The 57671-nt window shown below is 36.8% G+C and carries 48 protein-coding genes and 1 pseudogene (2 of these 49 only partly in view); 23 read left to right on the top strand and 26 right to left on the bottom strand.

The window, feature by feature from the left end:
- On the top strand, positions 1–255 hold the end of the coding sequence (locus UABAM_RS08575; RefSeq protein WP_151967585.1) for an IS607 family transposase. Its footprint begins 372 nt before the window's first position; the window shows 255 of its 627 coding nt (coding positions 373–627); the start codon falls outside the window, past its left edge; its stop codon occupies positions 253–255.
- Complete coding sequence (locus tag UABAM_RS08570; protein WP_151967584.1) at positions 224–1648, top strand: IS200/IS605 family accessory protein TnpB-related protein; 1425 nt, start codon at positions 224–226, stop codon at positions 1646–1648. The genes UABAM_RS08575 and UABAM_RS08570 overlap by 32 nt, the downstream gene beginning before the upstream one ends.
- A 253-nt stretch (positions 1649–1901) precedes the next feature.
- On the opposite strand, the gene UABAM_RS08565 is transcribed toward UABAM_RS08570, so the two are convergent.
- Positions 1902–3536, bottom strand: coding sequence for a serine/threonine-protein kinase (locus tag UABAM_RS08565; RefSeq protein WP_151967583.1), 1635 nt, complete (start codon positions 3534–3536; stop codon positions 1902–1904).
- Between the two features lie 171 nt (positions 3537–3707).
- On the opposite strand from UABAM_RS08565, the gene UABAM_RS08560 reads away from it, so the two are divergent.
- Complete coding sequence (locus UABAM_RS08560; protein ID WP_151967582.1) at positions 3708–4361, top strand: pentapeptide repeat-containing protein; 654 nt, start codon at positions 3708–3710, stop codon at positions 4359–4361.
- Between the two features lie 124 nt (positions 4362–4485).
- Here the strand turns inward: UABAM_RS08560 and UABAM_RS08555 are convergent, their stop codons facing one another.
- From UABAM_RS08555 to UABAM_RS08540, 4 genes are all read right to left on the bottom strand, one after another.
- Positions 4486–5547 carry a CARDB domain-containing protein gene (locus UABAM_RS08555; protein WP_151967581.1) on the bottom strand — a complete coding sequence of 354 codons (1062 nt, stop codon included), beginning with the start codon at positions 5545–5547 and terminating at the stop codon, positions 4486–4488.
- 156 nt (positions 5548–5703) lie between these two features.
- Complete coding sequence (locus UABAM_RS08550) at positions 5704–8142, bottom strand: serine/threonine-protein kinase (RefSeq protein WP_151967580.1); 2439 nt, start codon at positions 8140–8142, stop codon at positions 5704–5706.
- Positions 8143–8172: 30 nt separating this feature from the next.
- Positions 8173–9405 carry an alpha/beta hydrolase gene (locus UABAM_RS08545; RefSeq protein WP_151967579.1) on the bottom strand — a complete coding sequence of 411 codons (1233 nt, stop codon included), beginning with the start codon at positions 9403–9405 and terminating at the stop codon, positions 8173–8175.
- 263 nt (positions 9406–9668) lie between these two features.
- Positions 9669–10259 carry a hypothetical protein gene (locus UABAM_RS08540; protein ID WP_151967578.1) on the bottom strand — a complete coding sequence of 197 codons (591 nt, stop codon included), beginning with the start codon at positions 10257–10259 and terminating at the stop codon, positions 9669–9671.
- 284 nt (positions 10260–10543) lie between these two features.
- Between UABAM_RS08540 and UABAM_RS08535 the strand changes: the two genes are divergently transcribed.
- Entirely contained in the window at positions 10544–12037 is a 1494-nt protein-coding gene (locus UABAM_RS08535; RefSeq protein ID WP_151967577.1) for a protein kinase domain-containing protein, read from the top strand.
- 195 nt (positions 12038–12232) lie between these two features.
- On the opposite strand, the gene UABAM_RS08530 is transcribed toward UABAM_RS08535, so the two are convergent.
- The 3 genes from UABAM_RS08530 to UABAM_RS08520 all read right to left on the bottom strand — a co-directional run bounded on the left by UABAM_RS08530 (position 12233) and on the right by UABAM_RS08520 (position 15938).
- Positions 12233–12760, bottom strand: coding sequence for an aldo/keto reductase (locus UABAM_RS08530; RefSeq protein ID WP_151967576.1), 528 nt, complete (start codon positions 12758–12760; stop codon positions 12233–12235).
- Positions 12761–14773 (bottom strand): bifunctional serine/threonine-protein kinase/formylglycine-generating enzyme family protein, encoded by a 2013-nt coding sequence (locus UABAM_RS08525; RefSeq protein WP_151967575.1) that lies wholly within the window; start codon positions 14771–14773, stop codon positions 12761–12763.
- 61 nt (positions 14774–14834) lie between these two features.
- Positions 14835–15938: a leucine-rich repeat domain-containing protein gene (locus UABAM_RS08520; protein WP_151967574.1), complete on the bottom strand. Its 1104-nt coding sequence runs from the start codon at positions 15936–15938 to the stop codon at positions 14835–14837.
- 260 nt (positions 15939–16198) lie between these two features.
- Here UABAM_RS08520 and UABAM_RS08515 point away from each other — a divergent pair, with 260 nt between their 5' ends.
- Positions 16199–16789: a hypothetical protein gene (locus tag UABAM_RS08515; protein ID WP_151967573.1), complete on the top strand. Its 591-nt coding sequence runs from the start codon at positions 16199–16201 to the stop codon at positions 16787–16789.
- 107 nt (positions 16790–16896) lie between these two features.
- Here UABAM_RS08515 and UABAM_RS08510 read toward each other — a convergent pair whose 3' ends face one another.
- The 3 genes from UABAM_RS08510 to UABAM_RS08500 all read right to left on the bottom strand — a co-directional run bounded on the left by UABAM_RS08510 (position 16897) and on the right by UABAM_RS08500 (position 22552).
- Positions 16897–17238: a hypothetical protein gene (locus UABAM_RS08510; protein WP_151967572.1), complete on the bottom strand. Its 342-nt coding sequence runs from the start codon at positions 17236–17238 to the stop codon at positions 16897–16899.
- 458 nt (positions 17239–17696) lie between these two features.
- Positions 17697–21476, bottom strand: a complete 3780-nt coding sequence (locus UABAM_RS08505; RefSeq protein ID WP_151967571.1) for a DUF4062 domain-containing protein — start codon at positions 21474–21476, stop codon at positions 17697–17699.
- A gap of 203 nt (positions 21477–21679) precedes the next feature.
- Positions 21680–22552, bottom strand: a complete 873-nt coding sequence (locus UABAM_RS08500) for a GNAT family N-acetyltransferase (protein WP_151967570.1) — start codon at positions 22550–22552, stop codon at positions 21680–21682.
- A 533-nt stretch (positions 22553–23085) separates the two neighbouring features.
- Between UABAM_RS08500 and UABAM_RS08495 the strand changes: the two genes are divergently transcribed.
- The 4 genes from UABAM_RS08495 to UABAM_RS08480 all read left to right on the top strand — a co-directional run bounded on the left by UABAM_RS08495 (position 23086) and on the right by UABAM_RS08480 (position 26567).
- Positions 23086–24696, top strand: coding sequence for a hypothetical protein (locus UABAM_RS08495; protein WP_151967569.1), 1611 nt, complete (start codon positions 23086–23088; stop codon positions 24694–24696).
- Between the two features lie 111 nt (positions 24697–24807).
- Positions 24808–25437, top strand: a complete 630-nt coding sequence (locus UABAM_RS08490) for a glutathione S-transferase family protein (RefSeq protein ID WP_151967568.1) — start codon at positions 24808–24810, stop codon at positions 25435–25437.
- 480 nt (positions 25438–25917) lie between these two features.
- Positions 25918–26220: a DUF433 domain-containing protein gene (locus UABAM_RS08485; protein WP_151967567.1), complete on the top strand. Its 303-nt coding sequence runs from the start codon at positions 25918–25920 to the stop codon at positions 26218–26220.
- The gene (locus tag UABAM_RS08480) at positions 26217–26567 is read left to right on the top strand and encodes a DUF5615 family PIN-like protein (protein WP_151967566.1); all 351 of its coding nucleotides are present in this window, start codon (positions 26217–26219) and stop codon (positions 26565–26567) included. The genes UABAM_RS08485 and UABAM_RS08480 overlap by 4 nt, the downstream gene beginning before the upstream one ends.
- Positions 26568–26855: 288 nt before the next feature.
- Here the strand turns inward: UABAM_RS08480 and UABAM_RS08475 are convergent, their stop codons facing one another.
- The 8 genes and pseudogenes from UABAM_RS08475 to UABAM_RS08445 all read right to left on the bottom strand — a co-directional run bounded on the left by UABAM_RS08475 (position 26856) and on the right by UABAM_RS08445 (position 34382).
- The gene (locus UABAM_RS08475; protein WP_173013207.1) at positions 26856–27140 is read right to left on the bottom strand and encodes a helix-turn-helix domain-containing protein; all 285 of its coding nucleotides are present in this window, start codon (positions 27138–27140) and stop codon (positions 26856–26858) included.
- Complete coding sequence (locus UABAM_RS08470) at positions 27130–27393, bottom strand: MerR family transcriptional regulator (RefSeq protein WP_151967564.1); 264 nt, start codon at positions 27391–27393, stop codon at positions 27130–27132. The genes UABAM_RS08475 and UABAM_RS08470 overlap by 11 nt, the downstream gene beginning before the upstream one ends.
- A gap of 130 nt (positions 27394–27523) precedes the next feature.
- Complete coding sequence (locus UABAM_RS08465; RefSeq protein WP_151967563.1) at positions 27524–28228, bottom strand: hypothetical protein; 705 nt, start codon at positions 28226–28228, stop codon at positions 27524–27526.
- 19 nt (positions 28229–28247) lie between these two features.
- Positions 28248–28637, bottom strand: coding sequence for a hypothetical protein (locus tag UABAM_RS08460; protein ID WP_151967562.1), 390 nt, complete (start codon positions 28635–28637; stop codon positions 28248–28250).
- Between the two features lie 368 nt (positions 28638–29005).
- Positions 29006–29497, bottom strand: a complete 492-nt coding sequence (locus UABAM_RS08455; protein WP_151967561.1) for a hypothetical protein — start codon at positions 29495–29497, stop codon at positions 29006–29008.
- Between the two features lie 172 nt (positions 29498–29669).
- Complete coding sequence (locus UABAM_RS34140) at positions 29670–32357, bottom strand: AAA domain-containing protein (RefSeq protein WP_390882100.1); 2688 nt, start codon at positions 32355–32357, stop codon at positions 29670–29672.
- Positions 32355–33488, bottom strand: a pseudogene (locus tag UABAM_RS34135) (DUF4011 domain-containing protein); the annotation flags it as partial. The pseudogene UABAM_RS34135 and the gene UABAM_RS34140, both read right to left, overlap by 3 nt.
- Positions 33489–33785: 297 nt before the next feature.
- The gene (locus UABAM_RS08445) at positions 33786–34382 is read right to left on the bottom strand and encodes a hypothetical protein (protein ID WP_151967559.1); all 597 of its coding nucleotides are present in this window, start codon (positions 34380–34382) and stop codon (positions 33786–33788) included.
- A 506-nt stretch (positions 34383–34888) separates the two neighbouring features.
- Between UABAM_RS08445 and UABAM_RS08440 the strand changes: the two genes are divergently transcribed.
- The 4 genes from UABAM_RS08440 (at position 34889) to UABAM_RS08425 (ending at position 37215) form a co-directional block, all read left to right on the top strand.
- Positions 34889–35122 (top strand): hypothetical protein, encoded by a 234-nt coding sequence (locus UABAM_RS08440; protein WP_151967558.1) that lies wholly within the window; start codon positions 34889–34891, stop codon positions 35120–35122.
- A 204-nt stretch (positions 35123–35326) separates the two neighbouring features.
- Positions 35327–35995 (top strand): YaaW family protein, encoded by a 669-nt coding sequence (locus UABAM_RS08435; RefSeq protein WP_151967557.1) that lies wholly within the window; start codon positions 35327–35329, stop codon positions 35993–35995.
- A 3-nt stretch (positions 35996–35998) separates the two neighbouring features.
- A complete protein-coding gene (locus UABAM_RS08430; RefSeq protein ID WP_151967556.1) occupies positions 35999–36838 on the top strand; it encodes a hypothetical protein in 840 nt (279 codons plus the stop codon).
- Between the two features lie 17 nt (positions 36839–36855).
- Complete coding sequence (locus tag UABAM_RS08425) at positions 36856–37215, top strand: YkvA family protein (protein WP_151967555.1); 360 nt, start codon at positions 36856–36858, stop codon at positions 37213–37215.
- Between the two features lie 13 nt (positions 37216–37228).
- On the opposite strand, the gene UABAM_RS33360 is transcribed toward UABAM_RS08425, so the two are convergent.
- The 7 genes from UABAM_RS33360 to UABAM_RS08395 form a co-directional block, all read right to left on the bottom strand.
- Positions 37229–37384 carry a hypothetical protein gene (locus UABAM_RS33360; RefSeq protein WP_173013206.1) on the bottom strand — a complete coding sequence of 52 codons (156 nt, stop codon included), beginning with the start codon at positions 37382–37384 and terminating at the stop codon, positions 37229–37231.
- Position 37385: 1 nt separating this feature from the next.
- Positions 37386–37730 carry a lecithin retinol acyltransferase family protein gene (locus UABAM_RS08420; protein WP_173013205.1) on the bottom strand — a complete coding sequence of 115 codons (345 nt, stop codon included), beginning with the start codon at positions 37728–37730 and terminating at the stop codon, positions 37386–37388.
- Between the two features lie 19 nt (positions 37731–37749).
- On the bottom strand, positions 37750–39591 hold the full coding sequence (locus UABAM_RS08415) for a DUF262 domain-containing protein (protein ID WP_151967553.1): 1842 nt from the start codon (positions 39589–39591) through the stop codon (positions 37750–37752).
- A 22-nt stretch (positions 39592–39613) separates the two neighbouring features.
- Positions 39614–44113 carry an NACHT domain-containing protein gene (locus UABAM_RS08410; RefSeq protein ID WP_173013204.1) on the bottom strand — a complete coding sequence of 1500 codons (4500 nt, stop codon included), beginning with the start codon at positions 44111–44113 and terminating at the stop codon, positions 39614–39616.
- Positions 44114–44190: 77 nt separating this feature from the next.
- Positions 44191–45255, bottom strand: a complete 1065-nt coding sequence (locus UABAM_RS08405; protein WP_151967551.1) for a hypothetical protein — start codon at positions 45253–45255, stop codon at positions 44191–44193.
- Positions 45249–45908, bottom strand: a complete 660-nt coding sequence (locus tag UABAM_RS08400) for a hypothetical protein (RefSeq protein WP_151967550.1) — start codon at positions 45906–45908, stop codon at positions 45249–45251. Before UABAM_RS08400 ends, UABAM_RS08405 begins: the two co-directional genes overlap by 7 nt.
- The gene (locus UABAM_RS08395; protein ID WP_151967549.1) at positions 45883–46686 is read right to left on the bottom strand and encodes a hypothetical protein; all 804 of its coding nucleotides are present in this window, start codon (positions 46684–46686) and stop codon (positions 45883–45885) included. The genes UABAM_RS08400 and UABAM_RS08395 overlap by 26 nt, the downstream gene beginning before the upstream one ends.
- Before the next feature lie 140 nt (positions 46687–46826).
- On the opposite strand from UABAM_RS08395, the gene UABAM_RS08390 reads away from it, so the two are divergent.
- The 10 genes from UABAM_RS08390 to UABAM_RS08345 all read left to right on the top strand — a co-directional run.
- Positions 46827–47678 carry a viperin family antiviral radical SAM protein gene (locus tag UABAM_RS08390; protein WP_151967548.1) on the top strand — a complete coding sequence of 284 codons (852 nt, stop codon included), beginning with the start codon at positions 46827–46829 and terminating at the stop codon, positions 47676–47678.
- 12 nt (positions 47679–47690) lie between these two features.
- Entirely contained in the window at positions 47691–48278 is a 588-nt protein-coding gene (locus UABAM_RS08385) for a hypothetical protein (protein ID WP_151967547.1), read from the top strand.
- Positions 48278–48640, top strand: coding sequence for a CCCH zinc finger protein (locus UABAM_RS08380; RefSeq protein ID WP_151967546.1), 363 nt, complete (start codon positions 48278–48280; stop codon positions 48638–48640). The genes UABAM_RS08385 and UABAM_RS08380 overlap by 1 nt, the downstream gene beginning before the upstream one ends.
- 130 nt (positions 48641–48770) lie before the next feature.
- On the top strand, positions 48771–50057 hold the full coding sequence (locus tag UABAM_RS08375) for a glycosyltransferase (protein WP_151967545.1): 1287 nt from the start codon (positions 48771–48773) through the stop codon (positions 50055–50057).
- Between the two features lies 1 nt (position 50058).
- Complete coding sequence (locus UABAM_RS08370) at positions 50059–51087, top strand: radical SAM/SPASM domain-containing protein (protein WP_151967544.1); 1029 nt, start codon at positions 50059–50061, stop codon at positions 51085–51087.
- Positions 51084–51782, top strand: a complete 699-nt coding sequence (locus tag UABAM_RS08365; protein WP_151967543.1) for a WG repeat-containing protein — start codon at positions 51084–51086, stop codon at positions 51780–51782. Before UABAM_RS08370 ends, UABAM_RS08365 begins: the two co-directional genes overlap by 4 nt.
- Positions 51783–51806: 24 nt before the next feature.
- Positions 51807–52340 (top strand): phosphoglycerate mutase family protein, encoded by a 534-nt coding sequence (locus tag UABAM_RS08360; RefSeq protein ID WP_229759370.1) that lies wholly within the window; start codon positions 51807–51809, stop codon positions 52338–52340.
- A 2-nt stretch (positions 52341–52342) separates the two neighbouring features.
- A complete protein-coding gene (locus UABAM_RS08355) occupies positions 52343–53986 on the top strand; it encodes a carbamoyltransferase C-terminal domain-containing protein (protein WP_151967542.1) in 1644 nt (547 codons plus the stop codon).
- A 662-nt stretch (positions 53987–54648) separates the two neighbouring features.
- Entirely contained in the window at positions 54649–56034 is a 1386-nt protein-coding gene (ltrA, locus tag UABAM_RS08350) for a group II intron reverse transcriptase/maturase (protein WP_229759369.1), read from the top strand.
- A gap of 526 nt (positions 56035–56560) precedes the next feature.
- Positions 56561–57671: the 5' portion of a hypothetical protein gene (locus UABAM_RS08345; RefSeq protein ID WP_151967541.1), read on the top strand. The gene runs 317 nt beyond the window's last position; the window shows 1111 of its 1428 coding nt (coding positions 1–1111); it begins with the start codon at positions 56561–56563; its stop codon lies off the right edge, out of view.

Genomic DNA, 57671 nt, shown 5'->3' with positions numbered 1-57671 from the left:
AAACGAGTTGTTGTTAGCTATCATGATAGACTAATAAGATTTGGTAGGGAAATAATAGAAGAAATATGCAAGTTTAGAGGAATATCTTTGGTTGTTGTTAATGACAAACAACAACTATGTTTTGAAGAGCAGTTGTCACAAGACATTATTTCAATACTAACCGTTTTCTGTTCGAAAATCTATGGCCGAAGGTCACATGAACGTCGTAAGAAAAGAAAAATAGATGCAAGTAACCATTCAGGCAAAACTAAATAAAGAACATATACAATACCTCGAAAAATGTGCTGCGCACACAGCGAAGCGTCGTGGCGAATTGCTACGTGCTTTGTTGCGGGGTGAAAAACTGAATGAGTTAAAAAAGACATTTATAGCAGAAAAAGGTATGATGGCGAGACAATTCAATTCACTACACAGCGAAGTGAAGGGAATCATCAAAGCTGCCAAAGAGTTGCAAAAAATCAACGTTGAAGATGCACAAAGAAGAAGTAAATCTCTCAAACGTTCCATAAAAAAACTATCTAAAGCGTTGGCTGGGAATAAAAAAGATACTGTTTCCGAAAAGAAAGAGCAAAGAAAAAAACTGCACTTTGTCTTACACCATAAAAAGCGAAAGCTACGAAACGTAGAAAACAGAATAGAAAAACTAAAAAAGCGTGGAATCTGCCTCGGAGGTAGAAAGCTATTCAAAAAACAATTTCACCTTGAAGAAAATGGCTATGAAAACCACCAAAAATGGCTGGAAGAGTTTAGAGCAAAACGCGGAAACAGAGTATTTTTTATTGGCTCGAAAGATGAAAGTTTTGGTAATCAGAATTGCCAGTTGCTGGGAGATAAATTACGGGTTAGAGTAGTTCCCTCCTTGGAGCGAGAATGGGGAAAATATGTCAATATACCTGTAAAGTTTAGTTATAAACAAGAAACCATCTCCGCAGCGCTAAAAAGCCAAAAGGCAATCAACTATCGCTTTGTAAAAAAAGGAAGTGACTGGTATCTGTTTGTGACAACAAAGGAAAAACCAGCGCCGATAACCACGAAAAAAGAGCTTGGAACTATTGGTGTCGATTTGAACCACTCACATGTCGCGTTTGCCGAAACGAACAGGCATGGTAATCTTACAAATTATGGAAAAATCCATACTCCCATTCAAGACCGTTCTAGCGAGCAGGTCACAGCCATGCTCGCTGAAGCATGTAAAGAAATTATCACGTTAGCAAAGAAACAACAAAAGCCTGTTGTTATTGAAAAGTTAGATTTTTCCAAAAAGAAAAAGGACTTGTCAGCTCAAAAGGTACCTTACAGACGAATGATATCCTACTTTGCATATAAAAAGTTTGCCTTCTTGATGAAAAGTCAAGGAGCAAGAAATGGTGTAGAGATAATAGAAGTAAACCCAGCGTATAGTAGCATCATTGGTAAATACAAATTTGCTTATTTTTGGGGAATCAGTGTACATATTGCGGCGAGTTTTGTATTAGCACGCCGCGCGTTGAATTATTCTGAACGCTTACCAGCCAGAACCGCCCGATGTCTGCCAGTGGATAGGCATTGTCACGTCTGGAAGTACTGGGCTGCGTTTACCAAAATCGCTGCCTCTAACAGGGGATCGCAAGTTGAGCTTTTCTTTTGCTCTCGGCACATTCCATTTTGATGTGAATGTGGCCTCTATCTTGCCTTCTGGAGTGAAATTCTCCAGCAGTAATCAGTCTCAGCACTGTTCGGAGACTGTCCTCTTCTTCTTTTTTAGATTTTTGAGGTTTTCTAGGAACGGCTAGAGATCATCAATTATAAATTAGTATTCGCGATAAAACCTAGCGATCACACCGAATTTAAATTGATGATGCACTCTATTTTTTAGATGACCAGCGGTCTTTTTTGCGATTAGCCCAAGATATGCAATGAAACTAGTTTTTCAACTCTTTCTCCAGTTTCTCGATCGTTGATTTGAGTTGCTGAACGTAAAAATGTGCTGTAGTTCCCGCTTTTATAGGACTTCCACCAGGTGCAACTACTGTTTTTTGCCACATACTTTCGTCTACTTGTGAACGCATCGCCTGTTGTTGTGAAGAGGCCGAGGTGATCGTTTCACCGTCCCACGTTCCACACTGAGAGATTTGTGAGCGTGGTATGTAATGGAAAGTATAGTTGGCTATTTGAATGGTTTGCGGCTCTGACAAAAAGAATTCTTCGTCAAACTTAAGTTGTGTACTTCCAATGGTAATTTTATTGACTTCGCTAAGGTTTTTAATTTTGACAAAATCTGCCACTTCAATGAGCGCTTGCGAACGCGATATGGATTGGTCAGGAATCACAATATGATTGGAAAAAGTGCGTCCCAAGAAATTGATTTTGTGCACTAGGGGAAAAATGAGTTTTTGTTCACCGGTGAATACGGACAAGTAAGGGTAGTCGTTTACTTCTGTGGCACCGGAGTATTGTACCAAGTCGTCGTAAAATTCACTTAAGTCCTGGTAGCGTCTTTTGGGGTTCTTGTTGAGACACTTCAAGCATATTTTCTGCAATTCTTTGCTAACATTATCTTCTTCCGTAAAAGCGACTCTACGATGAAAGACATTGTCGACAATTTCACTGATTTCTTCTCCTGGGTGCGCTAAACGTCCGGTGAGCATCTCGAAAAAAACAATTCCCAAAGCATAAATGTCGTGTAGTTTGGGACTACCTTTGCCTTTTAATTTTTCCGGTGGCATGTATGCATACGTTCCTGTAATCTTTGTAGATTTTTTCTTTTCAATATTCCCACCAGCAGCCAAACCAAAATCTACCAATTTTGATGAGTTGTTTTCTAGAGAAACAATGATATTGTTTGGCTTGATGTCTTGGTGAAAAATATTGTGTTTGTGCATGTATATTAAAGCGTCCACAATGCTGATCATGTGCGAACAAACCACGCGATGCACATGTTGTATGTCGTTGCGTGCTCTTTGATTTATGATGTACTCACATAAATTAGGCCCATTGATGAACTCCATCACCAAATACGGCCCATCGTCATTTTTTCCCACATCGTATATTTGCACAATATTTGGATGGTTGCAACGTGCCAATACACGCGCTTCTTTTTCAAAAAGGTTCACTTCCGAAGAGGTGAGTTTATCAGAAAGAATGGTTTTAATCGCAACTTCGCGATGTAGAGTAGAATCGATTCCTCGGTACACTTTACCAAAACCACCACTGCCGATTTCCTCCAACACTTGGTAGCGACCAATAAAAGCACCTTTACTATTAATTTTTTCCTTTGGAGGGGTGTTGCCCTGCGTTTTGTAGTGTACTGTTTTCCTGTAGTTCCCTTTTGGTTCTGTACTTTGTCCCACTTCTTTTTCTTGACGTCGATGCGTGGGAAGGTTCATTATTTGTGAAACACCTCTAACAAATTTTTTTAAACCGCTATCAGCATTTCCTTGCTGTGCCTCTTGATGGCTGCTGTCTTTTTTTTGCGAATTTTTATCATTTCGAAGTTGTCCGCGTTCTGTCTCACGGTATTCAAAATGTTGGTGTTCGTCGTTATTTTTATCTGCCATGAAAGTCTCACTTAAGTAAATGTAATAGATTGAAATGCGCTATATCCCAACTTTATTTTATACTAAAGTAAACGATCTGAAAATAAAAATTTTTCTAGTTAAATGTGGAAAATAATCCGTTAATTCCATAAAGTATAAGCATATAACAATGCAAAAGAGAAAGGGTGCGATATGGATACGGTACACTTCAACAAACTAAAACAGTCGGTCGCGGAAGATAACAATTGCGCATCGTGGAATAGTTGGCGCGAACAAAATCCACAATCCCTTGACTTAAAAGGGGTAGATTTAGCGAATAGCAAATTATGCAAGGCCAACCTCGCGAATGTTGATCTTAGCGAAGCCGATTTTTCGGGGAGCGATTTAAGCGGTGCGAATCTGCAAGGCGCAAACCTCACTCAGGCAAATTTTCGTGGAGCGTACCTCATCGGGGCAAACTTGCAACAAGTGCTTGCGGTCGAAGCCAATGTCAGCAATGCATCCTTGACAAGAAGTCAATTGAGTTCTTCTAATTTTCAAGGCGCTATTCTCGGTAAATCAAATCTAGAAAGTGCGACTTGTATAAACTCCAACTTCCGTGATACAAATCTCACCGGTGGTAGTTTACGACGCGGTGATTTTTCGCATAGTGATTTTAGCAATGCTATTTTGGTCGATGTGTATATGGTTGGTTGTAAACTTGCAAATGCAAACTTCACTAACGCCAATTTACAAAAATCGGACTTAGGGGCGGCTGACTTTAGCAATACGAATTTAAATGGTGCTAACTTACAAGATACCTCCACAATGAAAACAAACTTTACCGGAGCCACACCGGCGCAATAATTCTAAACGCGGACAGAACAATTGATGACATAGTGGTTAAGTAACACTTTGTATCATAAATTTTTATTCAACGAAGCTACGGTGGTCAAACAGTATTGACCACCGTAATACTACGAAATTTTTGCTATTTATTGTCATCGGAACTCACTTCTTCGTTTTGCACGGAATACTTTCCCCCTTTTTGAATGGTACCTGAAAGTGTATTATTCCCCTCTTTTTTTTCCTTTACCGTATTTTTGGGATCAATTGTTACCGAAAATTTTCTTTTTCCAGGCATTACCCAATGCTCTCTGCGTTTAACAATGTAAATTTGCTTGGGCTTCAATACTGGGATGGAAAAGTATTTGGTTTTTTTCTTTTGTATCGCAAATTTTAATTGGGTTTTTGCCGAAGAAGTGTCGCCAATATTCTTTACTTTTACAACAACCGTACCCTTGCCAGGCACTTTAACATGTTGATATTTTCTCGCGATGATAATTAAGTCTGGCAAAGGACTGATGCCATAAACAATAAATTTTTTGTTGTTGTTTACCTGTTTTTCCCCCATCGCAGGGTTTGGTGAATACAGTTGTTTCTTGGCATCGAGTGTAAACGTATTGCGATAAATACCATATTGCGAAAGTTTATACTTATAGGTAATGGTGTTGGTCATCCCACCAGGCAATTCACCACAGGGGAGCCACACATTTTGTTTACCTGTGGGACCTTTTATTTCTAGTAATGCGGTTGTTGCTTTGGCTTTTTGTACTCCGGCATTGTAGATACTTGCCGTAAAAGTTAGGTGTTGTTGCACATGTTTTCTTTTGGGCGATACTTTTAGCCAATTTATGGCCAAATCGGCATTGAGACCACGCACGTAAAATTCACGACTCGTTGCTCTTACCGGATTGGGATAGTTTGCATTTGCCAGAACACTTATGCGAATGAAATATTTACCATCATGAGCAGCGACACGCCAATTATAAGTCCCGTTGTTGGGAGCAGATGACGCTATGGTGCGTATCACACTATTTCCGCGCATTAACGCAATGTAAACAGTGTTAGCCATTTCTCCCGTTTTTGTCCACTGTATTTGTAACATCGAGCCATACTTGACCACCCCTGCATTTGGCTTGGTAATGGTGATACCATCGCAAAATAACTGGCCACTCAGTAAAACTATCACGAAAAATACTATTTTTTTCATCGTCTGCTCCCTTTCTAAAATGAAACGTAAATGTTCAAAATAGAAAAGAGCAATTAGTATACCGTTTGTTGTTATTTGAGGTGAGATTTACTGTTGTGCAGGTGAAAAGACTGATTTTTCATTTTTCACGCTAACTTTTTTGAAATATGTACTTCGCTATTGCGATTTTTTTAATTTGTTTGCTTGTTGTAAATAATATTGTGCCTTTTTGTTTTGCCCCATTGCTTTATAACACAGATGTATTTTATGATATGGTTGCCAAATATTTGGAGAGGCGGATGTTACTTTTTGCAAGTATGTGATGGCCAGTTCATACTTTTCTAATTTTAGGTAAAGACTTCCGCAATTGTAGTAAGCATCTAAATTTTTCGCGTCTATGGCGATGGCTTTATTGTAATCAGCAATAGCGTTGTCATATTGTTCTTGCTCGCGGTATAGATTTGCGCGATTGTAGTAAGTTCTCGAAGAATTCGAGTTTATTGCGATGGCATTGTTGAAATCACGAAGAGCTTTGTCATAGAGCTTTAGCTTTTGATAGATATTCCCTCGTTGTTCGTACGATTCAAAATCGTAAGGGTCTATGGCAATGGTTTTGTTGAAATCGAGAAGCGCTTTGTCGTAGATTTTTTGTTGCATGTAAAAGAATCCACGGTTGTAGTACGCATCAAAAAAATTAGGATTGATTGCGATGGCTTTGTTGAAATTGAGAAGGGCTTTGCCGTATTTTTTTTGCTGCAAGTAAATAAATCCACGGTTGTAGTAGGCATCAGAAAAATTCGGATTTATCGCGATTGCCTTATCAAAATCGGCAAGCGCTTTGTCGTAGCGTTTTTGTTGTAAGTAAACGATTCCACGGTGGTTATAAGCATTGTTGTTACTGTGGGCATTGTTGTAATTCGGGTTTATCGCGATCGCCTTATTGAAATTGACAAGAGCTTTGTCATAATTCTGTTGTTGCAAAAAAATGAGCCCACGGTTATTGTAGGCCGGAGTATAATCGGGCTTTATCGAGAGGACTTTGTTGAAGTCGAGAAGAGCTTTGTCGTAGTGCTTTTGCTGTAGGTAAACGAGTCCGCGGTTGTTGAGTACCTGGTAATCATTTGGCTGTATCGCAACGGCTTTATTATAGTCAGCAAGGGCTTTTTTATACTGTTTTAAATCTTGGTAATGCAGTCCGCGATTATAGTACGCGAGAAAACTACCAGGGGTTTTTTGTATTTGTTTGCTAAAGTATTCTAAACTTTTTTGTTGATCTCCCTCGATACTTTTTATATAGCCTTTGATAAAATTCCAATTTTCTTCCCCCTCATACTTTTCCACATCTTTAAATATTCTTGAAAACAACTGGGCAAACTTTTTATCTTTTTGTAGCGACGGATATTCTGTTGTGGAATATTTGAGTACATCCATTACCTTGTTGAGAGTATCTTTGGTTCTCGCTTTTTCTTGCTGAATACGCTGTGTTGTTTTTTCTGCAACTAATCGTGCTTGGTGGGTGTTTCTCCAAGCAACGAGTAGAAAAAAAGAAAAGGCCAACAACACAACCATAAAAAAAGCTACGAGAGCAAAAAATAGTTTGTGTTTCGCCACAAAGCTGTGAAATACATCAAAGGTGTTATACGTTTTCGCAATAATGGGTTTGTGATTTTTTAAGTTTCTTAATTCTCTGGTGAGTTGCTTGAAGTTTTCATACCTTTTGTCTTCTTTTTTTGCCATGCACTTGAGACACACTGCTTCAAAATAAGGCGATATGTTGGGGTTGAGTTCCCGTGGGGGAATGGGATCATTATGTAATATTTGAAACAAAATATTGTAATGACTGTCTCCCTGAAAAACATTACGGTATGTAAGTGATTCATAAATTGTCGCACCAAGAGAGTATATGTCACTTTTTTCAGAGGCCTTGCCATCAATATGTTCTGGAGCCATATAAAGGATCGTTCCTAAAACGTCGCCGGTTTTCGATAAACTCTTTTCCGTAGTATTGGAGATTTTTGCAACGCCAAAGTCCATTACTTTTGGTTCACCTTTGTTTGTAATGATGATGTTAGAGGGTTTGATATCACGATGGAGAATATTGTTCTTGTGAGCGTGGGCGAGAGCGTCACAAACTTTTATCATTAAGTCTAATAGAAATAGTGGTTTTACTTTTTTTTCTTTGATAAGGTCTGCAAGAGTAAACCCCTCTATATACTCCATCGTGAAGAAAGGTTGTGGTGTTGTTCCAAACTCATACAACTTGACAATATTGTTGTGCTCTAGTTGCGCCATGGCCGAAGATTCGCGTATAAATCTTTTGATGTCATTGGAGTTCCCTTTTAAGATAACCTTGAGAGCGACAGTCCTTTTGAGCTGTGTATCCATTGCTTTGTAGACAACGCCCATACCACCACGTCCTAACTCCCCTTGTATCATGTAACGCCCAAAAAGTTGACCTTCTCGGATAACCTGAACGTTTTGGTGTTGCGCATTTTCAAGAAAGTGCGCCGGGATTTTTTTTTCTGGTATGCTATACATCGCAAAGTTATCGTTCGTTCTAGAAGAGTTGTCTATTTTCTTTGTTACGATATCGCTATTCAAGAATTGAGAGTCCATAGTATTGCTTTCAACATAGAGGAAAAGATATTATTGCGATTTACAATATATTTTGACAAGTTGTGAGACAAATTCTGCCACGTGATGATTAAACACATCGCTATGATGAGAAATGATTTTTTTCGCATCGACCAGTAATATTTTCGACGAATTTTCTTGAGGTGAAATTTGCCCATGTTGATTTACGCTGCCTAGTACAAAGTTTTCATGATCTTTGGCCACGGAGAATGCGCGTTTTGTCCCTAGAAAGCGATTGCGTGCTGTAAAAGACCAAGCATTCATTTTTTTATCAGAAGTCGACCACGTAAATACAAATTTTTTGGCATGAGCACGAAAAGAATGATATTCACCATCTTCAAGAAAATACTTAATATCAAGGGCGGCCTGTAAACCAATGAATAAATCTATTTTCCCACGATTTTTCGCCATGTTTTGCGATAAAAAATGCGCGCTAAAAAGACCCCTTGCCAAAAGCCGGGCACCAAAGCTATGGCCAATAAGTACAACGCGAAATTTAAATACTTTTTTGAGCGGGAGCAATACATTGTGCAGCAGAGAATTGGCATATAAAAGTCCCACTTCTTCGGCATCTTGTTTTTTATTTTGGTAACTTATTCCGGGAATTCCCCACTTCGAAGGCCACGTAATCCCAATAAACAGATAGTTTGATTTGCGAGAAGCCTTTTCATAAACTTTTGAAAACAAAGTATTCAAATTTTTGAGAGCTTTTTGTTGTGGTGTATTCCAACCCAATGCACATAGAAATACATGGGTGATTTGGTGTTTCTCTATGTATACAGCTAGTTGTTCTTTTAGAGAAAGGATACTATCCCATCCACTTTTAAATACTTGTGAAGTTTGTAATTCGTCAGTGTTTTGATAAACATTGTAAATGATTTTTTTGTGTAGATTTGGCGCGTTGTCATCTTTGGCGAATTTTACGATGTGAGATACAAATTGTATTTTGGAATCGTTGATGCGCTTTACAAGAAATTTTTTTTCTTCGGCGTTTAATTGTTCAGAGTCATAGTTTAAAAATGGTTTTATATCATCTAGTTTTTTTAGCCCGAGTTTTTTCCTAGAAGCTTTTTCAACGCCTATAATATAGCCTGGAAATGACAGCGAGATGGAGTCTTCATTTAAAACGCTGTGAAATTTTTTCTTAATACCCCAATGGGTCTTCAGTTTTTTGGCTTGCTCTTTTGTTGTTTGTGACAACAAAGAACTCAGTAATAACAAAAAAATAAAAGTGTAGCGCATCATAAAATTCTCCCAATTGCTGTCAAGTAGGTATTTGGAAATGTGTTGAGGTGTAAACCCTCTATATAAAATTCTAGTCGAAAATTACCCAAAAGGGAAATAGGTAGGATATGAAAATAGGGGAAATTTTTAGCGGAAAAGATGAACAATACATCAATGAAAAGTACAAGAAATTCATTGGAAAAGCTCGAACAGAGGGGAGCACGAGAGGAAATCGTTGTCAGAAAATCTATTGGATGGCCACCTGTGCTCAGCTCTCTATCTTCTTAAGAGACTTTACGTCGCCAGCCTAACAGTAGAAAAGCACTACATAAGAAAAATACATATGTGCCTGCCTCTGGAACTGTCACAGCTCCAAAAACAAAACCACTGTCCACAATACTTGGATTGAAAACTTGTGCTCTAACGGTTGAAGTACCGCTAAAGATACCTTGCCCTTGAAAAATGTCAATGTTGTCATCGCGAACTTCAATTCTCACCGACGCGCCACCCGCTGAGGATGAGTTAAACATCGAAAATATTGCTGCATCACCTTGATTTTGGACATCGCTACGAAAAATTAGCTCTGAACCGTTGGCGACGATTTCCAAAGGACCATTGCCAAACTGATCAAACTGGACAAAAAAGAGACCAGTTGCGGGGTTGTTGTCAAGAACGACCGAGTCTCCGTTAAGAGAAAGAGTCAAGTCGACATCGTTTAGTGCGAGCAAAAAGGAATTGCGATCGTTGTACACACCATTGTCGATATTAATTGTTCCGCTAACATTAATATCACTTATGTTGAAATTGACATCATATATCGTTTCAGCACTTATGATCGTCGTGAGTATGGTAAGTATCAAGACGATTTTTTTCATTGTGATTCCTTCCGTAAGATTGTAAATACGCTCTCAGGTGTCATGAACTAGTGATGTCGCAGTTTATGTGTTACAAATATCTCTTGATACACCAGACGAATCTGGAACCAATGATATTATTACGCTATAATATTTCTAGCTTATCGGATAACATACAAAATGTCAAAGACAATCGAGATGAGACACCTTAGTTGGATAACGAAACTTACTTGGTATGTATGTCACTTTTTTCGTATATCGAATGGGTATTTTTACGCAACTTATATTCTTGTAGGTAGATACAAATGGAATTACTCAATAAACGCTATAAATTGGGAAGAGTTCTTGGTCAAGGAGCAATGGGACGGGTTCATCTTGCACAGGATGTAACGACGAATCAGCAAGTGGCGATTAAGGAGTGCTTTGCTCAAAATAATGATGAACTCATTGAGAGAATTAAGCGGGAATACGAACTCATGAAAAGTATGGATCATCCTGGAGTGGTAAAAGCAATTGATTTTTTACACTTTGATAACAAGTACTTTATTGTGATGGAGTTTATAGAGGGGATTACTTTACATGAGTTGATTCAGCGAGGTCGTAGAACGGTGAAATTTGTAAAACAGCTTGAAATTGCCATTAAAATATGTGAAGCCGTTTACTTTTTGAATAAAAATGGAATTATTCATCGTGATTTGAAACCGCAAAACATTATTCTCGATGCCAACTACAATCCTAAAATACTTGATTTGGGCATTGCCAAGCTCGAAAATGTAGATCATTCTATTACGCAAACCGGGAATATTATTGGAACGCCCACATATATGAGTCCAGAACAAATCGACGGAAAATCTGCAACCAATAGCGATGTTTTTTCGACAGCAGTGATTCTGTATCAGTTTTTTTCGTGGGCCAAACAGTCTCCATTTCATGGACATGGTGCTATTTCTAGTATGACCAATGTTGTCGAAAAAAAATTGCCGCCCATTAACTTAAAATTGGCCTATAAAAATTATGAAGTTCGTTTGGGGAAAACATTTGCCAAATCTATGCGCAAAGACCATGAAAAACGTTCAAAGACTGTTGAGAATATGCTTACGGCATTTAAGGACACTTTAAAAGCAATTAAAAGGAAAGAAATTATTAACAAGGTAATTACGACCGTAGGCTCGACACTGGTTACGGGGCTTTTTATTCTTCTTTGGGTTCTACGTGGAAGTTTTATGGTGGATAATGACTCTCCTTTGCCCAACACACATTTTGAAGATGGTAACACTTTTTTTTCACAACAAAAGTATTCTGAAGCTATTACGGAATACCGTAAAGCAATTAATCTCGGGGAAAAATCTGGGGAAATTTTTTACAATATTGGACTTTGTTATTCCAGTTTGGAGAAATACCAAAAGTCCATAAAATACTATACAGAAGCTCTGCGGTATTGGAGAGGAGAGGTTTGGGAAAATCCTTACAGTGCAAGTGGACATTTTCAAAGAGCGCGTGCATATGTGCTCACAAAGCAATTTGAAAAAGCATTGAAGGATCTCAATAAAACTCTAGAGATTTTGCACAAGATGAAAGCTTTTGGGGATCTAGGTTCCGCAAATCAAGTCAAAAAAACAGCGAAAGAAATAGATGAGGAACTAGCCGCAGCGTATTTTTTACGAGGTGTTTTGCACTATGAAAACCAAAAAAACACCGCGACAATACAAGACTTAAAAAAAGCAATTACCTTAAATCCATCTCTTAAAAAGCAAGCAAGCGAAATACTGGAAAAGGCGCGCGCAAATTTAAAAAAATGATAGTGTGTATGCCACCGATCTCTTTATTTCTCTATTTGAGTATCGTGCTTTACTCATGTCTATGATGCAACGAACAAATGAGTGTAGACCAAGCAATTTTCTGTTTGGCCTACACTCACGTCAATATAAATTGATTTTGTTGTATGGAAACCTATTATAGCGAATACAGCAGGGAATCGAATTGTGCTGCTGGATTTACATATCAGTCCAACCTTTTTGTCCAGGCATGCGATCACTAGGAGACGCATTCAACCAATTGGGATACTCAGGTGTCAGTTGGCTAACTTCGTCTAATTGCGTCATTTCATCTTCTGTAAATTCTATCTCAACAGACTTTAGATTATCTTGCAACTGTGACATCTTTTTTGCGCCAATAATAACACTTGTTACTCCGGGTTTGTGCAATAACCACGCTAAGGCAACTTGCGCAACGGACACTTCGCGAGCTGTCGCTATTTCTTGCATTACGTCAACTATATCGTAGCCTTTCTCTTTATTAACGGGTGGAAAATCGAATTTGACGCGACGATCGTTTGCTGATCCTTCGTTGTCACGAGTAAATTTACCCGAGAGAAAACCACCAGCCAATGGACTCCAAGGCAATATAGCTAATTTTTGATCTTGTGCTAAAGGTATGATTTCGCGCTCTAGTTCGCGTCCGGCGATGGAGTAATAAGCTTGAATCGAACAAAACTCAGACCAATTGTTAGGGCTTTCGTAGATTCAGTTTACCTTGGCACACACGCGAAAACCAACGTGGAAGTTACTATAGTCAGGCACACAAGCGTTGCGATACCGTGAGCGGCAGTCGAAGTATTTGTTGCCCCAACTGCCACCACGATCAATGCGATAAACGCCACTAGAAGGTCCCTTAGGATTCTTTACTGGACTGTAATTATAATAGTCTTTACTGTACCAATCATTACACCATTCGCGAACATTACCGCTCATGTCATAAAGGCCAAAAGCGTTGGGCTTTTTTTGTGCCACTTGATGCGCATATCTATTACCTTTTTTCCAAGTATTCATATAGTACCATGCATAATCACCGTCCATGTTATTGCCCCAATAGTAATTATCACTACTTCCTGAGCGACAGGCATATTCCCATTGAGCTTCTGTAGGCAACTCTAAACCTACACGTTTGCAAAATTCTATCGCATTGTTCCATGAAACATACGTGGCCACGTAGTCACGACCCTCTTTGACAAATTGTTGGTCCTTCCAGGGTGAGGTGTCCATCACTTTCTGCCATACACCTTGGGTGACTTGTGTTTTAGAAATGAGAAAGCTATCCAAAACAACACGATGTGCTGGTTTTTCTGCCTCATAACCATCACCTCCTCCCATAATAAAACTTCCCTTTGGGATCAATACGAACTCCATTCTTGTGTGATTGTGGCGGTATTCTTTTACAGTATAGGTATTACCATTACACGTATATGTTTGGGTATCTAAATACGTAAAGCCTAAATATGTCTTTTCGTTTTGTCCATTTTGCTTATCAAGTTCGAGTTCGTTTTCGTTTTGCTCATCGAGTTCGATTTCGTTTTGCTCATCGAGTTCGTCTTGCTCATCGAGTTCGTCTTGTATATGTTGTTTTTCAGTATCTACTTGTTGACTTTTGTTACGGGGAAATTTCTCGTCTAGCTGAACAAATCGATCGTTTTTGATAGTGGGTGGTGATATATTTTTATTGAGCTTACCAAGTGGGATGATCATTCCTAAAGTTAAAACAAATAACATCACAATCAAATACATTAACCTTGTGAACAGTGTATTTTTTTTGGTGGAAGTTTTTTGTTGCGTCGTCATTTTCGTGGCATGAACTTTGGCATCGAGCATTTTTTGGTTAATGGCACTATCCATTACAACCGTATCGCTTGTGGATACTTTACGTCCGGTGGCGCAATCAATCAGCATATTCCACATTTCCAATGCTGATTGAATTCGTTGTTGTGGATTTTTCTGAAGAGCTTGGGAAAGTACTTCGGACAATAAAACCATGCGTTTGTCTGTTGTGTTCGCGCAAGATGTTAAAGGAAGAATCTCCATATTGAGAACGCGGTCCATGGTTGAAACAACACGGCCACCATAAAATGGAGAGTTATTTTGCCAAGAGAAAAATTGATAGAGCATTGCCCCCAATGCAAAAACATCGGTATTTTTTCCAATGGTCATGCGCGAATTTATTTGCTCGGGACTCATGTACTGAGGGGTTCCAACGATAGCACCTGTTTTTGTTATGGTCGCCAATTCGTCATTAATCGTTTTCGCAATCCCCAAGTCTAATAATTTAGGTTCTAAATCATTTCCTTGTAAGATAATATTTGCTGGTTTTAAATCACGGTGTATAATGCCGCTTTCATTTAACATTGCTACCACACCACAGATTTTTTGTGCAATATGTAATTGTTTTTCAAAATCGATAGATCGTGGATGATTGCGAATTAAATTTTGTAAAGTTATGCCTTCGACAAATTCCATCACGATGAAATATCGTTGTTCTTGTTGGAAGAAATCGTAAGCGGAGACAAGATTGGGGTGATTTATTTCCTTCATGAATTGATATTCGCGTTTGATACGTTCTACGATATTTGCTGCTTTTCCTTCCGTAAAACATTCTTTTATCACAACCAATTCGTTTGAATGAGTATCGGTGACAAGGTATACTTTCCCCATACCGCCCTGACCGATTGTTTTTTGAAATTTATAACGATTATTTAATAAATTCATGGCTATCCCTCGCCGAATTTGGGTGTTTTTGGACTAATTTATTACGCAAAGATCGGAAAAACTAAGAGCACCCACCGGTTAAAAAAATGTTACAATCAGGCAACCATAACCGAAGAGACTCTTGCTGTTCTTTGCAGAGATTATGCCCTGAGATGCTAAGCAACTCAAGATTTTGCAAACGTCTCATTGATCCAGGAATCGAAGTGATCTCATTACCATCTAGATTTAAATGACGAAGTTCTGCTAATTTCCCCAGTTTGTACGAAATATCTGTTATATCGTTGTCTTGCAAATTAAGTGTTGACGCAAAAGTAGCAGAATAAACCCAGTCAGGGATAGAGCGCAAATTTTTTTGCGACAGATCGATGACAAACTCTCCCCAAAAACCACAATTGGAAAATTCACAATTGTCAACAAAACTAATATTACAACCTTCACTGCGGAAACTACAGTTGCGGAATATACATTTTTCAAAACGATAATCTTCATTTTTCTTCAGATAAAATGTACACCCATCGTACTTCATTTTCGTATCTATACAAGTTAAAGATTCTCTCTGTTTCTTTACAAAAAGAGATCTTTTTCTTCCTACTTCGCGATCCAATCTCATTAAAATGTCAAGACAACATATTTTTAGCGTAGCAAAAACACCGTCGCCATTAGATGCTACAGTTCTTATTGTGCGAAAACCCAAATAATTAATATACCGTTCTAGGGTATTCGGATCGCAAGAGTTAGGTGTATCGGCCTTATTCCACTGAATTACAGTTAAAACATCCAGAATATCAATCTCGCATTCTTGTAAAAAGTGCTCTAGATTTCGCAGTACGATAAGATTTTCATCAAGTTTCTCGCCACAACTATCGGCAACAAAAACAATCCCATCTATTTTTCCCAAGATATCTTTGGCCTCACCTAAGTCACCACAAATCGCAAACAATTCGCTCTTAACCTTCATCCCATGCACTTTACCCACTTCAGGCTGAAAACTTTTAAAACACATAATTTGGGCGTTATCTTTTTCCATGTAAACAAGCTCATCACGATTACTCGGAGGAATGCGATCATGAATAAACTGCAAATTGGTTTTTTTTCCCGCTGATTCAGGACCGCAATACGCTATTTTTATTGTGATTTCGTTTTGTAGATAGTTTATCGTGGCCATACCAAAATCTCTAAAAGATTGAGTTTATGTATAAGATATCATACTTTTTCTGTTTGCAGAGCATAGCCTTTTGCATAAAGTACTTTTTATTGTGGTGGGTCTATCATTGTCGATGATTCCGAAAACTATTGTGGTATTTTTTATAAATATTCAAATTTATCTTGTAGTCAACTCCCCACTTCTTTATAAAAGGCATATCTTCCTATAGACAAGCATTACAAAATTATAGTTGTTGTTCTCATTTCAGGAAAGAAAATAAAATGCTAGACGAGAAATTTAAAAAGAGAATAAACCCATTACTATTACAAGAAATCATCGAGAGAATAGAAGAGAATAAAACCGTCACTTTTGGAGAAACGAAAAAGCAAAGAATAGAAAAAGCAATGGTATTGTTTATGACTATACTATTGTATAGTGGATTGGCGGCTCTCGTATACTATTTTAAAACGATACTCATTGACAACTCGATCGTAACAACAAATACAATCTATCTAATGGTATTTGGAATACCCCTTGCCGATGTAATCATCGTATTTTTTTATGTTCTGCGTACGAAAGACAAATATGGTATTGTGATGAGTAAGGAAGGATTGCGTTGCATTTCGCAACAAAAATGGCAACCGTGGAATCGGATTAGATCTGTCAAAATGTCCAGTACTCAATCCGTGCAATTGTCAAAAGGCTTCATTTCTATTCATACAGATGATATATCCCCTTTGCGCGTATCCTCGAATATAGACCCCTTTCATCTTTTAGCTGTTATCGATCATTTTTGTGACAACGATATTGAAGAGGATATATCTACAATTTTAGATACTCTCATAAATCTAAAACCAGTACTTACGTTTTGAGGTAAATTTCGACATAATCAATAGTGTCAAGCTCTGTGTATTCAAGTGATTACGAGTATACTTTTTCCAACTGAAAACCAAATTTTTGATAAAGTCTTATCGTGTGATTATTCGTCGTTATTTTGAATGATTTTCTTTAATTGTTTGAGCCGGTTTTTGTATTTTTCAAGGCGATTTTGTTCGTTTGAGTAATCTTGTTTGTTCTTTTTCATTTTTGTTATTTTGTTATGTAACATTTTGATTTCTCTTTGGGTCAAAGAATATTCCTCTTCCCATAAACTTTTATATGTGAAATTCTCTGTTTTATATTTGGGGTTTACTTTGGTTTTTTTTTGCATTTCAAGTTTTGTTTGTTCTTTCTCTGCTTGATATGACCTTTCAAAAAACACAAGAGGTAAAGTAACTGTATCTCCGACAGCACTGAGTGGAATATCAACTAATCCGGGCATAAAAACTACCGTATAGAACACTAAATAATGGGGAAATAAAAGTAGTAGTGGTAGATTTTTAAGGGGTTCTTCTCCTAGACCGAGCCTATTTCTCTCTAAAAAATGATGGGTTTGAGTAAAATTCACTGCCTCTTCAAAACCACCGTAATAGCTAGGAGGATTTTTACTCAAATTACGGGAAGTATTACAACCGGTGCCAAATAGCAAACATACGAATAATGCATACAAATAAAATTTTGATTTCTTTCGCAGCCTAACCATACGAACTCTTTCAAAAAAATTAACTCAAAAATGACATGACTTTATCATTCGCAATGATTACAAAGTCCTATTTACTAACTATTCATGTTTCGAAAGAGAAAGGTTATGTTCGAAAAAAAACTTTTTGTATCTAAAATGTATTTTATTGTATGCGTTTCGTGTGAATTGTTTATACCGCTGTAACAATATTAGCTTAGTTACACGCAGTGTAATTTGAGAACATACAAATAATTGGAAATTTTGCCTGTAATGACGCCATTCTCTGTCAAATCAATTTGCTCAATTACCATTGGTAGTGCCACAACTTCTTCTCCACTTTCTTTATCAATTACAACACTTTCTGTATCGCGCATCACTGCACAAAATTCTTGTTGACGTGTCCATTGTGTGATTTTTGCGGTACCGGAGATCACTTTTTGGCATTGGCGGTCAGGCACGTCCCATAAACGAATCGTTTTGTCGTCGGAACAAGAAATAATTGTATTTTGATCGATAATTGCGACATCGGTAACAGCTGAACCATGCCCTTTTAAGCTACAAATGCACGTTTGTTTTTCACTATCCCAAATGCGTACAGTTTTATCGATATATCCACCACCACTCACCAGTATACGGCCATTGTGATTTGAGCAAATAGCTGTGACGTGATCTTTGTGTCCTTTAAAGGTCTGAATACACTCGTTGTTTTTTATCGTCCATAATTTGACAGTTTCGTCGGCACTTCCCGAAGCGATTTTCTCACCATCTCCACTGACCGCAACACACCAAACCATACTTTCATGTCCATGGTACGCGGTAACTGTATTTTGATCGTTGAGTTGCCGCTCGTGAATCAACTTGTTTTCCAAACCACAAAAGATATTGTTGTCGTGTACACATACAGCCATTACCGCGTCTTCTTCGCAAAAGCTGGTTATTTTTTCTCCGGACATATTCCACACATATACAGATTTGTCTCGTGATCCCGTGGCAATAGTATGATTGTCTGTTGTCACACTTTCAATGACATCGCTATGGCCCTTTAGTACAATCGGTGACATTCCTACCGAGGTGTCCCAAACGCGTATAGTGTTGTCATAAGATCCAGAAACGACTATATTCTGACGGTAAGAAACACTCGATACCCATTCTTCATGACCTTTTAGCTCAAGTACACAGTTTCCACTTTCAATTTCCCATATTTTAACCAAGTGATCCCAGGCACCAGAAATAATGTATTTTTTGTCTGCATCGATACAAACACTTACCACACTAGCTTTGTGAGCTTTTTCATCGAAAAGAACATGGTGAGTATGAATATTCCAGAGACACAGTGAGCCATTTTCCATACCTGCAACAACATAATCGCCTTGCAAAAATAAACTTTCGACAACAGCATTGGTCACAATAGTGGAGTGCTTGCCACCCGCAATATCCCAGATACGGATGGTCTTATCGTCACCAGAGGAAACAACATACTGCAAGTCTTCGGTCAAAAATACCGAAGAAACAGAAGGGCTGTAGCCATAAAATGTTTTTAGACATTCGCCACTATGCAAATCCCACACGAAAATTTTGCCATCTCGACCGCCAGAAACAATTCTGTCTTGCTGAATATGTAAACTTTTCACAGAATCACTATGGCCTTCTAAAGTTTTCTGTAGACTTCCCGTCAATAAATCCCAAATGTAAATGTCGCTGTCTTCACCAATAGAAATAATTTTTTTGTTGTCGTTTGTCACACACACTTCGCGCACCATAATATCTGGCTGATCTATAGTCAACAAGCATCTTCCACTCTCAATATCCCATACCTTAATACAACCATCTTGTCCTGCCGAAACAATTTTATGACCATCTTCTGTGATACACACACTCATAACTTCTTCGCTGTGTCCACGGAAGGTCTTTGTCAGAGGTGAATCGAGCCTTGCCGATAGCGGGCGTAAACTTTGTACCCAAGTAAATTTGTCGTGCATTTTCTGCGCGCGCCAATACTCAACAAGTTGGTACAACTTCGCACCGTCTGTATCCCACGGCGCGTTTACAATTTCGTGGTAGTATTTCTTGGATTGTGGACTATCATGCCAAAAACCGCGGTTCCATAAGCTTTGAAATAGGTATTTGCCATGACGACCTAAAAACTGAATATCCATTTGTAGAATACGTCGCAGCAGTAGTAAAATGTCACGTGATATTTGAACTTGCGCTGTGATCTGTACTTCCAGGCCTTCCGGTATGCGTACTGCTTCTCCCTCAAGTGCAATACGCAAGTCATAATCAAGATCTGCCACCATTTTCTGTTCACATTTTGCTTCGAGAAAACGGATGTCGCCAAAAATTTTCAGCAAATGTTCATATTGTTCTGCCCATAACAACTGATACGGAATTTCTAACAAGGCGCGCGTGTATGAGTAGCTCTTCTTTAAAAAATAGTTTGCTAACATTCCATGGTACTGACGCATACCTGCTTTTCCCAACAACATTTTAATACTGCGTTCAAATTCGGGATGGAAAAAATTGAGTAGTTGCTCGCGAAATATGATAAAGTTTGACAGGCTTTTTGAGAGCTCCACAAGAAAACTATCGGCCAACTCCTTGTATTCTCTGAGCAGAATATCGTATAGTTCCACTTCTGCCAGACCATAGCGGCTTGCCGAAATAATACCAAGATAACAATTTACTTGATCAACTCCATATTTCTCGCGTAAACGCTCCACAACTTGATGAAACAAGGTATCTACGGTCTGTGCCAACTGCCCCACTGCAATTCCACTGGCGATAATTTCATCCAATGCTACTTTGAGAAACAAAGGATTTCCTGCGGCTCTTTTGACCAACATATCTTTCTCTTGTTGTTGTAAAGAAAGGCTGTGTTGTTGTTGATAATGATCAACAATTTGATAGATTTCCTTTTCTTGTAAGGGAGGTAGCGCCATTAACTCCATTTGCGGAAAAGACTTCAATACTTGAGTTTCAGCGATCGGTCGCATGGTGATTATGATGCGTGTTTGTGGTGGACACCATCTAGGCAGCCATGAAAAATCATATTCATCCATTTCGTCTAAACCATCAATCGCGATAATCAGAGGCTCATTGTTACGTTGGAGTGCATTGCGAATTTGCGCTGCGAGTAGACCAGAAGAGGTTTCTAAATCTTCTGTAATCAAATTATATTTTTGTAGTTGTTGACCTAAACTTTGCAACACGCCCCACAAAGTACGACTGTCACCGGCCATATTCATATAGTGACCAATAATATGCTTTTCGTAATTTACTTTCAAAAATTGGGATAGGAGTGCTGATTTGCCGGTTCCCGCTACAGCTTCAATAATTAGATAGTTTTTTTCATCTTTATTGTTACAAAACGCATGAATATCTTTTAAATACTGCTCTCGTCCAACAAATCCTCGTACTTTTTCTTCTATGATCTCCGACAATGCTTGTTCGCGCGTATATTCTTCCACGGGAATTTTCTGCTGGGGAGGAAAATCTTTATTTAAAATTTCTTGCAAACGCGATTGGATTATTTCGATGAGTTCTTCCATTGAGGAATAATAATAGATAGTTTCCTCACAAGCCACAAGTCGTGCCTTGAGTTTTTTGAGTTGTTCGTTGCTGTTGTCTTGTTGTTTGAAACAAAAAAAACGTCGATGAGGTGCTATTGTACTTAACGCCTGATTTACTTCCATTTCCGTAATCGAAATTTGTTGTGTATTTTCTTTCCCATCGCGATGATAGTCTGGACACCACCCATAACGATCTCCAAGAATACCCACAAAATATTGTGACTGTTCTACCATTTCTAAACACCACTCAACAAGATTTTGGTCACTTCGACGATCATGCCACCGTAAGTCATATGATAAAATATGAAGTTGACGTTCATAGACGGCCTGTTGAAGTTTGCGAAAAACATTCGCAATACGATCTCTTTCCAACTCAAGGTCTTTAAAGGTTGAACTTACAAATACTTTTGCTGTTTTCCAAATATGCATGTCGTTCTCCGTAATTTTGTTGAGCCACTCATTTTTTTGTAATATTTTACTCTCTTAGAGTACGCATTTACTACTCGCAATGTTTGCATTTTAAAAATCGCCATGGAAAAAACAACTCAAATAATAAAACGTCAAGATATTTTCGGCAAAAAACACATTACCTAAAAAACAATGCCCGGGATACGATTCTAACAACAGGAGTATCAAACTCCTGAGTATTCAAACCACTGCGAGTATACTTTCTCTACCTGAAAACCAAATTTTTGATACAGCTTTATAGCATGATGGTTTGTATCTACAACAACAAGTTTTACTTGCTCTACACAGAGCAAAGAAAAATGGTTCAATACATAACCAAGGAGTACACTTCCAACGCCCTGTTTTTGAAATGTGGGGGTTACGCCTATCGAGTCAATCCACCCTGTACCTTCGTCTTTTTTTAGATGGTACATTCCAACAGCTTTTCCAGATAGGTAGCAGATACCCGCTTTTTCTTTATTTGTTATCATGTCTTCTACATCTTTTACATTTAAAGTACAACTATTCGCTGTATTTTTAAAAGCATCGTTGTGTGTCTGGCAAAAACAGGATTGATTTTCTAGAGTTACGTCAGAAAAGGTATAGTTTGTGGGGGAAACAAAATTTGTCGTATGTCGAACACTGACAAGATTCATTTGCAAAAATTGATAAGTTTTCACAAATCCTATGTCAAAAAAGAGAGAGTCTGGATAAGTGTGTGGGAATGCGATGCCTATTTTTATAGAAAGTTCTCCAAAATCAGTTAGCTTTTTCTTCACAGCGTAGAATAGTTGTTTTAAGGGGGCCAGGCGCTCTTCTACTAAATGTAAATCCACTAAAAAAACTTCTCCTCTGTGAGCTTCGCATACAATTGCCCCCAGAGTGCCCATAATTTTTTTTCCTTGCCATAGAGTAAAAAAAAAATCACCTCCACCGAAAATTTCAGCCTTGATATACCTGTCCACATCGAGAATGGTTTTCCAGTTATGCTTTTGTTTCATAAAGTCCAATAAATGTTCTTTTTCTGTATCGCCAAGTTCATTAAAAGTTTTCAACATACATTTTATCCTTCGTGGTGATTATTTATAGTTGTAATGATATTTTTTTTAGAGAAATAAAAGGTTGATAGGAGTTTTGAGGCTTCTTCTGGGGAAATAAGCAAATAATGAATTTGTTCTATCTGCTGACTAGAAAACGAACATTTCAAATTTCGCCCTTTGATTTGCTTTGTCTTCATTCACCTGCTGAATTTACATAATCAAAATAGCAATAAATATAACCGTTTCTTTACTAAAATAATACACAAAGATACCTATTTGAAGAGATATATGCATAATTTGTCATTTTGAGGTTTTGTGACCACCTGAAGTTGAGTTCATTCTTTTGCTTATTGATCATCGGGTTACTTATGATTGCGTACATTTTTTTGTTGATTTGTGGCCGTCACCACTGGTAGGATTACCAAAATTTTCTTTACTTCTGTGATTTACAGAGTATTTGTTTACTTTTACAAGGACGCGCACCCACCATCTAGGTGATGAGGAACTTATATGAACGAGAATTTACGTAGCGGCCAAGGAAGGGAATTGTGATGTTGAATTTTCGCTTCAAAGTCGGCGCTGTTGTTATGTGTAATCTTGGGCCGATTGGCTGGAAGCTTGGAAGAATCATCGCGCTACACTATCGGGAAGATCACTGGCCTGTTGAGAAGGAAGTACCATACCAAGTGGTACTTGAGGCCGACAATACGCTCATTTACGTTCCGGAGGACGACGACCGCTACTGTCGCGAAGCTACCTGTGAGGACTTACGAGTCGTTGGTCGTATGGACGCACTTGCCGCGCTTCCGCCGGGGGCAAAAGTTATGAAACCTTTTTCTGATCTTGAACATGCGACAATCGGCACAGGGCTGGACTATCGCAGCGGACAATGCCACTGCTGTCACTGTTGTCCGCGAAACTGGTCATGCGTCGAGCTTTACAGTGAGCACTATCGTTGCGCGGAACGCAATGGTCTCAAGGTGACACGGCACGTGGTCAATCTAGGTACAGTCTGCGTAGGAGACTCGGTGCACTGCCCTGCAGGACGGGACCTATCGAGAAAGGGTTTTATGCAGTGCCCTACACTGGTTCGACTTCCTCCGGGCATCCGTTTTTCTGACGATGGTACTATCGCTGGCGAGGTGCGGTTTGACCCGCACCGAGACATAGAGTATAGCGTCGATTTCGTCGCAGTAAGCACCGCGAGGTGGGACGACTCCGCGGTGGGAATCGTGCGTTTGCAGATTACTTTCGTCGTCAAGGGTAACGAGCCACCGGATGGATTTGACGTTGACGCATTTATGCTAGAACAGCATAGGGCTCGCAATGTGGCTACTGGCATTCTTCACGAGTTAAGTAACACATGGGAGCTATGGGAGTTAGGCAAGATTGACAATCACGACACGTGTGACCGGATGCGTGCAGATCTTCTCCGGCTGCGAGAACTACTCGATAGGCATCCGAGGCTTGATAACGGAATGTGGTGGGCTCAGCTCGGCGGTTATTACATGAATGTGCACAAGCTTCTTGAAAATACGCTGTTCGAATGTGAACTCTACCTCGGCCACGCTCTCACGTTTGGGAACGCTGAGGTTCGATGGCTGGCCGAGCAAAACCTCAAAGGCTGTTATCAAAAACGCCTCCTGGAGGCGGCACGGTTCCTGTGGATTGATGGTCTCGAACAGATGATGCGGGGCGAATGGGCAACTGCTGCGGAGACGTTGTGTCTCGCTGCTGCCAAAAAGGATGGATGGGGTTGGGCGGTGAACTTTGGTGACATCTGGTTTAGTGAGTCGGCCGCGCGACTAATACACGGTGCAGAGCTTGCAGCTCAGAATTCGACTGAGGATAGCGATGGAACACAGTGGATTGCCGAGGCTGCGCGGCTCCTGGAACGGGGAATGACGAGGACCGAAGAGGCCGGTTATTTCGGGGCCGAGGGGCACCCGTGGGCCTCTGAGATTGCAGCAGCGTTGGTTTCATACCGCAACCAGCAGGATCGCGGCACTGACACGGCCGAATGGCTCAAAGCGTTCAAATTACGAACCACGTACTGGTGTGCGCAGGTCCTTGGTGGAGCATGGCCCTTCCCGCCCAAGCCGAGACCGCGACTCGAAGATACTGATGTTCTAGCGCAATGCCTACCCGGGCACAACGACTGACGCCACAGGTAAAAAATTCTCAATCGTTGGAAAACAATCGAAAAAAATTCATCAGATTATTTTCGATTGTAACTAAAACTTAATATATTAACTTCATTGAAAGATAAAAGAATGTCGCTTACTCTTTATTACACTCCACGAAGTAGATCATTTTGTGCATTATGGCTTTTAGAAGAACTTGGACTAGAATATAAACTGGAAAGTTTTGATATCTCAGCAGGTAGGCATAAACAAGCTGACTACCTGTTACTGAATCCTATGGGCAAAGTTCCTCTTGTTATGGATGGGGATATACCTGTATCAGAATTAGCCGCGATAGCTATTTATCTTTCCGACCGTTATTCTAAAGAGCGTCTTAGTCCTGCTATTCGTAGCTCAGAACGTCCGGCTTATCTAAAATGGATTTTGTTTAGTAGCGCACTTATGGAGCCTGCGTATGCTGAAAAAATGTTTAACTGGGAAATCCCTGCACGAAGAAGTATTGCATGGAGTTCTTTTGATCAGATGTTAGAAATTCTGACCAATCATATTGCTCAAAATACATGGGTGCTTGGCGATAAATTTTCTTCTGCAGATGTACTCATCGGATCAAATTTACATGTTGGTCAGGTAGTTCTAGGAATTATTCCCAAGGAAGGACCTATTGCAGAATATCTACTACGTTTAACAAAACGAGATGGATTTATTCGTGCGATGGATATTGAGAAGAGAGAGTCTGATCGTTTTCCTATGAAAGCATAGTTCGTTTTATTTACCACAAAATAGATCGAGAAAAAGCAATAAGTGAAAATTCTATATCATAATGCTATTGGATATCTTTTTAGGATTTTTTTACAAACTAACCGAATAGCGGAAATTTGCCCAAAAAAAAAGACAACAGATTACTCCCTCATCAGGTGTAACTTGTTGTCTTTTTTATGTTTAGCATTGTATGGACGATACTGGACTCGAACCAGTGACCTCCACGATGTCAATGTAGCTCATCGTAAATGCGCTAATGCAGACAAAACCTAGTGTTACACTTGATGTGTAAGGATTACAAAGCAAGGGTGTATGTAAATTTATGGTACATTATGGTCTAAGATATACCTTTATAGTAACAATTCTAACCGAAACTAACCGAAAGGAAAATAGGTAATTTTACAACAGTTGCGAACCACGAATTTTCCCCTTATAATAAAATTAGTTCTTCAGGATAACATAAACTCATAGGAGAAAACAATGTTAGCAACCGAATATCCTCATCTAACAACAAAAAATGGTGCGATCATCATTGAGAACACGCGATTTAAAGTAATTGATATTGTTGAGTGTTATCTAGCTTATGGGTGGTCGCCAGATGAAATACACCGCCAATATCCATTTTTAACAAAATCACAAATTTGTTCTGCGATGGCCTATTACCACGACAATGAACAAAAAATTCACGAGCAAATACTTGCGGATACCGAAGAGATCGAACGCAGACGCAAAAACTCAAAACAAATAACCAGGACTGAGTTATTAGCAAGGATGAAAAAGTGATTCAATATTACTTTGATATTCATGTATTTGGACCAGTATATGATTCCCTAACAAAATTAGGCATTGATGTCTTGCGTGGACAAGACGATGGCAAAGATGAAACAGCAGATCAAAATTTATTAAGACGCGCAACGGAATTAAAACGCGTACTTGTGACAGCCGATAAAGATTTTTTTGAAATTGCCTCTGACTTTCAAAATCGCGGAGAATACTTTTGCGGCATTGTTTACTATAGACCTATTGATATCACCATCAGAAATATGATTGAAGATTTACAGCTCATTGCACAATTATCAGAACCTGAAGAACTATGCAACTTGATTACTTTTTTGCCTATAAGACATTAACGAACATTCTATAATACAAATCAGCCCTTGGCGACTACCAAGGGCTATGCTAAATATAAAATTTCTAACAAGGTACATTTGATGTAGGTTCTCTCAGCATAAAACCTCCATAATTTAAATAAAATCCATAATCCATTTAGCATAGCCCTTAGAAAAGTTTCGTCTTATCCTTGTATTTTCGGTATTTTTGTGATAAAGTAAACTTCTAAATAGGTCTATGGCTAAAACATTAAAAACACTTTCTAATTACCATAAGAACAGGTTGGCAGACCTGTTTCTCTTATTGTGTCATAGGCCTCTCCTTTTTTCTTTATATTTCCATCCTCGCAGTAAAACATCAATAGATTCCCGCGTAATATAATGTCGATCTTTCTTACCTCCTTTTCCTAACTTTATGGACCGCAATTTGCCTTCATTGCACCAATTGCGAATCGTCTTTTCGTTCCTCTTTAGAAGCTTAGCGGCATCTTTTGTTGTCAGATATTCTCCAGGGTCTTTGCGATTGCTTTCCACAATTTCTTGTAAAAGCCCCTTAATTTGCTTCATTGTTTGTAAAAGTTCCTCACCTTTCATGACGATCTTCCTTACATCCACGCAGATAATTATCAACATCTTTAGCATCAAATTTTTTCTTTGCTAAAGGATAACGCTCTTTCAAAAAACCTGCGCGTTTGTGGTTTTTAATTGTTTGAACACAACGTCCAGATAATTCTGCAACTTCTTCCAGCGTATAGCGTTTGTTAATAGATTCTATGGATAGTTGTTGCTTTATCTGTTTTATATCTTGTTGCAATTCATATATTATTTTCACAATTTGATTGTTCAAGTAACCTCCTTCTTTATTTTTTATTGCCACTAGTGTTTTTAGTGGCAAGTTTGAGTTAATAAAAAAATAACCTATATTTATCTTAATTGCAATAAAAAAATAAAAAAGATATGGGGAACCTACGGGTTTGTTAATCACGGAAGATTATACTTTTGATATACTCTAAATCACAATCCATATCGGGTACTATAGGCCGTAAGTCTTGTCTTTCGAGTATCTCAGATCGTGTTGTCTCCCAGTTTTTATTAGACATTACACTTGCAACAATAGAGTTTTGCGGTCGCCATAGTATGGTGTAAATTTCTTTTTTACCAGAGGGATTTGGGAAGTGATAATCTTTGATTTCGGTAGGAATTGCTTGGAAAACCCAATTATCTTTTTTGTAGATTTCGACAAATCGATCATAATTTTTTTCTTTCATCACCCGTAAGTCCATTTGCGATTTTGTAAAAGAAAAACCATGATTGCGCAACATTTGTACAAGAGAAGATTCTGCCGCATCTACCTGGGGAATCGTAAAACACTTAGGCGGATTACCAATATTAACAACATCTATTTTTGATAGAGAAGGTTTTCTTTTCTCTTTTTTCGCCATATATTTTTCACGTTCCCAAAGAATTACCTGTGTTTCCACCATTGGTCTTTGCTCAGTATCATTGCGATCCCAGTCGGTTAAATACACATGCTCAACCGTACCGCGCGCTATTTTTTGCTGTAGATTCGCCTTGCTAAACCCGATCATCTTTGCCGCGCTTCGCACTGTGTGATATGTTTTTACTAGGTAGTGTTGCGGCGTCAGTTCATCAAGTAAAACGAAACGATATACTTTTCTCATATCTATCCTCAATTCAAAATCAACAACGAGAAAACGCACCAAAAAATAATACAGGTATAAACAAACGATAAGAACAATCAGAGCAACTAATGCACACCGTTTTACGTTTAGACTTACACTTCTTCACCGGCAGCTCGCGAAAACAGATAAAGCACAGCTCTTTGTCAAATTCAAAATCTGCGATATCAAACAACATCTCATCTGTTGGCATGTGATCGAGTATCTTTTTTTGCTTTTGCGATTTTTCTTTCAGATTGCGTACATGGACTTTTAACAAAAAAGCCGTAAATTTGCAATATGGACAGTAAGCATGGTAACGCAATATTTTTTTCGTGGGTTTTATCAGTAGGTGCTCTGGTAAACCACAACAAGGACATTTCTCTAAACTAACTTCGGGGGAAGAATTCATTTCTTAATCTCCTATATAGTTATACTATAAGAATCTTATAATGCAAACTCTCTCCCCTGCAACCTGTTTTATTTCCGCTGGAAACAACAAACCGAAAAAACAAAACAATAGAGAACAAACAAGATCAAAATGACTAAAAACTGTATAAAAAAAATAGCAAAAAAAATCGAAAAAATCACAACGAAATTCCAATAAACGCTTTTCATTGTTACAATGAAATAAATTCTCGGCGAAAAACACAAGGCTCTTATTGACCGAACCGTCACCAAAATATTTTAGGCAGAAACATGTCATATTATCCAAGCTATAATACTGATGAAATCTACACAGTAAATGACGTTTCTTTATAGATACTTATTATGATTCTTTTAGCTAAGATTGAATTTTTCATACAGCAATGACTTCATAGCTTCTCCTGCTCGTTCAATAAATTCTTCTTCACTTTCATTTTCTTTTGGAATATCGATTTTTTTACTGAGCTCGTCCATAAACTGTTTGCTGTGGATTGTTTTGCTTATATCATCTGAAAACTTTTTTTCTTGGTTGCCCTTCGTCCCCAAAATGTTATGTATATCAAGAGACAGTGTTGCCGTTGATGTTTGTAAAGAAGTTGTTTGTATTGAAGCATTTTGTGGTACATTTTTATCCGAGCTTTCATCTGAGAAAAAATCATCTATATTTACTTTTTCTTCCTTGTTTAAATTGTGTTTATTTTTTTTGTTTTTGTAGTAGCTATAAATATTCCTGAATATGTTAATGAATGTTTTTATTATAGTTTGAATAATTAGTTTTTTTTGGTGAGCAGGCAATGTTTTCCAAAATCCTAGTAACCACATCAATATTTTTAATACCCAATTCATTTTATTTTCCTAAAAAATTGACAAAGTGCCAAAGAAGGTACGTTGTATCATCCTCCTCAAGTAACACTAACATTTCGTCGAATTGTACATGTTAGACCTTGGTTAGTTGTTCTTTCACGATGTTAACTGCGATTTGTTTTGGAATACCACATATTGCCGAGACCAAAATAACTTATCTTCTCTTTCGTTTCTCAATTACTTCATTGAGTATTTTAACAATGTTCGAACCTCTTTTTTTATAACCAAGTTCTTTCATCATCTCAGAAAACAATTCATCTTTCGTTCTATTCTTACCATCTGACTCAATCCATTTCAGTAACTTTTGTAAAGTTAGCCTTGAGTGACTTCCTATTTTTGTTCCTTTTTCAAAACGTGGTTTTGATGCACTTCTAGTAGGACGTTTTGTAGGGACTATTGGGGCAACTGTTGCACTCACAACTTTTTTCTTTACTTGTTTTTTATCACTTATTGTCAAGGCGTTTTCATAAGCTTTTACCACACGGTTGATTTCTTCTTCTTTTCTTAAAAACCAATCTGTTGACCATATGCGGCAAAAATTCCAACCAATAGCTTCTAACTGTTGCTGGCGTAAACGATCTCTCTCTCTTGCAGTATAGGCGGAGTGATATGTCACTCCATCACACTCTATTGCAAGCACTTTAAGCCCTGGTTTTTTTGGATGTTGCACTGCGAAATCTAACTTGTAATTCCCTACTCCAAACTGCGGTAGAAGTTTCATTCCACGATCAGTAAGAGCTTCATGAACGTCGAGTTCAAAAGCATTCATAGTATCTTCGCGATGTTGATAATCATCTCCTAATATATGTCCACCATTGATTGCATACTCTAAATAATATTTCAGTAATTTGGCACCTTCCGCTTTTGTTTTTTGTAAGTCTATATCTTGGTGTGTAAAAGATGAAACAACTGTAATTCTTTGGCGTGCTCTGGTCACTAGTACATTCAATCTTCGTTCACCACCTTGTTTGTTAATTGGGCCAAAGTTATGACGTAAAACACCAGCTCTATTTTTTCCATATCCAACAGAGATCATAATATGATCTCGCTCATCTCCCTGCACACGTTCAAGATTTTTAATAAAAAAATGTTCACTACCCTCTTCGGCAAAAAATGCATTGTTTACAGGGTTGTTTCTAATGTAGGTATCCAAAGCTGATTGAATTCTTTCCGCATGTTTTATACTTAAAGCAACTACACCTAAAGACTGATTGGAATAATTTTCAGAATGTTGAATAATTAATTCAACAACCCTATTTACTTCAGTAGCTGAACTTTGTTCTTGCCGATCTACATTCTCTTTATGATCTACAAGTTCATGTGACAAAGGTGCTACTCCCCCTGTTCCTGGAAATGTAACTAATCTATCGTTATAGACATAGTGATTAGAAAAAGCGATTAGTCGTTCGTCTTGACTGCGGTAATGCCATCTTAGATCCCAACGATTCAGAAAAGTAGACAAAATATCTAACAAACTCTCAAAGCCTTGTACATTAGAATCTTCATCCTCTACATCAGACATTCCAGCAGCAAAGAAAGTCGTTGGTGGCAACTGTTTACTATCACCTGCAACAACTAATTGCTTACCCCGAACTATCGATGACACAGCATCTTGTGGTAGTATTTGGCTAGCTTCATCGAAAATAACTACATCAAAATATTTCTCAGCCTCAAGCAACTGACTTATTGACAAAGGACTCGCCATCCAACAAGGACATACAACGGTTAAAACTGAGGATGTTTTGCTAATTAGTTTGCGTAATGGCATATGACGCGTTTTTTTCTTAGTTTCTTTTCTTATAATATCTGTTTGTTCTGGATAAAGATCCATCATTTCTACAGCCCAATGAGCATGAATTTTTTGAATTCTATATGGTGCGATCTGCAAACGTTGTTGATCAGAGGTTTGAAATTTTACAACGTCCTCACTATGTTTTTTTCCCACAAAAGACTGTAAATACGGTTCACTAGTAGCAAAGTGATCATGACAAGATTTTAACCATGCATAACGAAAACCTTCTTCCCAAGTGTCAATTGAAAATTCTAATTTATCCAATTCCGACAATACATTGTCTACACCTAGAAATTGTAAATTTTCTTTACTTTTTAACCAATCTATTAACTGGTATGGTGTAGCTTGATCTTCTTCTAGCTGCTCTAGCATTGTTGATAATTGGCTAACAGGCACACTTAATAGGTCATCTCGTTGTAACAGAGAACTTATATTTTCTACTAAATTGTAAATACTCTCTATTTTTTCGTTAAAATCTCGAAAATACTTGACTTCTAGTGGCCATTCTTCCACTCCAAAACTTATCCATGACTTTTTTAGTTTGAGCAGTAATAATATATCTTGAAAAACTTTTTTTGAGGGTGGTCCAAATTTTTTCTTCAAAACATCGCGAAAAGTGTCTGTTTTTATCGTTTCTTGTCTCAAAGAACTACGAACTTGACTGTATGCTTCACGATATTCTTCATCAAAAATCCAATGTAAAGAACGTGAAAAAACATTGCCTTTTGCTGGGGCTAAAGATCTTGCTAATCTAAGGTGGTTATATTTAAAAATTTCACCGTGGTACTTCTTAATCATTAGAGCTGTTACCCCAAAAGTTTTCCACACTTCTTTGAGTTCAGACAAAGACTCTGTTTTTATTTTATAGCGACTCTTTAGCTTCTCCACTCCACTAGAAAATTTTGCCCAGTCTTGCAACGTTAAAGCTACCAAGTCATTGACTTTTGCTATAGTGCTTGAGTCCCTTATTTTGCTACCAATCCAAGGTGAAGTGTTTGTTCTTAAGGTTATGGAAGAATAAGTTTTTAAAACTTCGATATCTTTATACACTTGTTCAATTTTATCACTAATTCTTTCTAGAGTTCTGTGTCTCCATTTTGTTTTTATGGCCTTAAAATTCTTACTCATCCCTGTTATTACGGAACGTAATTCAAAAATGCTCATACTACATAGATCACGCTTTTTATGTAGGCTTTCGACATGAGTGTTGAGAGAATTTCTTTTTTCGGTGTAACGTCGATGGATTTTTTGGTAGTCAACAGGTGGTGCTTCAGCTATTTGTTCCAGTGTATTTCTAATCTTTTTTATAACTTCTTTTCTCGATACATCGGCTCCATGTACATCAAATAATATCTTACCAAGATTTACATCACTTAGTCTTTTCTTTACAGCATCTAATGCCGCCCTCTTTTCTGCCACAAAAAGAACTTTCTTCTTATTTGCAATAAGAGAAGCTATCATATTAGCAATAGTCTGACTTTTTCCTGTTCCCGGTGGACCTTGGATTAGACCATTTTGTCCTTTAAGGACATTTTCAATAACCGCTTGTTGACTAGAGTCTGCATCCAAAATCAAAAAATCCTTATCGGGAGATTTTTTATCTAATTCACTGTATGAGCACTCGCTAGATCTCTTAGCCAAAAGATCACGACAACTCCTATCGCCACAAACAGCTGCAATAATTTTATGATTAACAAATTTGTCTATATTTTCAGTTAAATCATTCACCATCGCCATTTTTTGGAAAGAAAAATTGGCAAGGTATTTTTGATTACGATTAATTTTAAGTCCTTTGATTTTGGATTCTAAACTAGCAACTTCATTAAATACCTCATCAATACTCAACAAACCGTTGCTGTCAGTATAACTGTTGATTAACTCATCCGCATCCAAGGAAATTTGTAAACTCTCTTGCCAGTAGTGGATTAACACTGTATTTAGTTGAAAATCTCCTTGCGGTTTCAAGGCCGAGTTTAAATTATCTCCCGACCGATACTCTACTTTTGTAGGTAACAATAGCAAAGGTGCATTTGCCTCATTTTTGTTTTCAGACGAACTCCAAGTTACAGTACCAAAAGTTAAAAATAATGTTTCAAGTCCTCTTTCTTCTAAATTTTGTCTTGCTTTACGACTAATATAAATAGCTTGATTTATTTTATCTTGAATATCATCTTCATCGAATAATTTATGAAACTTAAGCGCTTTGTTTTTTAAAAGTGGATTTAATTTTTTATCTCGATTTCAGATAAATCTAGCGTTCCTCTTTTTAGCTTTCGAAAATAAAGAAGATTATTCCTACGCGAAACATCTATTAAACTTGTTTTCCATTCTTCGCAAGCTCTTTTTACATTGTCATATGCACACATTTCAACCTCTACTTAATAGATCACACCCCAAATAACTATTTTATAACGTTTCTGGTACTTTTTGTTTAATCATTACAATACTATTTTCCGCTCCGCAACTGTTTTTTTACAACTAATACTTTCCCCAATGAATTCTGTGACATTCTTCGCGATCTACACATGTAACATACACATAAAAGTTTTGCGGTTTCTTCAGACGTAGAACTTTGCACGCAAAATCAATCTCTTCTTGCAAACGTTCAGTATTTGTATCCATGTGATTTTTTCTACCGCTAGGAGTTGTAATGGTAATAGCTGCTAAAATTTTGATCGCCTTATCTTTTTGAGATAGCAGTTTTATTACTGTTTGTGCAACGTCCTTTTTCTTAAATACTTGTGGTCCCTTCCACTCGATAAAGATAGTTTTTTTATCAAGAATAGCTAAGTCAATGTTGCCAGCACGCCCATTACCAAGTGCTTTTTTTCTTGTATTTGTAACGCTACCCAGTTGTACTTCACTCCATGAGAACTGCTGTTCTGTTTTATGTTCTGGCGAAATAATGAGAGACTCCCAAATATCAAGGCCTTTATCGTTACAATGTTCTGTTAATAAAGATGAAAAGAGATGATGGTAAACACGTTCATTAGGAATTTTTACATTGTTTTGTACCCAATTTTGGCTGCGCTCCACCATGCTGTTCAATATTGACTGTATCTCTCGAATGTTCATGGATTTTCTCCTATAGAGCTCATATATTTTAAAACTTTTCAGCAAATCTTTTTTTTGTATAATAAATACAACCAAAATTTGGTGGAAAATAAAAGGCAAATTCGCAAATTTATTATGCTAAAAGGTAGATGAAACCTTTATTTATGCAATGTTATTATGAGAATTAGGTACCAGAGTCTGTATTTTGTTTTATGTGTGGTGAAAATCTAGAAGCGAGTACTAAGCCAGAAATGTGTCAACTCTGAATTAAGTGCACAATATGAGTTTCTTATGTCCGGTAATTTATACGGATATTACACAGAAGCATGTTGAGTTGAAAATTTAGTACGGGGAGCCAGAAGAAAAAAGCTTGCTTCTGTATAGTTATATGAAAATAACGGTGGTTGGCTTATAGAAAATCGAGAAACTTACGAATACTATAAAGATGGGCTTACATTTATTTCCGATTCCAACTACGAAAATGAACAGTTGTCATTAGAATAACTATATAATTAAGGAGTACTTTTATGATAAATATTGATTTGCCTAATTTAGAGGTTGGAAAAGAGTATCACTTTATGATTTCGCTTAAGTTAAGTGTTTGCGGAAAACTTAAAGAAATACACTCGCATTATTTAGAACTAGAAAACTACGATATTGATGACAAAACGGATAAGGCTATTACCTTCAAAACACCAGAGAGAAAACTTAAAAGCTTATATCTTAACAAAGAAAAAGTCATTTTATACCACAAAATGTGACATAAGTTGTGGCGATAAAAACTAAAAAGTAGTATGTGTAGAGTCTAATAAAAATAGTTCTGTTAAAGATGTACTGCGAATTTTGAAGAATGGAAAAAAGAAGTTTAATTCATTGGGGAAAATTTTCTTGGGAAATGCATTTACCACTATCGAAATCAAATTTTTTAAAGGATATTTAAAGATATTTAAACTGCGGAGAGTGTAATGAGCGTATCAGAAAATATACACAATCGTGACCTTGTTTACTTATATAAAAAATCTAACAAGCAAAAATTAAGAGAGATATACAAAAGGCACAAAATACAAGACTCTCAACCTATAGAAAAACTAGTAGAGCAGATTTTATATGATGGATCAAACGGTATCGGTTACTGGATTTGGGGAGCGGCAAATTATCTTGATTTAGTACAAAAAGTCGCATCTCAAATGAAAATCAAAAAAGATGTGATAAAAACAAACAGCGTATTAAAAATTGAACAGGCAATTTTAGATAAAATGTCTCATGAAATATTACAAAAGGCCTCTCCTGAAGAACGTAGAGATATCCAAAATATTTTGTTAAAAGCCTCGAAAAAATACAAAAGCCGTAGCTCAATTATTCTTACCAGCGGTTCAGTAGTTACAACCTTGATATCCACAGTTGGTAGACAAGTTGCTACTCAAATTATACAACAAATTATGACAAGAATAGCCGCTCGTTTTGCTGCGCGTGAATTGGCGAAACGAGGAGCTACTATTGTAACAACTGCTATTCCCATTATAAACGTTATAATGTGGAGTTGGACGGTAATAGATTTAGCAGGCCCGGCCTATCGTAAAATAGTACCCACGGTGATTGAAACATCTTTAATACGTTTAGAATTTGGAGATTAATATATGAATGTAGAAGTTGTTTTAGACATACCTCCTGATATAGAAGAAGGCTTACAAAATAAAACATTAGTTCGTAATGGAGGTGTTGTTAGAAGATTAAATGGGGAGATTTATGCGCATCTTCAAGAAGTGGATGGTAGAAATCTTGATTTCACACGTGCAATTAGTAGCTTTGATATACTTTCAAATGGTTTGCAGGCCGCTACTTTAATTTACATGCAAAAAAAATTTCAAGAAATTCAATCAACTTTGCTACAACATACCATATCGCTAAATGCTTTAAACGATAAAATGGACCTACTAATAAAAATGCAGTATGTCGAACTAGAAAAAGATACTTGCGTAGGCTTCAAATACTTGAAGAGAGCTGAAAATAATCATAAATTTTTGCGAAAATCGGAAGAGCACTTCATTAACGGACTAGCTTCTTTAGAAAATTTTTTGCAATCGCAAAGCCAGATAGAGTTACTAAAAAACTACGAAAACACCATGCGTTTGCTTCGTTGTATTGCTAAGAATTGTATTGGTGAACAAATTTGTTTGGTTTTGCAGGGGAAAAGTAAAAATCATGTTATTGAAGATCATAAACCAATTTACGATAATATTTATAAAAAAATGCAGTTAATTGACTCACCTTTAACTTCTTTTCCAGATCAACACTTGATCAAAATAGAATCTTATTGGAAAAAGACGCAAAAAATTAAAGAAGATACCTGCAATAGTAGTAATTTTTTGGAAAGGCATAAATATTTTGACAATAACCTGCGAAAACAATTAGAAGAGAACAAATTTACAAATACAAAAGAAAAAAGTTATTTATATTTGCCCGTTAGTAAACATTAATTTTGCGAGGTATTAAAATGTCTGAGCAAAAATATCGTAGTGAAAATGAAAAGTACCGTGAGCAGTATTCGGATAAGAATTTTTGGGACAAGTTAAAAAGCTTTGCTAAAATAGCCGGTTATGAGCTAGTGGAAAAAGCTTTAGTCTTATATTACTGTTTCCAAGATGAAAACACTCCCCAAAAAGCCAAGTTAATTATTTTAGGGGCTTTAGGATACTTTATTAGTCCTATAGATATTATCCCTGATTTTTTGCCACTGATTGGTTTTACTGATGATTTAGGAATGCTAATTTGGGCAATGGGAACAATAGCAACCAACATAAGAGAAAAACATCGTATCCAGGCACAAGATAAAGCTCGTGCCTGGTTTAATTAATAGAATTTATGGGTTACGAATCTTGATTACTATTAGAATTATTAGATAGCCACTTGAGAGTTTGTGCTCCGAATGTAAGAATGGCTCCACCCAATATAGCTATTACACCAGTTGTTGAAGCACCATCTAAGAATTTATCTTTTTGAGTATCTCCGTATTCTTGTTTCATTTTAATACTCCGCTTCGTAACAATATTTGACAAAATCTTCACAGTTTTTTAAAACAAAAGAGTACTTATTATTATACATGTTTGCTTTGTTTTGTAAAACTTCCTTTGCTGTTTTTGCTATATTTTCGCCATGCCGTGGACAATTTGGTTCTCGGTGAACATAGACTTTATAACCGCATGCGAAACGTTCCAAAGCGTCCAAGGAAATAACAGCGCTGCGTTCTTTTTTTTGTGTTCCTGTAAAATGAATTACTTTATCATTACCAATATAAATGCCAATATGATTGAAGAACAACCCCCAAAAACCTTGTAGTTGTCGTTTTATTACAGTACCTTTTTTATACATAAATACACTCTTACTACTACTATGAATTGATACTCTTTTTAATTTCAAGAAAGGTTTCGATGGAATTCCCTTCATAATATTGCCTTAGAACCTTTTCTATACGTTTTTGATTCTGTTTTATCGCTTCAATATTCCATTGTGGATATTTGATAAAAACGTAATTGGTGTTAGCTCTAGCTTCTATCACACTTTTGTATATTTCTTTTTTTTCTGGATAGCTTTTATTGCTAAAAGCAGAATTTTTCTTACGATCAATTAATACGATATTCCCTAAACTGTGAACCCACTCACTATGATCTTCTTGCTTGACTTTCCATTTCGAGTTTTTGATTTTGCGTGGCATGAGATGTTCAACAGAGGAGGATGTACGTTCAAAGTGTAGTCTTGTATTCTCTCCTCCCATTAAAATATCCAATTTCAAAAGCAAATATCTCGTCTTGTTAATTTTTGTTCCAGCAAAACTACCCCAAGGTTCGTCACTCAATAAAGTGAAAAAATCTTCGATGTCAAGCATTGTATTTGCATTTTTATCATCGTAATCATATTTCAAAACATCGTCTTGCAAAAAAGTATCAACTAGACTTTTTTTGTCACCTTTTTGCTTTAATATCTCATCCATTTTACGTAGTATGATAAATATTCTTGTTTGTAGTTGTCTCCTACCAGATAACCAATGCGCAGAAAAGAGATTGTCAATCTTAATTAAAAAATCAACAACCTTGTAGTTTCCAAAGCATTCTAGATAGTGCATTAGTGGTGGTATATATTGACTTCCAAAAACGGAATTCAATACAGTAACTAAGTTTTTAAATAGAAAACGATTATCTTGCGATCTAATATTACCCTCCATGATCGTTCGGTAGTGTTTCAAATAAGTCTCTATGTAGTCAAAAGTTTTTTTCCCTTTATACAGTAGTTCTTTTTTGTACATAAAATCAAAAGCACCTTTTAAGCTTTGATTTTCATCGCTGCGATACTTCATTGTTATGTTTACTATTGCCCATAAAAAGTCATCAAAATTCCTGTAAGGGGATTCTATCGCATTTTCGTACTCTAACCACTTTTCCGCGTATCTTTTTCTTACTTTTGCATCTGAAATTTCCCGTAGATTTTGTGCTTTTAGAATATCTCCAATCTGTAATTGTAAACCACGGCTATTTAAAACAGTGAATAGGTTGTATGCATCGTCTAAATTGTCAGGCGTAGCCAAATACAGTGTCAAAACTTTTGTGGAAATATAACGGAAAAAATTGTTTAAAAACTCTTGGAAATTATCAGATTTTCGATGCTCATGAAACCATTCTTGTATCGTAAAAATAGCGCTTGCCATGTTTGCTTCAGATATTGACTCACTTTCATCAATGATAATCTCTAATTCTTCTTCAAGTAATGTACCTGCGGGTTCTAACAAAAATTTTTCTAGAAACTCTCGATCTTCCCTAATAGAAAATTCAATTCTACTTCTTGCAGGTATTGCATCGAACTCATCTTGCTCTTGTCTTAAACGCTCTTGAACTTTTTTTTGCAGCTTCTTATTTGTTGATAGATCTCGCATGACACCTTGTAATAGGTACAGTGTTATAAATCGTTGTTGACCGTCTAGTATGTCATGACAAGTATAGCTCATTTTACTTTCATTGATTTTTCGAGAATTCCAAATCATGCACCCAATGAAGTATTCTTTTCTCTCATTATTCTCTTCGCCATTTTCATAAGCATTGAATAAATCGTCCAGCAAAACGTTAATTTGTTCTTCTCCCCACACGTATGGACGTTGGTATTCTGGAATATTGTAAAAACAATCCGAAGAGTATAAGTCTTTTATGTATTTTTTTCCTGTATCAAGTTTAGAGTTTTGCATTTTTTGTTTCCTGTAAATGGTTTTAATGTTTGTCAAATATCTTATAGGTTATTGGCAGTTTTTTCAACCATCTAAATCGTTGTAAAATTTTTTTAACATATAATAAGAAAACTGCTTTGTATTTAAACAAAACCAGTTCCTCAAAATTTCTTTGAGCAATTTTTTGTATGCTTTCATATGCACTATAACTCACTAAATCATTTTTATCTTTTATTAACGGATAAATATGAGGTATATTTTCGGGTTTTCCAATATCTCTGAGTAACCAACATGCACATCGCCGGACATGCCAACCTGGTTTTTTCAACAGCGGCAAAATATCGAGAATATTATTTTCACCAACTAACTGTGATGCGCTGTGGTAAACTGTCCAAGCTTTGCTATTATCACTTAGTAATGGCAGTAAGTGCAAAAAATCTTCGTTTGCACCTGCCTCTGCGAGTACATCGCAAGCTTCTCTGTATTCGTTTTCATTACTAAGTTTTGGAATGATTATTGTTTCAATATGCTGTCGGGAAGCTCTGTTCTCATATACAGTGACAGAATGCGAACGAAAACCTTTTTGTTTACTTTTCAGTGACGGCTTTAGCTCTAGTAGCTCTTGATCTGATGCCATTTTTTCGAATACTCGCCATGCACCATCAATAATATGTTGGTTTTCAGATTCTAGCAATGGTTTTACATACTTCAAGTGCTGTCGATTACCTAATTTTTCTATCGCAGATAGTACTTGCGTTTTAACTCCATCATCTGAATGTTGTAGAGCTTGAACTATATGATCAATTTTATCTTGCGCTTCCCATTCAGTTAACATCCAACACGCTTCTCTTACAATGTTGTAGTTATTGTCATAAAGCGCCTTTGCTAAATCGTTAGCATAGATCTCTACTTTACCAGACTCATACATTGCGTTGTATGCAAAACTGCGTAAACAATCTGATTCATCGGACAGAAAATCTATTATTTTTTGCCAATCTTGCGGTTTTGCGATTCTTAAAAAAAGTTTGGCAGCTTTACTTGTCATGTTTACATCATTGAAATATCTTAATATTTCGAATATCAAATCTATATGTTCATGCGTAGCTATTTTCAACATTGTATCGCAAATTGTTTCTCCAAGAATATAACCGCCAAAGAAATCGCTTGCTAAATGAACACCTGTTTGATCTAAAAATTTGTACATTTTTTCTTGATCATACATACTTGCATGGAAACGTATTTCGCCTAATATTTCTGTTGTTAGTTCTTGTTTTGCATGCTTTTTTAAGAATTCGATGGCAATTTCATCTCTATTTCTAATGATATCCATCAATTTTTCAACGTCTTTACTTGTACCAAATTTCCCAACACATCGACAAAAAGCATTTACAACGAAAAAGTTAGTGTCATAACGACAATGTAGTACACTAGTCAAATCGTTACTATTGTACAATTCCATCATTGTATAGCATGCCGTTATTCGAATTTGAGAGTACGGATCATGTAAACATTTTTTTATATAGTCGAAGTAAATAGTTGCTTTCAAATTGCGTATAGTTTGACAGCAAATTTCTCTAATATTATCGCGAGGGTCTTCGAAGTAAGGTTCGAGGTACTTAATGTTGGACTTGTTGCCTAATTTACAAAGCATATTAAATGCACGATTTTGTACACTTCTATCATGCGAAGATAGTAAGCGAGGTAGTATTTTTTGTATATAATCTTCTTTTATAAATTTTATATACTTTCTTAGAAGGTAAAAGTCTGTGGGGTTTTCTCGTGGAGATTTAGATACATCTGCCGGTAACAATAAAACTTCATCGATCCATTCTAGATCTTTTTCATTGGCGTATTGAAAAATGATTTCCCATGCTTTTTCTGCGCACTCCGGATCATTAATTAACTTTTTTAAATGAGGAATATTATCGCGACTACCGAGTAAACCAATGGTTTTGCATGCTTGTTCTCTGTAATTCCACCATTCATGCTCTAAAATTGGTAGTATATCTTGTATATGTTCTTTTGCTTGTAAATCGACATAGGCTTCACAAACTTTTTTTGTGTAATAGGATATAGAAATAAGCTTGCGTAGTCTTTTGATAATATATTTACGCTTTTTGTAGCCATAGCTTTCTGTCATGCCGATGATCTTTGTCGCAAAAAATAATTGGTTGTAGAATAAGTCTTGATTTCTTCTACGTATTATTTTGTTGAGTAGTCGATAAAATAACTTTGGTGATTTTTCTTTTAATGTCTTAACTGCCACAGAGACGGGATCTTCCCAGTTAGTATATATAAAATAAAATTTCGAAATGTCTTGTAATAGCTTAAATAGTACATTTTCATTTTCTGTCATTTCTAAAACAAACAAAACAATATAGTGCCAGTGAGTTTTTTGCATATTGTTTTTAAATTTTATTAGAGCATTTTTGTCATCTATATTTTTGTTAAAATTATTAGCGATTGTTTTCGCGATAAGGTATTCTTGAAGCGAGAGATGCTGAAAATAATATGACTCGTTATACTGACGTAGTATCCCACATTTTCCAGCAAACTCGCGTAATATACAGCTACTTTCTATACCAACATTGGATATGTTGTGTTTTGCTAGAGTTACTTCAAGGGCACATAAAAGATTTTCTTCGCTGAAGTTTTGTAATATCCCATGATGAGAAGTAATTTCCCAAACCATATTAGACAAAATCATTGCTTTTTTGCTTGTCATTAATAAACTTGTATTTCCTTGTAGGTTGCCTTTCCAACTTGCACTAGTATTTTCGAATAAAGCGTTGATAATTTTTTGAAAGAATTCTGAACGTTTTTTAGGAAACTGTAAATCTCTTCCTGCAAGGTAACATATCATACTAAGAATAAATGGTGTGTAGGAAATTTCTTCCATGGATTTATTTTTGGTTAGTAGGTTTATTAAATTTGGGAAGTTTCTTTCTAAACCGGGAAACTTTTTTACATAATTATCACGCATACTTTTATTTAATTTTGCAATCTTGCATATCTGCATTGAGCCGGCGAGTCTTTGGTATAGATAAAGACTCGTCGTACGACATGTCATAATGATCGAACAATTAGAATATTTTTCTAGAGTAGGTTGTATGTGGGTATCTAGAAATAATGAATTTTTAATTTCATCTAAACCATCAAAAAGAAGAAATATATCACCTCTCTTGAGCCAAAAATGCCATTGTTCCTCACTTATACTTGAAAATATATTTGACTGTTGTTCCAAGAAGTTTGAAAGGTTTATAGATTTTGATTCTTCCCAGCTGCTAAGCTTGATTTTTATAGGGATTTTTTCATAATTGTTTTTGAGCGTTTTTGTTGCAAGAGTCCATGCTATGTGGCACATCATAGTACTTTTACCACTGCCCGGGGCACCTGTGATTATTAAAGATGTTTTTTTTACATTTTTAGAAAATATTTTATCATCGTAAATATTAATTTCTGTATACTGTGTGTTATCCGTATTTTTTTCTTGTTGATCTATTGTATTGATAGAATTTGGTTGTATTGAAGTACTGTTTCTATCTAAATATTTTTCTGCCAAATTACCTATTGAATCTGGTTGATGTAAATTATTCTGTTGATGACTGTTTTCATCTGGATTTTCTTCGGTGTCCTTGCGTTGAGCTTCTAAAATCTGAATGTTTTGATAATTTTTTTCCATTGATAGGACTACGCTGTTAAAAAGCTTTAGATTACAATAGTTGTTTTGTATTGACTTGAGTAATTGTTTACGAGTTTCCTGGTTACTAATAATTTTTTCAAAAGCATCCGCTATTGATACTGCTCCTACAAGCTTTAAGTTAGTAGATGCGTCACTTACGCGATTATAATCGTGCAATGCTAAAACAAATGTCGAGAAAAAAGTATCTTGAGATACAGTCTTGATTTTGTTGTGTATATGACCTACAGGTTTTAAATTACCATCTTTGTCAACTTCAGCGGAACAAACGACCGTTTTTAAAGAGTACTGTTGGTCTTTTCGCAATATTTTTTGAAGAGCGATTGCAAAGGCACATCCTAGAGATGATCCTTCAACATAATCTAAATGTTGGCCGTCATTGCGACATAGTTGCCAGCAAATGCTATGATCTTTTTGCCATGAAAGAGTGTTTGTAATATATTTTTTGATATTCGTAATGGTGTTGTCAAATTGATTATCTGTTATCAAAAAACGATTTTTCTCAGGACAACAAAATAGATGTTGGCCTTTCTTATTAACCATTGTGAGAGTTAATTTTCCTGGAATACCTTTGCCGCTTTTGTCAACAAATACAGTACCAATTTCTTCAGTTTGCAAGGGCTCGGGGGGACCTTTTCTTAGATATTCTTCAAATATATTTCCAAAATTGTTTACTGAAGTATGTGGCTTTTCATTTTGAAAGTTTTTTGCCACATTGATATATTTTTTCAATCTTTCATGTTGCTCTGTAACAAAATTTTGTTGTCCATTTCTTGATGGAAAAAAGTATTTCTCAAACTTTTTTAATTCACTTTCAAATTCCTTGAGTTGTTCTGTTGTCACGTAAGGTGTTAAGATTTTTCGTGATGTTTCATGCAGAAAGATTTTCCAGCTACTTGGATTATATTGTGTAAAAGATCTTAGCATTCGAGTTCCTTGTACAACTTTACATTACGAATTAATGTATCTTTTTTGTATGGGAAAATAATTTCAGGAAAAGTATCTTGGGTTTCTTCATCTATTCTTGGAAACAACGCTAGTTCATTCTCGTCACCAAACGGTAAAAAGATACAAGGTATTGTACTTTCTGCGTATTGTAGAATCATCGGAACTTTATTAAGTTCGATTTCTCTCGAAGCTAGTTGATAAATAATATTACCTTCGTTTTTTGTCGCAATACCGTAGATTTTGCCATCTAAAATGTTTATCTCGATTTGTTTTTCTATAGACGCGGCTGCTAAATCTTGTTGTGGCTGAAAATAGGGCAACTCAATGCCATCATCAGGAATTATGTTTGTATTGTTTACGACTGTATGCTGAAAAAGTTCTAATAGCCATTCATACTGAGTATTGCAATTGTTACACTGTTGTATGTGAGATTGCAATAGCGCATTTTGCTTTTGAGTTAGAGAATTATCGCATGCCATAGCCATCCACTTTTCTTTTATATAATTTGGAACCCAACATGCATCGCTATTTGGTTTATTATGCCACCAATATACTTCTTGATCTAATAGTGGATCTTCATGGCCAGCTTCTTGTATCGCCAAAACAATGCTTTTGTTCCAACAAACTTCTTCGTCACACGATAATAAAAAGTTCCGTACTTTACAAATTACTTGCGAAGGAAAATCAAGATCCTGAGTATATTCCTGTATCAGATCAAAGCTCATTTGTTGCTCATCGCGCAATTGACAAAAAATTTCAATGAGATCTTCATCAATTTCTGCTACTAGTTCTTGCGCACGATTTAACAAAAAAGATTCATCCATAAAGATTTCGTATTGTTCTAAAAAATCAGATAAGCTATTTTTTATCATTACTTCGATTTCGCGGAGAATTGTCAGTTCTTCTTGATTGAGCCTTTCTCTGCGTAAATAGCCAATGCATGTAAGTATTCCAAAAGAATTGTTTGGCTTTTTTATACCGCTTTGCCACTCTGCTATATAATCCCGTATCTGTTGAAATTTGATTTTCTTCAGCATTCTTTTTCCTCTCGATACTTCGTTAATAACTCATCTATTTTGTTCACTAAATCGCAACTAGATTCTACTTTTTTGTAGTTGGGAAATACTTCGAGTGCTTTGTCGAAAGGAAGTTTCCACGTCTTTTTATTGTAAGGAGTTATATTTTCGTGAATAATCTTTTGTTTCTTGTTATTGGCTTTTCTTTTCTTATTATAAACTCTTTTTTTGGCTATTGTTACCGCAGCATTAAATAAATCTTTTTGATTGTTGAGTTTGGAATTTTCCACCGAAAACATTGTTGCTACAACAGAACGTCGGCAAACAATTACAAACCCTCTTGGTGACACACCTAGAATGCAAGGTATCCATTGTCCATTATTCTCTTTTCTGTCATACTCAAAACGCAAAGGATATTTCCACAAAAAAGAAACGTCGTTTTTTAGTTCTTGCGCTACTTTTTCATATATATGTACGATTTCTTTTTGGGAAATCTGACTTTTTGAAAAGTTTTTTTCTGTAATTTCTGGAAAAATATTTTTCCATACCGTCTCGGCACTAGAGAGTAAGTGTTTTCTTAACTTTTTCTCAAATGCATTCATACTGCGAAACAGAGATATGCAAACTGTTTCTTCTCCATTGTCAATTTCAAAAGTTTTCTTCTGCCAATCCATCTTTCCAGTTTCCTTTTCGCAACCAAGTAAGTTTTGTTCTTAGTACAGTTAAGTGACGATCTATAGCATTTCGCGTCTTTTTTAGCCAGTTGGCGATTATTTCCGGTGAAACATGAGGGGTTTTGCTTTCGGTGTTAAGTAGCTCCAAAATAATTTCTCGCAGCCGTTGCTGTATTTTGTCAATTTCTTGATCGCATTTTATTAGTAAATGCTGTTCATCGGGATCGAGTTTGTACTCAAAGAAATATGGAAGCCATAGTTTTAATATCGTACGGCGCAGGCATGTTAGACGTTGAATTTCGGAGTAGATTTCATCTTTCAATCTTAGATATGGCGCTTCACATGTCATTTCTTTTCCATCTATCTTAGCTATATCGTCGAGTTTTCCAAGTTCTGTTAATAAGTCAAATGACACAGCTTTTGCGATTCTTCGTTTTCCCATTTCAAGTGTTTCGTTGCGTTTGATTTGCAAGATGATATGCACAATAACTGTGGTTAGGTATGTTATCAATTGTGATTTTTGTGGATTGTAGTAGTTAAACTTGTTCTGTAAAAGTTTATCAATCAACGCATCGCGAATAGCCTCTACCATTTCTCCCCAATGGTTGGGCGACAAATCAAAATTTTTGACGCTTAGTCTTGAAACAACTTCAAAATAACCAACCTCCAAGTTTTGCATTTTTTCAAGCAAAAAATACAGAGATTGTTGTCCTCCTATAGAGAGTTGTTCAAAATTTTTTTGTATATCTTCGTCTTCGCAGAATTCTCTTAAGTTCATATGTTTCTTTCCAAATGTACCGACTTAGTATTTTGTGTTTCGCAAACTATTTTAACATTATTTTTTTTAAAGGTCAGATTTTCTTTTTCGCAAGCATATAAAGCATTAGAAAGAACTCAACAAATTTTTAGGAGTTTACTATGCTTCGTATCACAACTGTAAATTTTCACTTAATTCAATACTGTAACCTTCGCTGTAAATTTTGTTTTGCCAGATTCCACGACGTAAAGAAAAAGCATCCGCTGTCATTATCCGAGATGAAAGAGCTAATGTTTATGCTTAAAAATTCAGGGTGTGTAAAAGTTAATTTTGCAGGTGGAGAGCCTTTTATCTATCCAAATTTAGGTGACCTTGTTCGCTATTCTTACGAAATAGGTCTAAAAACATCGATAGTAACCAACGGAAATTTTCTGACAGATGAGTGGCTACAAAACTATGGTTCTTTTTTACATTGGATTGCTGTTAGCTGTGATAGTTCTGTAGAAGCTACACAAGAAAGACTTGGTCGCGGAAAAGGAGACCAGGTCAAAAAAGTCCAAACAACCTTCCAATTAATACAACAGTTTAATCGCGAAAACCGGCATAAAATTCGCAAAAAACTCAATTCGGTAATTACGCGTTACAACTATGAAGAAGATATGAGTTCTTTTGTGGAGAGTTGTGGAGTTGAACGGTGGAAAGTGCTTCAAGTTCTGCCTATCGACGGTGAAAATAACGATTATTATCCAGAGCTGGCAATTACAGACAAAGAGTTCGAATACTTTCAACAGCGACATAAAAATTTGAAAAATGTGGAAGTTGTATTTGAAGACAACGATCACATGACAAACTCCTATATTATGATGAATCCGCAAGGTCTTTTTTACCAAAACCACAGTGGAAAGTACGTTTACAGTGAACCAGTTCTAAAAATTGGTGTCGAGAAGGCACTAGAGCAAGTAGGATTTTCTCACGAAAAATTTTGTCAGCGTGGCGGTTTTTATCAATATTAGAAAGGTTTTACCATGAAAATTATTGCACTAGAAGGCATTGATGGTACAGGCAAGACAACTATTTTTGAAAAACTGAAAGCATACTTTGCGGACGATCCCAGAGTTGTTTTTGCCAAGTCTCCTCCACCACCATTTTATGAAGTTATGGCGGATTTCTGGGAGAAGCCTAAGCTCGAACGCTTCCTATTTTTTCTTACCGCAAATATATATTTTTGTAGCAAGAAAGATGACCATAAAATTTATGTTCTCGATCGCTTTATTTTTTCGACATACGTGACGCATATTGTCAGTCTCAACAGAAAGCAGAAACAAGTACTCAAATCTTTGCTTGGGGAAATAGATATACCTAAACCATCAAAAACATATCTGATCAAATCGTCGCTCTCAGCAATTCAGAAGCGACTAGACGAACGCAACAATGAAATAGACAACAAACTGCGAAGCAATCGCGCATATTTTGAAGAGCTATACGACCAATACTATGGCGAGCAAGATGTGAATCTTGGGCAAGTGGAAACTCTTGAAAATGAGAATTGGGAAAATTTTAATCGCAATATCGATGTTATTAAGCAAGATATTGAAGCTATGAGGGGAAAGTGATGAGGGGTATATCTAACTGTAAGTTCATTGGTGGATCACAAGACGGAAAAATATTAGAAATAATATCACTACATTGTCGTAAACGACTTTGTATTGAAAGTAGTACTTGGTTCAGCAAAGCAAAAGATGCGGTCAAAATAGTAAAAGGCCATAGCAAATACAAAGACCCGGATTGGTTTCAAAGTTTGTGTTACGTTTATGAAAAGCAACCAAAGAAAAAAAATGATAAATTTATAGTGTATCAACTTATCGAAACACGAAATATCCACAGGTGTGAAAAATATCTGGAAAATAAACAGCGAATGTGCCTACATGAAGCGCAACCAGGGAAAAAGTATTGTAGTACTCACAAAGTTAGTTAGCGTTTAGTGTTTTAAAGAAGTCTTGTTATGAGATGAAATTATGTCAATCATAACAAGATTTCTTTTGCAATATTGTTATACGAAACAGGTTTGCAGTACTATAACGCAAAGGAAAAAGAAAGAAATAGGTATGCACATATTAAAAGTTATTCATGGCTATCCTCCGACGTACAATGCTGGTTCGGAGGTATACAGCCAGTCTATTTGCAATCAACTAGCCAAATCACATCAAGTTAGCGTTTTTACTCGCGAACAAAATATATTTGCCGCAGATTTTGCCATTCGCGAAGAGGTTGACACTTCGGTAACGAAATACTTTGTGAATTTACCGCGAGAAAAAGATGGTTATCGGCATTCACAGCTAGACAGTGGCTTTGCAAAACTTTTGGATACAATAAAGCCTGACGTTGCGCACATTGGGCATTTAAATCATCTGTCTACAGGGATTATTGATCAACTTAATGAAAAAAACATTCCGATTGTGTTTACATTACATGACTTTTGGTTGATGTGTCCACGAGGACAATTCTTGCAGACAAATTTTGCGAATCCTAATTTTTATCAACTGTGTTCTTTTCAAGAAAATCGCAAGTGTGCAGAAAATTGTTACCGTGCTTATTTCTCAGGACAAGTTGACGACCATGAGAGAGATATTGCGTATTGGACGCATTGGATTCAGGCACGCATGGAGGAAGCAAAGCAACTTTGCAAAAAAATCCAATTATTTATAGCACCTTCGCGTTATTTAGAAAAACGTTTTGTCGAGGAATTTAAATTACCGCAAGAAAAAATAGTGTATTTGGACTATGGATTTCCTCTGGAGTACTTGCAACCTGTCAAAAAGGAACATAAAGAGTTTACTTTTAGCTACATTGGAACCCATATACCTGCAAAAGGGGTATCGTTGCTTATCAAGGCTTTTGTTCGTTTAAAAGGAAAGGCAAAACTCAAGATTTGGGGTAGAAATAATGGGCAGGGAACATCTTCTCTAAAGGCGCTCGCTAAAGAGTTATGTGCATCTATGTCGGAGAATATTGAGTGGATGGGCGAGTATGCCAACTGTGATATTACACATAGAGTTTTTGACACTACAGATGTCATTGTTGTCCCTTCCATATGGGGAGAGAACTCACCTTTAGTCATACATGAAGCACAAGCTTGTCGCATACCAGTTATCACGGCAAATTATGGTGGGATGAAGGAGTATGTGCATCACAAGGTAAACGGTCTTTTGTTTGAGCATCGTAGCTTTGAATCTTTAGCGGAGCAAATGCAGTATGCTTTTGATCATCAACAGGAAATGAAAAGTCTGGGAAAAAGAGGCTATTTATTCTCTGATGATGGTCAGATACCTTGTATCCAAAAACACTGTTTTATGTTGGAAGAACTTTATCAACGCGTTATTAAGGATAAATAAAATGTCACAACAAAACCTTTGGCGTATAACACTCGATACCAATCCAGAAGATTGTAATCTAAAGTGCATTATGTGTGAGGAACACAGTCCGTATAGTAATTTTAAAAAAATACTTTTTGAAAAAACGGGTGTTAAAAGACGCGTGATGCCTCTTGATTGGATTACAAATATCATGTGCCAGGCAAAACAACTTGGCGTAAAAGAAATGATCCCATCGACGATGGGAGAACCACTTATATATGAGGGAATGGAAGATATCGTTCATCTTTGTAGAGAAAATGACATTAAGCTTAATCTTACCACCAATGGAACATTTCCGCGAAAATCTGTAGAGGAGTGGGCCAAAATACTTATTCCAGTCATCTCTGATGTTAAGTTTTCCTGGAACGGAGCTACAAGGGAAACAGCAGAACAAGTTATGTTGAAAATTCCATTTGATAAAGTTTTAGATAACGTAAAACAGTTTATTCAACTTCGAGATGAGTATCACCAACAAACAGGTTATTACTGCCGTGTTTCTTTTCAGTTAACTTTTATGACCAACAATATGCATGAACTTGCTGATATTATCAAGTTAGGCGCGGAACTAGGTGTTGACCGAATCAAGGGACACCACTTGTGGGCACACTTTTCTGAAATACAACCACTGTCGATGAAATCAAGCATCGAGAATATCACGAAGTGGAATGCTTATGTAGAGGAAGCTTACAAAGCTCAAAAAAAATATAGAAGACCCAATGGCGAAAAAATTCTTCTTGAAAATATACTGCCCATCGAAGATGACAGCCTCGAAGTGCCTGAAAACTACGAATGTCCGTTTCTGAATAAGGAATTATGGATCTCGGCGACGGGAAAAATTTCACCTTGTTGCGCTCCAGACGCGCAAAGACAACAACTGGGGGATTTTGGTAATATTCAAACAACATCCATTGTCGAAGTTTTACAAAGCGAACAATATCAAAATTTAGTAAACAACTACCAAACGATCCCGTTGTGTAAGAGTTGTAATATGAGGAGACCACCGCAATGAATTGGAAAGAAATCAAGGTATCTGAGGATAACTCTCAGTTTATACACAACAACAAACCAGTTTTTAAACGTTTTACGGAAGTTCTGAAGTTCCATGAGCCAGGCATCGCTGCCGTTTCAGATACATCCGGTTGGTATCATATAAACGTCACAGGAGAGGCCATATATTTACAGAGGTATCGACGTACTTTTGGTTTTTATCAAAAGAGAGCAGCCGTAATAGAGGAAGATAAGTGGTTTCATATTGACGTTGATGGAAAACCTTTATACGAAGACAAGTATGCTTTTGCGGGAAATTTTCAATACGGTCGCTGTGTAGTAAGAGATATTAACGGGAGCTACTTTTATATTGACGCTGCGGGGAAACGAATTTCTGAGAAAAATTATAGATATGCTGGTGACTATAAGGACAATTATGCTTGTGTGATGTTAACGGATGGTAGTTACAAGCATATCGATAAATCAGGTAATTTTATTTACGACCCTTCGTTCAATGATCTTGGAGTGTATCACAAAGGATTTGCTATCGCCAAAGACGAGAATGGATGGTTCCACATCGATATCAAAGGTAATGGTGTTTACCTCGAAAGGTATGCTTTCGTAGAGCCATTTTACAATGGTTGTGCCTTAGTTCAAAAATTTGATGGTAGTAAGATAATTATTGATGAACAAGGAAAGTGTATACATTGCCTGTGATTAATAATCTTAGAAGGGTATGTGATGTCTAAAACAATTAAGCTATACCTTGTTCGTCACGCGCAACCGCAAACTTTACGTTATAAGAATTATTTTCCCGGTCCTCCATTAGGAACGCACGGAATTAACCAGGCGCAAACGATGGCAAAGTATTTATGTACTAAAGGCATTGAGCAAGTTTATACCAGCGATTTTACTCGCGTAATACAAACATTGCAGCCATTTCTCGATACGTACACAAAAAAAATTACTCCTGTTGTTGACAAGGCACTGTGGGAAAGAGAAAAAGAGGTAGAGTCGCACGAGAGTTTAGTTACGAGAGTTACAACGTGGATTAGTAATAAGTCGCATGTGATAACAAACAATACGGCCATTTTTAGCCATTGTGGACCGATTAACATGATTTTACAGTATTTTGATCCTGACAAAACAATACTACATTACCCTTACACATGTCCTTTTTTGTGTCATACTCCACTAGCTGGGGTCTGGGAGTTAGATTTAGAAGATTTTTGTTTAGTAAATGGAAAACTTATTTTTGTTGACGACATGGAGTAAAAATGAAACCAACATTAGCAATTTATGGAATCCAAGATCGTCATAATTATGATTGTCCTGGCTATGTTCATGACCACTCCTTAGTACTCATGGAAGATGGCAAGGTAATTACTTATTTGCATCTAGAGCGTCTTACGCGTCGTAAACATGATAATCGCATGCATGTATACATAGAGGATATACTTGAAGAGCAAGATTTTTCTTTACCTGATGACTTTGATGTTGTGTTTGTGGATTCTTTTGTGGGAAGGTCTTTTATTTCGAGTTCAGGAAAAATACGTTTTGAAGGTCCTATTGATAAACCATTGGCCACAGATGTTGAATTAGGTAAGTGCTGGTGGAAAAACCAGGAGAGAAAAGCATATGTTCTCAATCATGAGTTAGCACATTTATACAGTTGCTTGCCTTTTTATGGCAATTTTCAAGACAATAGTATGTTGATCCACTTTGATGGTGGCGCGAGCCAAGATAATTTTTCTGCGTGGTTATACCAAAACGATGAATTGAAGCTCTTAGAGTACCACTGGGATCTTTCGCAATTATCCAAATATTTCAACGACAATGCACTGACATTTGCCATTTTGGGAATGAAACATTACGAACATTTAGCCGTTCCTGGAAAACTTATGGGCTATTCTTGTTATGGTAAATATTCGCCAAAAATTCACGCATGGTTGCAAAAAAATGATTTTTTTCGCGATATTTGGCAAGATAAAACATCTTTTTATCATAGTGCAGAAAAACAATTTGGGTGGGGTAAGCAACAATTTGATTTAAAAGATACATTTTTACAGGACATAGCAGCAACATTTCAATATGATTTTCAAACCCAGCTTTTGTCAAAATTAACAAAACTGCAAGAACAACACCAATGTGAATATTTGTATCTTTCTGGTGGTTGTGCTTTAAACATCATCGCAAATACAATGATCATTGACAGCGGGTTGTTAAAAGAAGTTTACATTCCTCCATGCTGTGGTGATAGTGGTTTAGCGCTCGGAGCCGCGTCTTTTGTCGAACAAAAGAAACATAAAAATATAAAACTGCATAGTCCATACCTTAACAATTTTGGAATTAAACATTACAACACAAATTACAACCAGGAAACGATTAAAAAAGTGGCATCACTGTTATTGGAAAATAAAATAATCGGTGTTTGCAACGGATATGGTGAAATAGGGCCTCGTGCTTTAGGAAATCGAAGTCTTATTGCGCTTCCAAACAGCATAGAATTAAGAGATAAAGTGAGTGTCTATCATAAAAAGCGCGAGTGGTATCGTCCTGTGGCTCCTATTATACTCGAAAGAAATGCGAAAAAAATCACGGGTTTATCTAGCATTCAAACTATCGCTAAATATATGCTTGCCGATTTCCACATACGAGAAGAGTACAAAAGGCAAATTCCAGGTGTTATTCATACTAATCAATCTGCCAGGATTCAGTCTATCGCATCCAAAGATGAAAATCCTTTCATGTATGACCTGCTAGATTATTTGGATCAGGTGCATAAAGTTTTATGTCTTATCAATACCTCGTTTAACAAAAAGGGAGAGCCCATTGTACATACAAAAGAAAATGCCATTGTTTCTGCAAAAAGTATGAATATTAAGGTTGTTGTGGTGAATGGGGAGATTATTGTACTCTAATATTTAGACTAAGCTAAAACCACAAAAATCAAAAGTCCATTTTCCGGGTCCCAGAGGCGTCCGTGATTTTGCATTTTACAATAAGTGGTTCGCAAACATATATAAAATAAGCGTTACAAAAGGTCGATTTTCAAAAGCTACCGGAATCATAATCCGTGGGTTGGGGTTCGAGCCCCTCCTTCACTACTATAGATAAAGACTGACATCCAGATGTCGGGCTTTTCGTGTGTGTGCCAGGCATGTTTGATAACTAGGAGGTGAAAGTTCTCTATCCAACCTGATGGAGGTGAAGGATTAGCGAAGCGCAAGGGCATAACCGTGAGGAAATGTTTGAAGGAAGCGTGTGGCAAATTTGTGACCTGACGAACAGAAACTGGATAATAGGCATACCATGTCGGACGAGTGGGCACATGACCACGAAGTCCATATCCATCAAGGACATGGGTTGTAAATTCAGCAGGTGTGCAAAGAAAGTGATCAAACTTACCCTGGGAGATCTGTACAATGTCCTGAATTCAGGACTGAGGAAGCTGTGAAGTATCCAGAGCGTTGTACAGAAGTCAGCAGAAGGCATAGTAGGTGTAGGAAACGAGCTGAGAAATCAGAGGACTCACCACACTGAAGGCTGGAACAATTTGGAGAAGGATTAGGAAACAGGACTCATGGGTAGAAAGCGACGGAAAAATCAAATAAAATTTACCTTCCTGGTAGAAGATAAGGGTGAAGCCCAAAGAGCTACCGGAGAAAGGGTTGAACTACCAATGGCGAAGTGTAAAACCGAAACTTCGAAGCAGTTACCAGAGAAGTTAATGGAAGAAATATGTGAAAGAGAAAATTTACGTAGAGCACTGAAAAGAGTCAAGAAAAACAAAGGAAGTCCGGGGATAGACGGGATGACCGTAGAAGAACTCCAAGGATACCTATGTGAAAATTGGCTAGCAATACGTAAAGAATTGATGTTAGGGAATTACAAAACAAAACCAGTAAAACGGGTCGAAATCCCGAAGATCGGAAAAGGTCTGCGAAAACTAGGAATTCCTTGTGTCTTAGATCGCTTTGTACAACAAGCAACATTACAAGTGATTCAGAGGTACTGGGACAGAGAATTCTCAGAAAACAGCTATGGATTTAGACCAAAGCGTTCGGCTCATCAAGCGATAGCGAAAGCTCAAAAATACATTGAGGAAGGAAATCGTTTCGTGGTAGATATAGATCTGGAGAAATTTTTCGACAGAGTAAATCACGACAAGCTGATGGGATTACTAGCACAAAGAATAAAAGATAATCGAGTACTAAAACTTATTCGGGAGTTCTTGAATGCAGGAGTAATGGAAAACGGCTTGGTAAAGCCCCCATCGGAAGAAGGAACACCACAAGGTGGTCCTCTTTCTCCACTATTGAGTAATATAGTACTTGATGTTTTAGATTGTGAGTTAGAAAGACGAGAACATAACTTCGTGCGCTATGCTGATGATTGCAATATCTATGTCAAAAGTAGGCGCGCAGGTAAACGAGTGATGGCAAACTTGACAAAGTTCATTACCAGAAAGCTAAAACTGAAGGTTAATGGACAAAAGAGCGCAGTTGCTAGACCTTGGAAACGAAAATTTCTAGGATTCAGTTTTACTCAACACGTACAACCAAAGAGAAGACTGGCTCACCAATCAATAGAAAGATTCAAAAGGAAAATTCGAGTCATAACAAAACGAACAAAAGCAAAGAGTATTGAAGATGTTATTAAAGAATTGAGTAACTACCTTCATGGCTGGTTAGGATACTATAGGTTTTGCCAGACACAATCAATATTACATAAAATGGAAAGATGGATGAGGCGACGTTTACGTTGTTACATTTGGAAAGGTTGGAAAAGAGGAAAGACTAGGTTCTTAGAATTGCGTAAAAGAGGAGTTGGAAAAGCTCTGGCTGCTCAAACCGCAGGTAGTGCATGCGGTGTATGGAGACTAAGTAATAGTCCAGCTCTCAATATAGCTTTCCCTAACTCCTATTTTGAAGCACTTAAACTTCCACGATTACTCGTAATTACTTAAACATTTTGAACCGCCGTGTACGGACCCGTATGCACGGTGGTGTGACAGGGAAAGCCCGTGAGGGCCTACCTATGTCGATTTTATGCCCTAACCTTCAAAATGAGACGAAAAATACTCCATGTCCCCCAAATTCACCCAATTTTTCCGTCCAGGCGCGCAGCAAAAACCTACCGAGGAATCCGTTGTTCAACCGAGCTATGATTTAATGCTTTTTGAGTCAAAATAATATTCAATATCTTAAGCGCTGAGTCTGGCACGATTCTTAACTTTGTTATACATTCGGTTTTTTACTCAAAAATTGATTATTCAGTTTTTTCACTAAAAAATCAAAATTTTTCCAATAATCTCTATACCTTTAAATTTAAGCTTTTGAATATCTTCCCTCTTTGAAGTATTGCCAATGCTTCAAAAAAAGACATTGACTTTTTCTTTGTTGGGTTGTACGCTCTACTTACTGAAGCATTGTTAATACTTCAGTAAGTATTTCAATTACTAGAATAATTTCAAGGTTAATTTAGAGGTTATTATGACAGTAGTTTTAAAAGCAGATCAGCAAGAAATTATTGAGCGCCAACTACAAAAACTAACATGCTTTTTAGATGGCCTAGGTCTTCCATCTGACAACGTTATAGCAGATTATCAAAGTCGACAGTTTATAGGGCAAAATTTACCAGCGTATATTCAATCTCTTCCAAATGAAATTGTTACAAATGCAAGATATCTATCAAAATTTGTGGTAGGAGCAGGTATCGGACTTTTTGATTATGCATTAAATGCTATTTGGAATGAAGTTGTTTTATCACTTAGAAAAAAAGCCATAGCATACGGCCTAGATATTTTTTTTGATGCTGCTGTAGGAGGTAACTTAAGGGCTACATATCAATCAGAAAATGATTTAGCCGGTTTAAAGGATATTGTGCTTTTGGGAACATGTAAAAAACTAGAGCTAATAACAGAGACTGTTTATAAAAAACTTGCCCATATTTTAGATATGAGAAACAGTATTGGAATTTCACATCCCACAGCCCAGGTTGTAAATTCTTTTGAATTGTTAGGATGGCTGGACACATGCATCAAAGATGTTCTCAACGATTGCCCTTCAGAGTCAGCAATTCAAGTAAAAGCATTTATAGAAAATTTAAAAAATGCTACTGAAATTGTGGATAATCCAACATTGGGAACGATTCAATTGAAAATAACATCATTGTCATCCACACATTGTTGCAACATTTTAACAACTATTTTTGGAATGTTTGTATCTAATGAAGCGTCACAAGTACTGCGTAAAAATATATCTTTTATAGCACCGATAGTTTGGAATTGTTGCCCTGACCAAGTAAAATATAAATTAGGAATACTACTTGAAGGATATAAGACTAATCTTCATAGTAGTAAACATAAAAAAGGAGTTGTTTTTTTCGAGAAATGCGATGGAAATAGATACAGAACACCACATGAAAGAATAGTAATGCTTAGTGAGCTCACTGATCAATTAGAAGAAAAACATTGGGAGCTAGATAATTTTTATAATGAAGTACCTATCATAGAAAAAATAATGTCCTACATCAAAACATCGACCGATATCCCAAAAGAAATATCATACAAAATGATAAAGGTTCTCATGTTATGTCGTATAG

Source organism: Candidatus Uabimicrobium amorphum, from assembly GCF_009002475.1.
Lineage (GTDB): Bacteria > Planctomycetota > Uabimicrobiia > Uabimicrobiales > Uabimicrobiaceae > Uabimicrobium > Uabimicrobium amorphum.
This window is presented reverse-complemented; position numbering and strand designations above follow the sequence as displayed.

What these genes read in the sequence shown, in the direction of transcription:
- UABAM_RS08570 (WP_151967584.1), top strand. Translation starts at nt 224, where the DNA reads ATGCAAGTAACCATTCAGGCAAAACTAAATAAAGAACATATACAATAC.
- UABAM_RS08565 (WP_151967583.1), bottom strand. Translation starts at nt 3,536, where the DNA reads ATGGCAGATAAAAATAACGACGAACACCAACATTTTGAATACCGTGAG.
- UABAM_RS08560 (WP_151967582.1), top strand. Translation starts at nt 3,708, where the DNA reads ATGGATACGGTACACTTCAACAAACTAAAACAGTCGGTCGCGGAAGAT.
- UABAM_RS08555 (WP_151967581.1), bottom strand. Translation starts at nt 5,547, where the DNA reads ATGAAAAAAATAGTATTTTTCGTGATAGTTTTACTGAGTGGCCAGTTA.
- UABAM_RS08550 (WP_151967580.1), bottom strand. Translation starts at nt 8,142, where the DNA reads ATGGACTCTCAATTCTTGAATAGCGATATCGTAACAAAGAAAATAGAC.
- UABAM_RS08545 (WP_151967579.1), bottom strand. Translation starts at nt 9,405, where the DNA reads ATGATGCGCTACACTTTTATTTTTTTGTTATTACTGAGTTCTTTGTTG.
- UABAM_RS08540 (WP_151967578.1), bottom strand. Translation starts at nt 10,259, where the DNA reads ATGAAAAAAATCGTCTTGATACTTACCATACTCACGACGATCATAAGT.
- UABAM_RS08535 (WP_151967577.1), top strand. Translation starts at nt 10,544, where the DNA reads ATGGAATTACTCAATAAACGCTATAAATTGGGAAGAGTTCTTGGTCAA.
- UABAM_RS08525 (WP_151967575.1), bottom strand. Translation starts at nt 14,773, where the DNA reads ATGAATTTATTAAATAATCGTTATAAATTTCAAAAAACAATCGGTCAG.
- UABAM_RS08520 (WP_151967574.1), bottom strand. Translation starts at nt 15,938, where the DNA reads ATGGCCACGATAAACTATCTACAAAACGAAATCACAATAAAAATAGCG.
- UABAM_RS08515 (WP_151967573.1), top strand. Translation starts at nt 16,199, where the DNA reads ATGCTAGACGAGAAATTTAAAAAGAGAATAAACCCATTACTATTACAA.
- UABAM_RS08510 (WP_151967572.1), bottom strand. Translation starts at nt 17,238, where the DNA reads ATGCCCGGATTAGTTGATATTCCACTCAGTGCTGTCGGAGATACAGTT.
- UABAM_RS08505 (WP_151967571.1), bottom strand. Translation starts at nt 21,476, where the DNA reads ATGCATATTTGGAAAACAGCAAAAGTATTTGTAAGTTCAACCTTTAAA.
- UABAM_RS08500 (WP_151967570.1), bottom strand. Translation starts at nt 22,552, where the DNA reads ATGTTGAAAACTTTTAATGAACTTGGCGATACAGAAAAAGAACATTTA.
- UABAM_RS08495 (WP_151967569.1), top strand. Translation starts at nt 23,086, where the DNA reads ATGTTGAATTTTCGCTTCAAAGTCGGCGCTGTTGTTATGTGTAATCTT.
- UABAM_RS08490 (WP_151967568.1), top strand. Translation starts at nt 24,808, where the DNA reads ATGTCGCTTACTCTTTATTACACTCCACGAAGTAGATCATTTTGTGCA.
- UABAM_RS08485 (WP_151967567.1), top strand. Translation starts at nt 25,918, where the DNA reads ATGTTAGCAACCGAATATCCTCATCTAACAACAAAAAATGGTGCGATC.
- UABAM_RS08475 (WP_173013207.1), bottom strand. Translation starts at nt 27,140, where the DNA reads ATGAAAGGTGAGGAACTTTTACAAACAATGAAGCAAATTAAGGGGCTT.
- UABAM_RS08465 (WP_151967563.1), bottom strand. Translation starts at nt 28,228, where the DNA reads ATGAGAAAAGTATATCGTTTCGTTTTACTTGATGAACTGACGCCGCAA.
- UABAM_RS08460 (WP_151967562.1), bottom strand. Translation starts at nt 28,637, where the DNA reads ATGAATTCTTCCCCCGAAGTTAGTTTAGAGAAATGTCCTTGTTGTGGT.
- UABAM_RS08455 (WP_151967561.1), bottom strand. Translation starts at nt 29,497, where the DNA reads ATGAATTGGGTATTAAAAATATTGATGTGGTTACTAGGATTTTGGAAA.
- UABAM_RS08445 (WP_151967559.1), bottom strand. Translation starts at nt 34,382, where the DNA reads ATGAACATTCGAGAGATACAGTCAATATTGAACAGCATGGTGGAGCGC.
- UABAM_RS08440 (WP_151967558.1), top strand. Translation starts at nt 34,889, where the DNA reads ATGATAAATATTGATTTGCCTAATTTAGAGGTTGGAAAAGAGTATCAC.
- UABAM_RS08435 (WP_151967557.1), top strand. Translation starts at nt 35,327, where the DNA reads ATGAGCGTATCAGAAAATATACACAATCGTGACCTTGTTTACTTATAT.
- UABAM_RS08430 (WP_151967556.1), top strand. Translation starts at nt 35,999, where the DNA reads ATGAATGTAGAAGTTGTTTTAGACATACCTCCTGATATAGAAGAAGGC.
- UABAM_RS08425 (WP_151967555.1), top strand. Translation starts at nt 36,856, where the DNA reads ATGTCTGAGCAAAAATATCGTAGTGAAAATGAAAAGTACCGTGAGCAG.
- UABAM_RS33360 (WP_173013206.1), bottom strand. Translation starts at nt 37,384, where the DNA reads ATGAAACAAGAATACGGAGATACTCAAAAAGATAAATTCTTAGATGGT.
- UABAM_RS08420 (WP_173013205.1), bottom strand. Translation starts at nt 37,730, where the DNA reads ATGTATAAAAAAGGTACTGTAATAAAACGACAACTACAAGGTTTTTGG.
- UABAM_RS08415 (WP_151967553.1), bottom strand. Translation starts at nt 39,591, where the DNA reads ATGCAAAACTCTAAACTTGATACAGGAAAAAAATACATAAAAGACTTA.
- UABAM_RS08405 (WP_151967551.1), bottom strand. Translation starts at nt 45,255, where the DNA reads ATGCTGAAGAAAATCAAATTTCAACAGATACGGGATTATATAGCAGAG.
- UABAM_RS08400 (WP_151967550.1), bottom strand. Translation starts at nt 45,908, where the DNA reads ATGGATTGGCAGAAGAAAACTTTTGAAATTGACAATGGAGAAGAAACA.
- UABAM_RS08395 (WP_151967549.1), bottom strand. Translation starts at nt 46,686, where the DNA reads ATGAACTTAAGAGAATTCTGCGAAGACGAAGATATACAAAAAAATTTT.
- UABAM_RS08390 (WP_151967548.1), top strand. Translation starts at nt 46,827, where the DNA reads ATGCTTCGTATCACAACTGTAAATTTTCACTTAATTCAATACTGTAAC.
- UABAM_RS08385 (WP_151967547.1), top strand. Translation starts at nt 47,691, where the DNA reads ATGAAAATTATTGCACTAGAAGGCATTGATGGTACAGGCAAGACAACT.
- UABAM_RS08380 (WP_151967546.1), top strand. Translation starts at nt 48,278, where the DNA reads ATGAGGGGTATATCTAACTGTAAGTTCATTGGTGGATCACAAGACGGA.
- UABAM_RS08375 (WP_151967545.1), top strand. Translation starts at nt 48,771, where the DNA reads ATGCACATATTAAAAGTTATTCATGGCTATCCTCCGACGTACAATGCT.
- UABAM_RS08370 (WP_151967544.1), top strand. Translation starts at nt 50,059, where the DNA reads ATGTCACAACAAAACCTTTGGCGTATAACACTCGATACCAATCCAGAA.
- UABAM_RS08365 (WP_151967543.1), top strand. Translation starts at nt 51,084, where the DNA reads ATGAATTGGAAAGAAATCAAGGTATCTGAGGATAACTCTCAGTTTATA.
- UABAM_RS08360 (WP_229759370.1), top strand. Translation starts at nt 51,807, where the DNA reads ATGTCTAAAACAATTAAGCTATACCTTGTTCGTCACGCGCAACCGCAA.
- UABAM_RS08355 (WP_151967542.1), top strand. Translation starts at nt 52,343, where the DNA reads ATGAAACCAACATTAGCAATTTATGGAATCCAAGATCGTCATAATTAT.
- ltrA (WP_229759369.1), top strand. Translation starts at nt 54,649, where the DNA reads ATGGGTAGAAAGCGACGGAAAAATCAAATAAAATTTACCTTCCTGGTA.